General features: G+C 71.9%; 48 protein-coding genes (1 of these 48 running past the window's edge). 23 read left to right on the top strand and 25 right to left on the bottom strand.

What is annotated here, in order from left to right; translation table 11 throughout:
- Positions 1-89: 89 nt before the first annotated feature.
- From ACZ4VK_RS32705 to ACZ4VK_RS32695, 3 genes are all read right to left on the bottom strand, one after another.
- Positions 90-1,190, bottom strand: coding sequence for a HEAT repeat domain-containing protein (locus ACZ4VK_RS32705; protein ID WP_468360179.1), 1,101 nt, complete (start codon positions 1,188-1,190; stop codon positions 90-92).
- Positions 1,184-1,864: a HEAT repeat domain-containing protein gene (locus tag ACZ4VK_RS32700; RefSeq protein WP_468360176.1), complete on the bottom strand. Its 681-nt coding sequence runs from the start codon at positions 1,862-1,864 to the stop codon at positions 1,184-1,186. The genes ACZ4VK_RS32705 and ACZ4VK_RS32700 overlap by 7 nt, the downstream gene beginning before the upstream one ends.
- A 186-nt stretch (positions 1,865-2,050) precedes the next feature.
- Entirely contained in the window at positions 2,051-3,478 is a 1,428-nt protein-coding gene (locus tag ACZ4VK_RS32695) for a cation:dicarboxylate symporter family transporter (RefSeq protein ID WP_468360173.1), read from the bottom strand.
- Between the two features lie 218 nt (positions 3,479-3,696).
- Here ACZ4VK_RS32695 and ACZ4VK_RS32690 point away from each other — a divergent pair, with 218 nt between their 5' ends.
- The 4 genes from ACZ4VK_RS32690 (at position 3,697) to ACZ4VK_RS32675 (ending at position 7,694) form a co-directional block, all read left to right on the top strand.
- On the top strand, positions 3,697-5,406 hold the full coding sequence (locus tag ACZ4VK_RS32690) for a sensor histidine kinase (protein WP_468360170.1): 1,710 nt from the start codon (positions 3,697-3,699) through the stop codon (positions 5,404-5,406).
- Positions 5,403-6,098, top strand: coding sequence for a response regulator (locus ACZ4VK_RS32685; protein ID WP_468360167.1), 696 nt, complete (start codon positions 5,403-5,405; stop codon positions 6,096-6,098). Before ACZ4VK_RS32690 ends, ACZ4VK_RS32685 begins: the two co-directional genes overlap by 4 nt.
- Positions 6,099-6,242: 144 nt before the next feature.
- Entirely contained in the window at positions 6,243-6,914 is a 672-nt protein-coding gene (locus ACZ4VK_RS32680) for a helix-turn-helix domain-containing protein (RefSeq protein ID WP_468360163.1), read from the top strand.
- A gap of 33 nt (positions 6,915-6,947) precedes the next feature.
- The gene (locus ACZ4VK_RS32675) at positions 6,948-7,694 is read left to right on the top strand and encodes a tyrosine-protein phosphatase (RefSeq protein ID WP_468360160.1); all 747 of its coding nucleotides are present in this window, start codon (positions 6,948-6,950) and stop codon (positions 7,692-7,694) included.
- Between the two features lie 46 nt (positions 7,695-7,740).
- On the opposite strand, the gene ACZ4VK_RS32670 is transcribed toward ACZ4VK_RS32675, so the two are convergent.
- Both ACZ4VK_RS32670 and ACZ4VK_RS32665 read right to left on the bottom strand, forming a co-directional pair.
- Positions 7,741-8,718: a helix-turn-helix domain-containing protein gene (locus ACZ4VK_RS32670; protein ID WP_468360157.1), complete on the bottom strand. Its 978-nt coding sequence runs from the start codon at positions 8,716-8,718 to the stop codon at positions 7,741-7,743.
- Positions 8,719-8,937: 219 nt separating this feature from the next.
- Positions 8,938-9,963, bottom strand: a complete 1,026-nt coding sequence (locus ACZ4VK_RS32665) for an ATP-dependent 6-phosphofructokinase (protein ID WP_468360154.1) — start codon at positions 9,961-9,963, stop codon at positions 8,938-8,940.
- Positions 9,964-10,380: 417 nt separating this feature from the next.
- Here ACZ4VK_RS32665 and pta point away from each other — a divergent pair, with 417 nt between their 5' ends.
- The 3 genes from pta (at position 10,381) to pyk (ending at position 15,231) form a co-directional block, all read left to right on the top strand.
- Positions 10,381-12,474, top strand: coding sequence for a phosphate acetyltransferase (gene pta / locus ACZ4VK_RS32660; RefSeq protein ID WP_468360151.1), 2,094 nt, complete (start codon positions 10,381-10,383; stop codon positions 12,472-12,474).
- The gene (locus tag ACZ4VK_RS32655; protein WP_468360148.1) at positions 12,471-13,718 is read left to right on the top strand and encodes an acetate kinase; all 1,248 of its coding nucleotides are present in this window, start codon (positions 12,471-12,473) and stop codon (positions 13,716-13,718) included. Before pta ends, ACZ4VK_RS32655 begins: the two co-directional genes overlap by 4 nt.
- A gap of 82 nt (positions 13,719-13,800) precedes the next feature.
- Positions 13,801-15,231: a pyruvate kinase gene (gene pyk, locus ACZ4VK_RS32650; protein WP_468360145.1), complete on the top strand. Its 1,431-nt coding sequence runs from the start codon at positions 13,801-13,803 to the stop codon at positions 15,229-15,231.
- 74 nt (positions 15,232-15,305) lie between these two features.
- On the opposite strand, the gene ACZ4VK_RS32645 is transcribed toward pyk, so the two are convergent.
- The 4 genes from ACZ4VK_RS32645 to ACZ4VK_RS32630 all read right to left on the bottom strand — a co-directional run bounded on the left by ACZ4VK_RS32645 (position 15,306) and on the right by ACZ4VK_RS32630 (position 19,472).
- Positions 15,306-16,592 (bottom strand): hypothetical protein, encoded by a 1,287-nt coding sequence (locus ACZ4VK_RS32645; RefSeq protein WP_468360142.1) that lies wholly within the window; start codon positions 16,590-16,592, stop codon positions 15,306-15,308.
- Positions 16,582-17,130, bottom strand: coding sequence for a DUF6114 domain-containing protein (locus ACZ4VK_RS32640; protein ID WP_468360139.1), 549 nt, complete (start codon positions 17,128-17,130; stop codon positions 16,582-16,584). The genes ACZ4VK_RS32645 and ACZ4VK_RS32640 overlap by 11 nt, the downstream gene beginning before the upstream one ends.
- 105 nt (positions 17,131-17,235) lie before the next feature.
- Positions 17,236-17,922 carry a DUF6230 family protein gene (locus tag ACZ4VK_RS32635; RefSeq protein WP_468360136.1) on the bottom strand — a complete coding sequence of 229 codons (687 nt, stop codon included), beginning with the start codon at positions 17,920-17,922 and terminating at the stop codon, positions 17,236-17,238.
- Between the two features lie 578 nt (positions 17,923-18,500).
- On the bottom strand, positions 18,501-19,472 hold the full coding sequence (locus ACZ4VK_RS32630) for a tetratricopeptide repeat protein (RefSeq protein ID WP_468360133.1): 972 nt from the start codon (positions 19,470-19,472) through the stop codon (positions 18,501-18,503).
- 298 nt (positions 19,473-19,770) lie between these two features.
- On the opposite strand from ACZ4VK_RS32630, the gene ACZ4VK_RS32625 reads away from it, so the two are divergent.
- Positions 19,771-20,394 (top strand): TetR/AcrR family transcriptional regulator, encoded by a 624-nt coding sequence (locus ACZ4VK_RS32625; protein WP_468360130.1) that lies wholly within the window; start codon positions 19,771-19,773, stop codon positions 20,392-20,394.
- A gap of 95 nt (positions 20,395-20,489) precedes the next feature.
- Here the strand turns inward: ACZ4VK_RS32625 and ACZ4VK_RS32620 are convergent, their stop codons facing one another.
- From ACZ4VK_RS32620 to ACZ4VK_RS32605, 4 genes are all read right to left on the bottom strand, one after another.
- A complete protein-coding gene (locus ACZ4VK_RS32620; protein WP_468360127.1) occupies positions 20,490-22,190 on the bottom strand; it encodes an acyl-CoA mutase large subunit family protein in 1,701 nt (566 codons plus the stop codon).
- Positions 22,191-22,262: 72 nt separating this feature from the next.
- The gene (locus tag ACZ4VK_RS32615; RefSeq protein ID WP_468360124.1) at positions 22,263-22,595 is read right to left on the bottom strand and encodes a DUF3817 domain-containing protein; all 333 of its coding nucleotides are present in this window, start codon (positions 22,593-22,595) and stop codon (positions 22,263-22,265) included.
- Positions 22,596-22,684: 89 nt separating this feature from the next.
- A complete protein-coding gene (locus tag ACZ4VK_RS32610; protein WP_468360121.1) occupies positions 22,685-23,194 on the bottom strand; it encodes a MarR family winged helix-turn-helix transcriptional regulator in 510 nt (169 codons plus the stop codon).
- 31 nt (positions 23,195-23,225) lie between these two features.
- Complete coding sequence (locus tag ACZ4VK_RS32605; RefSeq protein ID WP_468360118.1) at positions 23,226-24,548, bottom strand: MFS transporter; 1,323 nt, start codon at positions 24,546-24,548, stop codon at positions 23,226-23,228.
- A gap of 71 nt (positions 24,549-24,619) precedes the next feature.
- Here ACZ4VK_RS32605 and ACZ4VK_RS32600 point away from each other — a divergent pair, with 71 nt between their 5' ends.
- Complete coding sequence (locus ACZ4VK_RS32600) at positions 24,620-25,612, top strand: ArsR/SmtB family transcription factor (protein WP_468360115.1); 993 nt, start codon at positions 24,620-24,622, stop codon at positions 25,610-25,612.
- A gap of 66 nt (positions 25,613-25,678) precedes the next feature.
- Positions 25,679-26,701, top strand: coding sequence for a glycoside hydrolase family 6 protein (locus ACZ4VK_RS32595; protein ID WP_468360112.1), 1,023 nt, complete (start codon positions 25,679-25,681; stop codon positions 26,699-26,701).
- Positions 26,702-26,737: 36 nt separating this feature from the next.
- On the opposite strand, the gene glxA is transcribed toward ACZ4VK_RS32595, so the two are convergent.
- From glxA to ACZ4VK_RS32560, 7 genes are all read right to left on the bottom strand, one after another.
- Positions 26,738-28,699: a radical copper oxidase GlxA gene (gene glxA, locus ACZ4VK_RS32590; protein WP_468360109.1), complete on the bottom strand. Its 1,962-nt coding sequence runs from the start codon at positions 28,697-28,699 to the stop codon at positions 26,738-26,740.
- Positions 28,700-28,702: 3 nt separating this feature from the next.
- Positions 28,703-30,532 carry a glycosyltransferase family 2 protein gene (locus ACZ4VK_RS32585; protein ID WP_468360106.1) on the bottom strand — a complete coding sequence of 610 codons (1,830 nt, stop codon included), beginning with the start codon at positions 30,530-30,532 and terminating at the stop codon, positions 28,703-28,705.
- A 90-nt stretch (positions 30,533-30,622) separates the two neighbouring features.
- Entirely contained in the window at positions 30,623-31,306 is a 684-nt protein-coding gene (locus ACZ4VK_RS32580) for a TetR/AcrR family transcriptional regulator (RefSeq protein ID WP_468360219.1), read from the bottom strand.
- Positions 31,307-31,314: 8 nt separating this feature from the next.
- Positions 31,315-31,998 (bottom strand): DUF4166 domain-containing protein, encoded by a 684-nt coding sequence (locus ACZ4VK_RS32575; RefSeq protein WP_468360103.1) that lies wholly within the window; start codon positions 31,996-31,998, stop codon positions 31,315-31,317.
- Positions 31,995-32,717, bottom strand: coding sequence for a hypothetical protein (locus ACZ4VK_RS32570; RefSeq protein WP_468360100.1), 723 nt, complete (start codon positions 32,715-32,717; stop codon positions 31,995-31,997). Before ACZ4VK_RS32570 ends, ACZ4VK_RS32575 begins: the two co-directional genes overlap by 4 nt.
- A gap of 158 nt (positions 32,718-32,875) precedes the next feature.
- Positions 32,876-33,169 (bottom strand): MTH1187 family thiamine-binding protein, encoded by a 294-nt coding sequence (locus ACZ4VK_RS32565; protein ID WP_030553578.1) that lies wholly within the window; start codon positions 33,167-33,169, stop codon positions 32,876-32,878.
- On the bottom strand, positions 33,166-33,507 hold the full coding sequence (locus tag ACZ4VK_RS32560) for a DUF3817 domain-containing protein (protein ID WP_468360097.1): 342 nt from the start codon (positions 33,505-33,507) through the stop codon (positions 33,166-33,168). Before ACZ4VK_RS32560 ends, ACZ4VK_RS32565 begins: the two co-directional genes overlap by 4 nt.
- A gap of 128 nt (positions 33,508-33,635) precedes the next feature.
- Between ACZ4VK_RS32560 and ACZ4VK_RS32555 the strand changes: the two genes are divergently transcribed.
- The 4 genes from ACZ4VK_RS32555 (at position 33,636) to ACZ4VK_RS32540 (ending at position 36,260) form a co-directional block, all read left to right on the top strand.
- Positions 33,636-34,268, top strand: coding sequence for an AIM24 family protein (locus tag ACZ4VK_RS32555; RefSeq protein WP_468360216.1), 633 nt, complete (start codon positions 33,636-33,638; stop codon positions 34,266-34,268).
- On the top strand, positions 34,268-34,918 hold the full coding sequence (locus tag ACZ4VK_RS32550) for an AIM24 family protein (RefSeq protein ID WP_468360094.1): 651 nt from the start codon (positions 34,268-34,270) through the stop codon (positions 34,916-34,918). Before ACZ4VK_RS32555 ends, ACZ4VK_RS32550 begins: the two co-directional genes overlap by 1 nt.
- Positions 34,915-35,700 (top strand): AIM24 family protein, encoded by a 786-nt coding sequence (locus ACZ4VK_RS32545; RefSeq protein WP_468360091.1) that lies wholly within the window; start codon positions 34,915-34,917, stop codon positions 35,698-35,700. Before ACZ4VK_RS32550 ends, ACZ4VK_RS32545 begins: the two co-directional genes overlap by 4 nt.
- A gap of 83 nt (positions 35,701-35,783) precedes the next feature.
- Entirely contained in the window at positions 35,784-36,260 is a 477-nt protein-coding gene (locus ACZ4VK_RS32540; RefSeq protein WP_468360088.1) for a MarR family winged helix-turn-helix transcriptional regulator, read from the top strand.
- 61 nt (positions 36,261-36,321) lie between these two features.
- Here ACZ4VK_RS32540 and meaB read toward each other — a convergent pair whose 3' ends face one another.
- Positions 36,322-37,278, bottom strand: coding sequence for a methylmalonyl Co-A mutase-associated GTPase MeaB (gene meaB, locus ACZ4VK_RS32535; protein ID WP_468360085.1), 957 nt, complete (start codon positions 37,276-37,278; stop codon positions 36,322-36,324).
- Between the two features lie 29 nt (positions 37,279-37,307).
- Entirely contained in the window at positions 37,308-38,516 is a 1,209-nt protein-coding gene (locus ACZ4VK_RS32530; protein WP_468360082.1) for an acetyl-CoA C-acetyltransferase, read from the bottom strand.
- A 137-nt stretch (positions 38,517-38,653) separates the two neighbouring features.
- On the opposite strand from ACZ4VK_RS32530, the gene mce reads away from it, so the two are divergent.
- The 7 genes from mce to ACZ4VK_RS32495 all read left to right on the top strand — a co-directional run bounded on the left by mce (position 38,654) and on the right by ACZ4VK_RS32495 (position 48,865).
- Positions 38,654-39,106 carry a methylmalonyl-CoA epimerase gene (gene mce / locus ACZ4VK_RS32525; protein ID WP_468360079.1) on the top strand — a complete coding sequence of 151 codons (453 nt, stop codon included), beginning with the start codon at positions 38,654-38,656 and terminating at the stop codon, positions 39,104-39,106.
- Between the two features lie 185 nt (positions 39,107-39,291).
- Complete coding sequence (gene scy, locus ACZ4VK_RS32520) at positions 39,292-43,749, top strand: polarized growth protein Scy (protein ID WP_468360213.1); 4,458 nt, start codon at positions 39,292-39,294, stop codon at positions 43,747-43,749.
- A 114-nt stretch (positions 43,750-43,863) separates the two neighbouring features.
- Entirely contained in the window at positions 43,864-44,799 is a 936-nt protein-coding gene (locus ACZ4VK_RS32515; RefSeq protein ID WP_468360076.1) for a cellulose-binding protein, read from the top strand.
- A 103-nt stretch (positions 44,800-44,902) separates the two neighbouring features.
- A complete protein-coding gene (locus ACZ4VK_RS32510; RefSeq protein WP_468360073.1) occupies positions 44,903-45,871 on the top strand; it encodes an ABC transporter ATP-binding protein in 969 nt (322 codons plus the stop codon).
- Between the two features lie 3 nt (positions 45,872-45,874).
- Entirely contained in the window at positions 45,875-46,654 is a 780-nt protein-coding gene (locus ACZ4VK_RS32505) for an ABC transporter permease (RefSeq protein ID WP_468360070.1), read from the top strand.
- 190 nt (positions 46,655-46,844) lie between these two features.
- Positions 46,845-48,032 carry an ABC transporter ATP-binding protein gene (locus ACZ4VK_RS32500; protein ID WP_468360066.1) on the top strand — a complete coding sequence of 396 codons (1,188 nt, stop codon included), beginning with the start codon at positions 46,845-46,847 and terminating at the stop codon, positions 48,030-48,032.
- Positions 48,029-48,865 (top strand): ABC transporter permease, encoded by an 837-nt coding sequence (locus tag ACZ4VK_RS32495; protein ID WP_468360063.1) that lies wholly within the window; start codon positions 48,029-48,031, stop codon positions 48,863-48,865. The genes ACZ4VK_RS32500 and ACZ4VK_RS32495 overlap by 4 nt, the downstream gene beginning before the upstream one ends.
- Before the next feature lie 37 nt (positions 48,866-48,902).
- On the opposite strand, the gene ACZ4VK_RS32490 is transcribed toward ACZ4VK_RS32495, so the two are convergent.
- Complete coding sequence (locus ACZ4VK_RS32490) at positions 48,903-49,229, bottom strand: ATP/GTP-binding protein (RefSeq protein ID WP_468360060.1); 327 nt, start codon at positions 49,227-49,229, stop codon at positions 48,903-48,905.
- 198 nt (positions 49,230-49,427) lie between these two features.
- Here ACZ4VK_RS32490 and ACZ4VK_RS32485 point away from each other — a divergent pair, with 198 nt between their 5' ends.
- Complete coding sequence (locus tag ACZ4VK_RS32485) at positions 49,428-50,462, top strand: LLM class flavin-dependent oxidoreductase (protein ID WP_468360057.1); 1,035 nt, start codon at positions 49,428-49,430, stop codon at positions 50,460-50,462.
- Between the two features lie 108 nt (positions 50,463-50,570).
- On the opposite strand, the gene ACZ4VK_RS32480 is transcribed toward ACZ4VK_RS32485, so the two are convergent.
- Positions 50,571-50,963, bottom strand: coding sequence for an SCO5389 family protein (locus tag ACZ4VK_RS32480; protein WP_055641302.1), 393 nt, complete (start codon positions 50,961-50,963; stop codon positions 50,571-50,573).
- A gap of 249 nt (positions 50,964-51,212) precedes the next feature.
- Between ACZ4VK_RS32480 and nucS the strand changes: the two genes are divergently transcribed.
- Positions 51,213-51,884 carry an endonuclease NucS gene (gene nucS / locus ACZ4VK_RS32475; RefSeq protein WP_468360054.1) on the top strand — a complete coding sequence of 224 codons (672 nt, stop codon included), beginning with the start codon at positions 51,213-51,215 and terminating at the stop codon, positions 51,882-51,884.
- An 81-nt stretch (positions 51,885-51,965) separates the two neighbouring features.
- Here nucS and ACZ4VK_RS32470 read toward each other — a convergent pair whose 3' ends face one another.
- A protein-coding gene (locus tag ACZ4VK_RS32470; protein WP_468360052.1) for a tetratricopeptide repeat protein crosses the window boundary here: on the bottom strand, positions 51,966-53,597 show its 3' portion. It continues 1,005 nt past the right edge of the window; the window shows 1,632 of its 2,637 coding nt (coding positions 1,006-2,637); the start codon falls outside the window, past its right edge; the stop codon is at positions 51,966-51,968.

The raw sequence follows: 53,597 nt of genomic DNA, 5'->3' as shown, positions 1-53,597 counted from the left end.
GCGGAGCGATCAACGCCCACGACTCATCCGTCAGTTCATGTCTACGCACCACGAACGGAGTAACGAGCCACCGACTTTCCGGACACGGCCTAGGGGGTGTCCCGCAACGTAAGGACGTAGGTCGCGGTGAGCGCGACGGCCCGGTCCTCGTCCTGTGTCAGATCCGCGAGGGCGCGCGTGGCCGCGGCCCCCGGGATGTCCGCGAGCGCCTGTGTCAGCCGTCGACGTGCGGGCTGGCCCGTGGTGCCGTCGGCGAGCCCGGTGGTGCCGTCGGCGAGGCGGTCGGCATGCGCCCGGGTACGGCCGGCGAGGCCCGTCGTGTCGTCGGCGTGGCCCGTCTCGCCGGCGGTAAGGCGGGCGACCAGGTCCGTCGTGATCTCGGCCGCCAGCGCCGGGTCGCTCGCCAGCGTGCTCAGCGCGTCCGCCGCGTCCGTGTCGTTTCTCCCCTCGACGATCATGCCGATCAGCGTCGGCACCGCGTCGGCCACCCCACGGCCCCCGAGCGTCAGGGCCGCGTACCCGCGGACCACCGGGTCGGGGTGCGCGAGGGCGTCCCGCAGCAGAGTGGCCGCCTCGCCGTCCGGGAGTTCGGCGAGGGACAGGACGGCCCGCTTCCGTACCTCGGCCGACGGTGAGCCGAGGCCCTCCGCGAGCAGTGCCGAGCCGTCCTCGCCCGAGCGCGCCAGAGCCCAGCGCAGGGCTCCGGCGACGTTCGGGTCCGACTCGCTCAGCACGGCCTCGACCAGCGCCTCCACCGGCACGGGGACGTCCTCGGCCGAGGACAGGGCGGCTCGCTGCCGCGCCCCCGCGCTCTGCGACCCGAGGCCCTGGAGCAGCGCGACGACCTGGAGGACGTCCTCCCAGCCGGCGGGTTCCGCGGCGCCGATCCGGCGGAGCCGGGTGAGCAGCTCCGTCTCCGCCGCGATGCGGTCCCGCGTACGGCGGACGAGGTCGTCGACGAGTTCCCCGGGGGCGAAGCCGGGGTCGTCGAGCGCGCGCCCGATGTCACGCAGCGGCAGCCCCAGGGCCCGCAGGCTCTCGATGTGGAAGATCCGCCGGATGTTCTCGCCGGAGTACTCGCGATAGCCGGAGCCGGTGCGTCCCGTCGGCCGCACCAGGCCGAGGGACTCGTAATGTCTGAGCATGCGGGCGCTGACCCCCGACCGTCGCGCGACCTCGCCGATCAGCACCGCCTACCGCCCCTCCTGCCCGCTCCGCCGAGGGCCACGACGCGCTTCGCCTCCTCGATCGCGAACGCGAATCCGGCATCCGGGTCGCGCCACAGGCGTTCCGTGGCGAGCGCGTGCGCCCGCACGCGAGGGTCGGGATCCGTCGTCGCGGCGCCCAGGACGGGCGCCATCGCCTCCCCGAGCGCGATCAGCGCCCGGCTGAGGCTCAGCTGCGTCTCGCGTCCGCCGCGCCCGAGCTGTGTCGCCAACCCTACGGCCAGCCCGTGCTCCTCACCTTCGGGGACGAGTACGACCGCTGCCCGCCAGGCGCTCCGGGCCACCTCGTCGTCGGCGTCGGCGAGCAGCTCGGGCGTGATCACCGGCCAGGCCCGCCGGTCCCCGATCTTGGACAGCGTGTGCAGCGCCTGGCTCCGCGCCCGCGCCCGCTCCGAGCGGACCTCGTCGACGAGCAGCGGGACCGTCAGGGATGCCGCGTGGCGGGTGAGTGCCCAGGTCAGCGCTTCCCGTACGGGGAAGTCGGGTTCGATCGCGCAGCGCTCGACGAGCGTGCCGACGACATCCGGGCCGGGCGTCGTGCCGACCGCCAGGGCCGCCCGCAGCCGGACCGACGAGCTGGGGTCCTCCAGCGCCCGGAGTGCCGGTGTCGTGTGGGTGCCCTCTTTCGGCAGGGTCATGGGTCCACCTCCTCGGCCGCAGTGAAGTCCTTGTCACCGTGTCAAGGTCAAGCGCCTCCCGTCGGGCGGTGCCGGGCCCGCCCTGGGCAGCATCGAAGGGCGGCCCCCGAGGGGACCGCCCTTCTCCCCGGTGCCCGGATCCGGCTCAAGGCCCGGGACCCGGGGGCCGTACGGACGTCCGATCCGTCAGACGCCCGCGCGGGCCTTCTCCTCGCCCTCCCCGGCCCGCTGGTCCGGGACCTGGTCGGGGCCGTCGGCCGGGGCCGGAGCGTGGTCGTCGACGAGGGTCTTCTCGTCGAACGGGACCCGGCCCGCGAGGACCTCGGAGACCCGCGCCTTGTCGATCTCCTTCGTCCAGGTGCCGACGAGGACGGTGGCGACGGCGTTGCCCGCGAAGTTGGTGAGGGCGCGCGCCTCGCTCATGAAGCGGTCGATGCCGACGATCAGGCCCACGCCGTCGACCAGCTCGGGCCGGTGCGACTGGAGGCCGCCCGCGAGGGTGGCGAGGCCGGCGCCGGTGACGCCCGCCGCCCCCTTCGAGGCGATGATCATGAACACGAGGAGCGAGATCTGCTCGCCGACCGAGAGCGGGTCCCCCATCGCCTCGGCGACGAAGAGCGAGGCCATCGTGAGGTAGATGGCGGTGCCGTCGAGGTTGAAGGAGTAGCCGGTCGGCACGGTGATGCCGACGACGGGCTTGCTGACACCCAGGTGCTCCATCTTCGCGATGAGCCGCGGCAGCGCGGACTCGGAGGAGGAGGTGGAGAGGATCAGCAGGAACTCGCGGCCCAGGTACTTCAGGAGGGACCAGATGTTGATCCCGGCGACCAGCCTGAGGAGCGCCCCGAGCACGACGAACACGAAGATCGCGCAGGTCAGATAGAAGCCGATCATGATGACGGCGAGGGACTTCAGGGCGTCGACGCCGGTCGCGCCGACGACGGCCGCGATCGCGCCGAACGCGCCGACCGGGGCGGCCCACATGATCATGCCGAGGATGCGGAAGACGAGCCTCTGGATGTGCCCGATCCCGCGCAGAACCGGTTCTCCGGCGGAGCCCATCGCCTGGAGCGCGAAGCCGGCGAGCAGGGCGACGAGGAGGGTCTGGAGGACCTCGCCCTCGGTGAAGGCGGAGACGAGGGTCTTCGGGATGATCCCGAGCAGGAAGTCCGGCGTGGACTCGCTCGCGCCCTCGGCCTGCTTGGCGCCGGCCTCGGCCAGCTCCTTGGTGAGGTGGAGTCCGGAGCCGGGCTCCAGGAGGTTGCCGACGAGCAGGCCGATCGCGAGTGCGACGGTCGACATGACCATGAAGTAGCCGAGGGCGAGGCCACCGACGGCGCCGACCTTCGCGGCCTTCCGGACCGATCCGACGCCGAGCACGATGGTGCAGAAGATGATCGGCGAGATCATCATCTTGATCAGATTGACGAAGCCGGTGCCCAGCGGCTTGAGCTCGACGGCGACACCGGGCGCCAGGAACCCGACCGCGATGCCGAGCACCACGGCTCCGATGACGGCCAGATACAGATAGTGGGTACGGTCCCGTCGTGCGGCCACGGGGTCCTCCTCGCGCTGATGGGTGTCCACGTCCCGGTGGACTCCGCGACTATCCATCAGCCTGTGACCGGGGTCACGGTTACGTACGTTTCGTTCACGCGGAGACCGTTTCGGACCGCCGGGAGACAGGGTTCGGACCGCCGGGAGACAGGGTTCGGGCCGCCCGGGAGACAGGGCTCGGGCAGCTCCGGGGCGGGGCTCGGGCCGCTCCGGGGAAGAGAACGATTCGGGAACGCAACGCGTCCGCGCAAACTCCGCCGTGCACACTTACCCGCATGCGCCTCCCCCTCCCCCGCCCCCGCAGCCTGGCCGGCCAGCTCTTCGCGATGCAGGTCGTGCTCGTGGCCGTCGTCGTGGCGGGGTGCGCGGTCTTCGCGTACGTCACGGACCGGGCGCAGGCCGAGGAGACCGCGCGGCGCCAGGCCACCGCGACCGCCGCGGCCGTCGCCGACTCCCCGTCCGTGGTCGCCGCGGCCCGTTCCGCCGACCCGACGGCCGTGCTCCAGCCGTACGCCGAGTCCCTGCGCCGCCACGCGGGCGTCGCCTTCGTGGTGATCATGGCCCCCGACGGCACCCGCTGGACCCACCCCGAGCCCGCGCAGATCGGCCGGACGTATCTCGGCCACATCGAGGAGGCGGCGGCGGGCCGGACGTACTCCGAGACCCATCTGGGAGTGCTCGGCCCCTCCGTGCGGACGGTGGCACCCGTCTTCGACGGCGGCCGGGTCGTCGCCCTGGTCAGCGCGGGCATCACGATCGACAAGATCAGCGAGCAGGTACGGGAGCAGGTGACCGCGCTGCTCGGCATGGCGGGCGCGGCGCTCGCGCTCGGCGGCGCGGGGACGTACGTGGTCAACGCGCGCCTCCGCCGCCACACGCACGGCATGAACGCGACGGAGCTGAGCCGGATGCACGACTACCACGAAGCCGCGCTGCACGCGGTCCGCGAAGGGCTCGTGATGCTCGACGGACGGCGGCGGATCGCCCTCATCAACGACGGGGCGAAGGAGCTGCTCGGCCTGGACGAGGGGGCCGTCGGCCGGCCGGCGGCCGAGCTCGGGCTGCCCGCGCCGCTGGCGGGGGCGCTGCTGTCCTCGGAGCCGCGCGTGGACGAGACGCACCTGACGGCCGACCGGGTCCTCGTGGTCAACACCCGCCCGGTGGTCGGCGGGGAGCGGCGCGGGACGGTCGTCACGCTCCGGGACCGTACGGAACTCCAGTCGCTCTCCGGCGAGCTGGACTCCGAGCGCGGGTTCACGGAGGCGCTCCGCTCGCAGGCCCACGAGGCGGCGAACCGGCTGCACACGGTGGTCTCGCTCATCGAACTGGGCCGGGTGGCCGAGGCGGTGGAGTTCGCGACGGCGGAGCTGGAGCTCGCCCAGGCGCTCACCGACCGGGTCGTGGACGCCGTCGGTGAGCCCGTGCTCGCGGCGCTGCTGCTCGGCAAGGCGGCGCAGGCGAACGAGCGGGGTGTGGAGCTGGTCCTCACCGAGGACAGCCGCATCGACGACGGGCTCGTACCGGCGGCCCTGCCGGCCAGGGACCTGGTGACGATCCTCGGCAACCTCATCGACAACGCGGTGGAGGCGGCGGGCGGGACGCCGCACGCGCGCGTGACGGTCACGGTGGCGGCCCGCACGGGTGACGGCGAACTGCTCCTCCGGGTCGGCGACAGCGGCCCCGGCGTCCGCCCCGCCGACCGGGACGCGGTCCTGGGCCGCGGCTGGACCACCCGGGGCCCGGGCCGCGGCCTCGGCCTGGCGCTGGTGGGCCAGGCGGTCACCCGCGCGTCGGGCACGCTGGAACTCACGGACGCGGAGGAGGGCGGGGCGGAGTTCACGGTACGACTGCCGCTGCCGCGGGGGGCCGGGCCGGCGGGGGTAGCCGGACAGCGGGGGGCTTCTGGGCCGGCCTCCGAGCCTCCCTCGCCTCATCAGCCCGCCCCGGCGATCGGCGACGCCGCCGCGACGGAGGTGGCCCCGTGAGCGCGCCGCCCCTCCGCGTGCTCGTCGTCGAGGACGATCCCGTCGCCGCCGACGCGCACGCGCTGTACGCCGGGCGGGTCGAGGGCTTCACCGTCGTCGGGGTCGCGCACTCCCGGGCCGCCGCGGTGCGGGTGCTCGACCGTACGCCGGTCGATCTGATCCTGCTCGACCTCTACCTGCCCGACGGCCACGGCCTCCAGCTGCTGCGCGCGCTGCGTGCCGCCGGTCACTCCGCCGACGTCATCGCCGTGACCTCCGCCCGTGACCTGGCGGTCGTCCGCGAGGGCGTGTCGCTCGGCGTCGTCCAGTACGTCCTGAAGCCCTTCGCCTTCGCGACCCTCCGGGACCGGCTCGCCCGGTACGCGGAGTTCCGGGCCTCCGCCGGCGAGGCCTCAGGACAGGACGAGGTGGACCGCGCGCTCGCCACCCTCCGCGCCCCGCACCCCGCCACGCTCCCCAAGGGCCTCAGCGCGCCCACCCTGGAGTCCGTCACGCGCACTCTCCGGGCCGCTCCCGCCGGGCTCACGGCGGCCGAGGCGGGCACGGCGGTCGGGATCTCGCGGATCACGGCCCGCCGCTACCTGGAGCACCTGGTGACCGAGGGCCGTGCCGTGCGCGCCCCGCAGTACGGCCAGATCGGGCGGCCCGAACTCCAGTACCGCTGGCTCGACGGCCCGACCCGGGGGTATTGAGCGTTCCAAGGCGAACGCGGTCCGTCACTGATCGTTTCCATGGCCACGACGGTCCGTTACTGACGGGTTCCCACGTTCCTACGACCGTACACCTTGGGTGAACACACCGTAGCCAACCGTCACCTCCGCACCTACGGTGGCCGGGTGCACCAACCCTCACCGCCCTTCAACGCCCTGGCCGCCCGCCGACTGCGGGAGGCCCTCGGCATGGACCCCGGCCATGTCGCGTACGGCCTCCGCGCCCAGTACGGCCTATTCGTCACCCCCGACACCGTCGTCGCCTGGGAACGCGGCCGGGCCGCCCCCGGCGAGCAGGAGCTCACCGCCCTCGCCGGCGTCCTCTGGTGTGCCCCCGCCGAACTGATCGCCGCCGCCTCCACCCTCCGCGAGCACCGGCTGGCGCGCGGCCTGGCCGCCGAGGAGCTGGCCCGGCGGGTGGGGGTGGCCGCGTCCGCGTACCAGCGGATGGAGGACGAGGGCCGCTGGCAGGGCAACGAACGCCAGACGGCGGCCCTCGCGGAGGCCCTCGGTCTCGGGGCGCGCGCCCTGATCACGGCGACCGGCGGCGACGAACGTCTCGCCGAGCTGCTGCGCGCCGCCGCCACCACCCGCTGGCAGGCGTACGTGAAACCGGCGGTGAAGATGGTGCCGCTGCCCAAGCGGACCCTGGAGTCCGCCCTGCAACGCCTGTACACGGATTACCACGCCCGGATGGCGGCGACCAGCAGCTGGGGCGCCTCCGGGGCGACCGGCGACGAGGGGCGCGCCTATCTGGAGGAGATCACCGCCCACTTCTGGGCGGCCGTCGGTTCCTAGATCACCGCGGGTCCGGGGCCGTAGATTGGCGCCGTGAGACGACACATACCCTTCGAACGACTCCACAACTTCCGTGACCTGGGCGGCTATCCGACCGCCGACGGCGGGACCGTGCGGTGGGAGACCCTCTACCGCTCCGACTCCCTCGCCAAGCTGGCGGACGCCGGCCCCGCCGACCTGGACCGCTTCCGCGCGCTGCGCGTGGGCACGGTGATCGACCTGCGCTACCCGTGGGAGATCGCCGCGAAGGGCCGTCTGCCGGAGACGGAGGACGTGTCCTGGCACAACCTCTCCATCGAGCACCGCCCGTACGACCAGGCGGAGATCGACCCGGACCTCGATCCCTGGCGCTACCTCGCCGACCGGTTCGCCGAGGTCGCGGAGGACGGAGCGGTGGAGCTCCGCACGGCCCTGGAGGTGATCGCCGCCGCCGACGGGCCGCTCGTCTTCCACTGCGCCTCGGGGAAGGACCGTACGGGTCTGCTCGCCGCCGTCCTCCTCGCCCTCCTCGGGGTCCCGGACGAGGAGATCCTCGCGGACTTCGCGCTCACCGAGCTGGCCACGGAGCGGCTGATCGCCGACTGGCGGGAGGCGCACCCGGGCCGCGAGCTGCGCTGGCCGGGGTACGGCCGGGCCCCCGCGGACATCATCCGGCTCTTCCTCGCGGACCTGCGGGAACGGTACGGCTCGGTGGACGCGTACGTCACCGGCCACGTCGGGCTCGACCCGACGGTGGTGACGGCGCTCAGGTCCCGGCTGGTGGAGGCCGCCGCCACCTAGGACCGGGCCGCCAGGGCCGGCACCAGGACCGGTGCCAGGACCGGCGCTAGGACCGGCGTTCGAAGGAGAAGAGCTGGCCCGCGGCGTCCGGCGCGCAGGGCGCCTGGGCGAGACGCGCCCAGGCGGCCGTGCGGTCGCCGACGACGGTGACGCAGCTGCCGGGCGTCGCCGAGCCCACCGGAACGATCCGGTAGCCCCGGACGGGAGTGCCGTACGGCTCCAGGGCGAAGCCCTCGACCCGGCTCGGGTCCCCGCACTCGGAGTCCTCGTACGGGGCGTCGGGTATCCGGCCGCCGGAGGGTATGCCGGAGCAGCCGGGGCCGTAGTCGGGGTGGTCCGAGACGATCCGCCACCGGCCGGCGGCCACCGCCGCCAGGGAGTAGAGCGGGACGCCCGCCTCGGCGCACGGCAGCTGATGGACCTGGCCGGTCCGGGTCCCCCGCCGCTCCCCGAGGCAGAACTCGGTGCCGACCACCCGGACGCGTATGTCTCCGGCGGCCGGGGTACGGGGCTGCTGCCCGGCAGGTCCGGTACGGCCGCCGTCCCTGAGGACGGCGACGACGCTGACCCCGGCGAGGACGAGCCCGGCGACCGCGACCGTGGCGACGAGGGTCCGCTGGATCCGGGACCGCCGGGTCGTTGATGTCCCGTCCGGAGGTGCGGCGGCACCGGGCCAGGGGGGCGGGGAGGCGGGCGCGTGGGCGGGTCGGGCATCCGCGTCCTCCGGCGCGTACGCCCCCGGGGCCGCGAGCTCCCTCCGTACCGTCCGCCACTCCTCCAGCGCGGCCGGCGCGACCCCGCAGGCGCGGACGAAGGAGGTCAGCAGTTCCTCGCGGGGGAGAGTGGGGCGGGCCAGCATGTTCGCCACGGTGGACCGGGGCAGGACGTCCCCGCGTTCCTCCGCCCGCGCCGAGAGCTCGCGGTAGGTCAGGCCCGACCAGTCCTTGAGGGCCTGGAGCCGCGCGAGGAACTCGGCGGGGGTCCTCGCCCCCCGCGGGTCGGGCATGTGCTCCCCCGGTGCCATGCGCGCCGCTCCCTTCCGCCGGACACGGTTGGGACATGTCCGGGACAAGCCCCAAGCCTTGTTGATCGCGCGCTCCGGCTCAAGAGTGGAGACCCGGCGTTCACGGGGGTGATGCCGGGGACAGCGCAGTGGCCCCGGCCGTCCACGGGGGGACGGCCGGGGCCACTCGGGTATGTCGTCCGGGTCCCTGCCCGGCGCGCCCCGGCCCCGGGGCGATCGTCAGAAGACCGACTCCGCCTCGCGCATCCGGTCCTCGGGGACCCGCTTGAGCTGGGTCACGGCCTCCGCGAGCGGCACCATCTCGACGTCCGTGCCGCGCAACGCCGTCATCCTGCCGAAGTCGCCGCGGTGCGCGGCCTCCACCGCGTGCCAGCCGAAGCGGGTGGCGAGCACCCGGTCGTACGCGGTCGGCGTGCCACCGCGCTGGACGTGGCCGAGGATGACCGGGCGTGCCTCCTTGCCGAGGCGCCGCTCCAGCTCGACGGCGAGCTGGTTGCCGATGCCCTGGAAGCGCTCGTGACCGAACTGGTCGATCTCGCCCTTCTTGTACTCCATCGAGCCCTCGGCCGGGTGGGCACCCTCCGCGACGCAGATGACGGCGAACTTCTTGCCGCGGGCGAAGCGCTCCTCGACCATCTTGACGAGGTCGTCGACCTCGAAGGGCCGCTCGGGCAGGCAGATGCCGTGGGCGCCGCCGGCCATGCCGGACTCCAGGGCGATCCAGCCGGCGTGGCGGCCCATCACCTCGACGACCATCACCCGCTGGTGGGACTCGGCGGTGGTCTTGAGGCGGTCCATGGCCTCGGTGGCGACGCCGACGGCGGTGTCGAAGCCGAAGGTGCGGTCCGTGGAGGAGATGTCGTTGTCGATCGTCTTCGGGACGCCGACGACGGGCATGCCCGCGTCGGAGAGCATCCGGGCGGCGGTCAGGGTGCCTTCGCCGCCGATGGGGATGAGGACGTCGATGCCGTACTCACGGGCCAGGTCCGGGGCGGACGCGGCGGCCTCGGCCAGCCGGTTCCGCTCCAGGCGGGCCGAGCCGAGGATGGTGCCGCCGCGGGCCAGGATGCCGCTGACGGCGTTCAGGTCGAGGGGGCGGTAGTGGCCGTCGAGGAGGCCCTTGAACCCGTCCTCGAAGCCGATGACTTCGTCGCCGTGACCGGCGAGCGCCCGGTGCACGACCGACCGGATCACTGCGTTCAGGCCGGGGCAGTCGCCGCCTGCGGTGAGAACTCCGATGCGCATCGTGCTGTGTCTCCTGCTCGGTCGCGGTCCGTGTGAGCCACCGCAATTCTCACACGGACGACCTGACGGGTGCGCTCGCCGCCGCTCCGCGCGCGCCGTGGACGGGCCGCGCGGAGGCTTCGGGTACGGGGCTTCACGACCCTCCCGCCCCGGGCCTCGGGGCCCTCCCGCCCCAGGCCTCGGGGGCCTCCCACCCCGGCTTCGAGGCCTCTCCTCCGCCGGGCGGCTTAACCATCGGCGGGGGTATTGTCAAGGGGGTAATGCCGCCCTATCGGGGCTTTCTGAGGGCAGTGGAGTGACAGACGGCCGATCGACGGGCAGTGGATCGGCAGACGGCGAATCCGCAGGCGTAGATCGACAGACAGCGGACCGACGGCAGCACCCCGAGTTCCGCAGGACTGGACAGGAGACCACGGCGTGACGCGCAGCGTGTACGTGACCGGGATCGACCGCGGTGACGGCCGCCAGGTCGTCGAGCTGGGAGTCATGGAGCTCCTGACCCGCCAGGTGGACCGGGTGGGGGTGTTCCGGCCCCTGGTGCACGACGGTCCCGACCGGCTCTTCGACCTGCTGCGCGCCCGCTACCGGCTCTCGCAGGACCCGTCGACGGTCTACGGCATGGACTACCACGAGGCCTCCGCGCTCCAGGCCGAGCGCGGCACCGACGAACTGGTCTCGCGTCTCGTCGACCGCTTCCACGCCGTCGCCCGCGACTACGAGGTCGTCCTCGTCCTCGGCACCGACTTCGCCGCCACCCAGCTCCCCGACGAACTCGCGCTCAACGCCCGGCTCGCCAACGAGTTCGGCGCCTCCGTCATCCCCGTCGTCGGCGGCAAGGGCCAGCCGGCGGAATCCGTACGGGCCGAGACCCGCAACGCCTTCCGGGCGTACGACGGTCTCGGCTGCGACGTCCTCGCGGTGGTCGTCAACCGGGTGGCGGGCGAGGACCGCGAGGCCCTCGCCGAGCGACTCACCGCCCGGCTGCCCGTCCCCTGTTACGTCCTGCCGGACGAACCGGCGCTCGCCGCCCCCACCGTCTCCCAGATCACCCACGCGCTCGGCGCCTCCGTCGTCCTCGGCGACGAGGCGGGCCTCGCGCGCGACGCCCTCGACTTCGTCTTCGGCGGCGCCATGCTGCCGAACTTCCTCCACGCGCTGACCCCCGGCTGTCTGGTCGTCACCCCCGGCGATCGGGCCGACCTGGTCGTCGGCGCGCTCGCCGCGCACTCGGCGGGCACCCCGCCGATCGCCGGCGTGCTGCTCACCCTCGACGAGCGGCCCGGGCAGGAGGTCCTGACGCTCGCGGCCCGTCTCGCGCCGGGCACCCCGGTCATCTCCGTACCGGGGAACAGCTTCCCGACCGCCGCCGAACTCTTCGCCCTGGAGGGCAAGCTGAACGCGGCGACCCCGCGGAAGGCGGAGACGGCCCTCGGCCTGTTCGAGCGGCACGTGGACACGGCCGACCTCCTCAAGCGGATCTCGGTCGCCCGCAGCGGCCGGGTCACCCCAATGATGTTCGAGCACGAGCTCATCGAGCAGGCGCGCGCCGACCGCCGCCGGGTGGTGCTCCCCGAGGGCACCGAGGAGCGGGTGCTGCGCGCGGCCGACGTACTGCTGCGCCGTGACGTCTGCGACCTGACGCTGCTCGGGGACGTGGAGACCATCCGCAAGAAGGCCGCCGACCTGAGCGTGGACCTGGGCGACACCCAGCTGATCGACCCCCAGACCTCGGAGCTGCGGGACTCCTTCGCGGAGAAGTACGCGGCGCTCCGCGCCCACAAGGGCGTCAGCGTGGAGCTCGCGTACGACGTCGTCTCCGACGTCAACTACTTCGGCACGCTGATGGTCCAGGAGGGCCTGGCCGACGGCATGGTCTCCGGTTCCGTGCACTCCACGGCCGCGACGATCCGCCCGGCCTTCGAGATCATCAAGACGAAGCCGGAGGCCTCGATCGTCTCCTCGGTCTTCTTCATGTGCCTCGCCGACAAGGTCCTCGTGTACGGCGACTGCGCGGTCAACCCGGACCCGAACGCCGAGCAGCTCGCGGACATCGCCGCCCAGTCCGCGGCCACCGCCGCCCGCTTCGGCGTCGAGCCGCGGATCGCGATGCTGTCGTACTCCACCGGCACCTCGGGCTCCGGCGCGGACGTCGACAAGGTGCGGGAGGCGACCAAGCTGGTCCGCGAGGCGCATCCGGAGCTGCGGATCGAGGGCCCGATCCAGTACGACGCGGCCGTGGAGCCCTCCGTGGCGGCGACGAAGCTGCCGGACTCGGAGGTGGCGGGGCAGGCGAGCGTCCTGATCTTCCCGGACCTCAACACCGGCAACAACACCTACAAGGCCGTGCAGCGTTCGGCCGGCGCCGTGGCCGTCGGCCCGGTGCTGCAGGGCCTGCGCAAGCCCGTGAACGACCTCTCGCGCGGCGCGCTCGTCAGCGACATCGTCAACACGGTCGCCATCACGGCGATCCAGTCCCAGGTTCCCGTACAGGCTCAGGAGCTCCCCGCATGACCGCCCCCACCCCCACTCCCGTCCCCACCCGTGTCCTGGTCCTGAACTCCGGCTCCTCGTCGCTGAAGTACCAGCTCCTGGACATGCGGGACGACAGCCGTCTCGCCCAGGGGCTCGTGGAGCGCATCGGCGAGGGGACCTCGCGGCTCGTGCACACCCCGCTCCAGGGCGGCGGGGGTGCGAAGCGGGAGACGCACGGCCCGATCGCCGACCACGCGGCCGCGCTCAAGGCGGTCGCCGCGGAGCTGGCGGCGGACGGTCTCGGCCTCGACTCCCCCGAGCTTGCCGCCATCGGCCACCGGGTGGTGCACGGCGGGCTGCGGTTCACCGAGCCGACGGTGATCGACGACGAGGTGCTCGCGGAGATCGAGCGGCTCGTGCCGGTGGCGCCGCTGCACAACCCGGCGAACCTCACGGGCATCCGGACGGCGACGGCGCTCCGCCCCGACCTGCCACAGGTCGCGGTCTTCGACACCGCCTTCCACACCACGATGCCGGAGTCCGCGGCGCGGTACGCGATCGACGTGGAGACCGCTGACGCGCACCGGATCCGGCGGTACGGCTTCCACGGCACCTCGCACGCGTACGTCTCGCGCGAGACGGCGAGGCTGCTCGGCAGGGAGCCGGAGGAGGTGAACGTGATCGTCCTGCACCTGGGCAACGGCGCCTCCGCCTCGGCGGTGCGGGGCGGCCGCTGCGTGGACACCTCGATGGGCCTGACCCCGCTGGAGGGCCTGGTCATGGGCACCCGCTCGGGTGACATCGACCCGGCGGTCACCTTCCATCTGAAGCGGGTGGCGGGCATGGACGAGGACGAGGTCGACGTCCTGCTGAACAAGAAGTCCGGTCTGGTCGGGCTCTGCGGCGACAACGACATGCGGGAGATCCGCCGCCGGATCGACGAGGGCGACGAGCGGGCGGCGCTCGCCTTCGACATCTACGTCCACCGGCTGAAGAAGTACATCGGCGCGTACTACGCGGTGCTCGGCCGGGTGGACGCGGTGGCGTTCACGGCGGGGGTCGGTGAGAACGCGGCCCCGGTGCGGGAGGCTGCCATCGCGGGCCTGGAGGAGCTGGGTCTCGCGGTGGACGCGGGCCTCAACTCCGTACGTTCCGACGAGGCACGGCTGATCTCGCCGGAGTACGCGCGGGTGGCCGTGGCCGTGGTACCGACGGACGAGGAGCTGGAGATCGCGCGCCAGAGTTTCGCGCTCGTTCAGAGCCCGGCGAGCTCGAACGAGTGAACGCCTGAGCGGCCCCGCGCCCATTTGTACTTTCCGCCAGACGGAATATTCCGCAGTGAAACAAACCGATAGGATCCGCCTCATGCGCCGTTCCAAAATCGTCTGCACGCTGGGCCCCGCCGTCGACTCGTATGAGCAGCTGAAGGCTCTCATCGAGGCCGGCATGAACGTGGCCCGATTCAACTTCAGCCACGGGTCCCAGGCAGAGCACCAGGAGCGGTACGACCGCGTCCGGCAGGTCTCCGCGGACACCGGCCGCGCCGTCGGCGTCCTCGCCGACCTCCAGGGCCCCAAGATCCGTCTCGAGACCTTCGCCGAGGGTCCCGTCGAGCTGGTGCGCGGTGACGAGTTCACCATCACCACCGAGGACGTCCCCGGCGACAAGTCGATCTGCGGCACCACCTACAAGGGTCTGCCCGGTGACGTCTCCAAGGGCGACCAGGTCCTCATCAACGACGGCAACGTCGAACTGCGGGTCGTCGAGGTCGAGGGCCCCCGGGTCAAGACCATCGTCGTCGAGGGTGGTGTGATCTCCGACCACAAGGGCATCAACCTGCCCGGCGCGGCGGTCAACGTCCCCGCCCTGTCCGAGAAGGACGTCGACGACCTCCGCTTCGCCCTGCGGATGGGCTGCGACATGGTCGCCCTCTCCTTCGTCCGCGACGCCGACGACGTCAAGGACGTCCACAAGGTGATGGACGAGGAGGGCCGCCGGGTCCCGGTCATCGCCAAGGTCGAGAAGCCGCAGGCCGTCGAGAACATGGAGGCCGTCGTCGCGGCCTTCGACGCGGTCATGGTGGCCCGTGGCGACCTGGCCGTCGAGTACCCCCTCGAGCGGGTCCCGATGGTGCAGAAGCGCCTGGTGGAGATGTGCCGCCGCAACGCCAAGCCGGTCATCGTCGCGACCCAGATGATGGAGTCGATGATCACCAACTCGCGGCCGACCCGCGCCGAGGCGAGCGACGTCGCCAACGCGATCCTGGACGGCGCGGACGCGGTCATGCTGTCGGCCGAGTCCTCGGTCGGCGCGTACCCGATCGAGACCGTCAAGACGATGTCGAAGATCGTCGCCGCGGCCGAGGAGGAGCTGCTCTCCAAGGGCCTCCAGCCCCTGGTCCCGGGCAAGAAGCCGCGCACCCAGGGCGGCTCCGTCGCCCGCGCGGCCTGCGAGATCGCCGACTTCCTCGGCGGCAAGGCGCTGGTCGCCTTCACCCAGTCCGGCGACACGGCCCGCCGCCTCTCCCGCTACCGGACGCAGCAGCCGATCCTCGCCTTCACGACGGACGAGAACACCCGCAACCAGCTCACCCTGAGCTGGGGCGTGGAGTCCTTCCTCGTCCCGTTCGTGGAGACCACGGACGCGATGGTCGACATCGTGGACGCCGAACTCCTGAAGCTCCAGCGCTACAACGAGGGCGACACCATGATCATCACCGCCGGCTCGCCCCCCGGCGTCCCCGGCACGACGAACATGGTCCGCGTCCACCACCTGGGCGGCGGTGAGCGCGCCTGACGTCCGTGGCACACGCGTGACGAAGCCCCCGTCCGGTGGACGGGGGCTTCGTCATGAGCTCATGAGCCCTACGGTCAGTTCGGCTCGATCGTGTTCCTGAGTTCCGGGACCCTGAGGGTGCCGCCGAACTGGCCGGCCTGCTTGAGCTTCACCTTGGTGAACTCGGCGTAGGGGACGTCCAGCGGGGGCGGCGTCTCGGGGCTGAAGGTGACGGGGAAGATGCCGAAGAGATTGCCCTTCAGCTCCTCCGTGTACATGGTCACCGTGCCGCCGCGGATGGTCGACTCCTCCGTGTCGCTGGAGCGGACGTGGGCCGTGCGCCCCTCGGAGTGGACCGTCAACTGGTGCAGGTCGTGGATGTCGATCTTGGACGCGGTGAACTTCAGGACCTTCTTGATCTTGCCGCCGTAGGTCTTCACCTCCACGATGCCGTGGTACTTCAGGCCGTACAGCTTGAGCAGCGAGCTCTCCAGGCGCCACGGCTCGTCCGGGAGCAGGGGGATGCCCTGCTCCAGTTCGGCCGCCGCGAGCGCCTCGGGGTCGGGCTCCGGGCACGGGAAGCGGGGCTTCGCGCCCTCGGGTATGTCCTCGTCCTTCTTGGCGTCGAGGCCCTTGGCGCTCTCCGGCAGCTCCTTGACCGTGACGCCCGCCTTCTCGGCGGCCTTCTCGATCGCGGCCTTCGTCTTCTCGGCGGCCGCGTCGACGGTCGCCTTCGGAGCGGTGGCCGTCGGCTTCGGCACCGTGGTCGGCGCGTCGGGGACCGTCGCCGGCTTGGCCGGGGCCTCGGTCGTCGGGGCCGTCGTGGTGGGCGTGACCGTCGGCTCCGGGTCGGGGCCGTCGAACAGGTCCTTCAGTGCGTCACCGACACCCAGCGGGTCCAGCGGGTTCACCGACTTCGTCGGCGTGGGCGTGGGCGTGGCCGTCGGCGTCGCGGTCGGCGCGGCGGTGGCCTTCGCCCTCTCCTGGGTCTGCCGGGTCTGCCCTGTCTCCGTCGCGGTCGGCGTCGGCGCCGGCGTGGCGGTGGCGCTCGGGGTCGCGGTGGCGGTCGCGCTCGGGGTCGCCGACGCGGTCGCGGACGGGGTCGGCTTCGCGGTCTCGGCCGGCTTCGTCGTCTCCGTGGCCTCCGGCGTCGGCTCGTCGGAGCGGGTGACGCACGGGCCGGGCGCGAAGGGGATGTCCTTCTCGTCGGCGAGGGCGACCTTGGGTGCGAGGCCCATGCCCACGAACACCGCGGTCGGCATGGCGGCCAGCGCCATGGCCTTGCCCGCCGGGCCCTGAATCCTGTTCAGCAGCGACTTGCGCGGGGCCGCGTGCCGCGGACCACCTTTCGCGAGCGCCGACTGAGTCTCGTCACCCCGCACTGTTCCTCCCGCCGTTGGCGTCGATCGTCGATTCGGTCGCGTGGTGCTCCGCCTCGCGCTGCTCCGGGACGCCGGCGGCCCACAGGGGCTCGGTCGCGTCGGACGCCTCCCGCTCACGGTCGTACTCGGCGTCGGCGGCTTCCTCGACCGGTGGCGCGGGCGCCCAGGCGATGGACATGCCGCCGCCGACGAGAGCGAGCAGGAAGCCGACGAGCAGACCGCCGAAGTTCGACACCGGGATGGAGACAAGACCCAGGACGATCGACGCGACACCCGCGAAGACCCGCACGATGGGCTGGTACCACATCGTCAGGCCGAGCGTGATGAGCAGCACGCCGATGATCAGCGCGCCGGACCCGGCGGTCGTCTTCATCGCGAGGGTGATGTTGCCGAGCCGCATGTCCCCGTACGGGAGGTAGGCGATCGGCAGACCACCGAGGAGGGTGAACAGTCCGGCCCAGAAGGGCCGGGTCTGCCGCCAGACCTTGAACCGGTTGTCCTGGGGGACTCCGGGGGAGGCAGGGGTCTCGGCGCTCATGGAAACAGCTCCCTGGAAGCGGTGTTGCTGAGAAGAGGTAGAGAAGCGGGGACGCGCCCCGGAGTGGGTACGGACCGCCGAGGCGGCCCGTACCCGGGGGCCGGATCAGCCCTTGAAGCATTCCTTCGCCGTGCCCCGGTGCAGGGACAGGTTGAGGTCGGGGAGCTTGAAGGTGGCGGCCGTGGTGGCCCACGCCTTCTGCCTGACGTTGGTCAGCGTGACGCTCTTGGCTCGCTGGGCGAAGCCGTGCTTGTTCGCCTCGGTGTTGGGCTGGATGCCCTGCTTGTTCGGGTCGCTCTTGCCGTCAGGCCCGGCGTTGAGAGAGCCCGCCGCGACGCCGATGTCGATCTGATCGAACGTGGCGTCGGCCTCGAGGTAGGAGACGTCGAGGTACAGCTCATCCCCGATGACCTTGTCCTCGTCCTTGCCGGACTGGACGGCCTTGGTGCCGGCCTCCAGGCGAAGGGTGATGTCACCGAGACCAGGAACCGGCGTCACGACCGACTGGCACATGTTGGTGATCTTGGCGTTGTCGAAGCCGGAGACCGCCACCGGGGCCCCGAACGGCTGGCCCTCCAGCGTGTGGCCCTTGGCGACACTGCCGTACTGGACGAACTCGGTGCCTTCGAGCTTGTCGGTGGAGACCTTGAACTCCTGGCCGGAGATGGCGAAGGACGCGGCGAGCGCGCCCTGGGCCAGGCCGACACCGATCGCGGCCGTCGCGGCCACGCTCGGGACCATGACGACGGCGAACCGCTTCCATCTGGTCCCGCCACGTACCTGGGACTTCATGAGAATTCCTCCTTCTCGGACGTACATCTCCGGAAGGGCCCGGGGCCCGTCCTGGGATGGGAGAAGAGCTACGTCCTCGGGAAGGAGAGCGCCGAGGCATCAGGCGGCGCGATGCGCGTCCGAATCACCGGCGATCACCCCCGAGCGACAACCTGGGGCCACGCCTTTGAGCGCGGCCTGATGGGACAGGCCCCGTTCGGTGAGAGCGGGAACCCCCCTGTCCACGACCGGTGCCGTGGCACCGGTCCGCCCGGTGGGGACCTTCGCCGCGGACCCGGTTGGTTGCCGGGGTGGTGCGGTTCGGACCGAGCGTCGCCGATCGTGGTCCATTCCGCGTCCCCGCACAAGGGGGTTCATTACCGGCTAGTAACGGCTGGATAACCACGCCATGGCGGGACGGGATCGAACGGGCACGCAGGGTGCGTTCGATCGTCCGGGAATATCAGCGGATCACCGCATGAATCCGGACAGAAGACCGGGCCCGATTTACTGCAAGTAACAGCGGCCGTGATTACCAAGTTTTGGCAAAGCACGGCCGCGATTTGTCACTGTGTTGCCAAATCCTCAGGCGATCCGGCTCAGAACAGCACCCGGGCCAAGGCCTGCCGGGCCGCCGTGACCCTCGGGTCCTCCGCGCCGATCACCTCGAACAGCTCCAGGAGCCGCAGCCGCGCCGCGTCCCTGTCCTCGCCCGCCGTGCGGCGCACGGTCTCCACGAGGCGCCCGAAGGCGTCCTGTACGTGACCGCCCACCAGGTCGAGGTCGGCGGCGGCGATCTGCGCGGTGACGTCGGCCGGGTTCGCCGCGGCGTTCTTGCGGACGGCGGCCGGGTCCAGGTCCTGCACCCGGGCGAGCAGTTCGGCCTGGGCGAGCCCGAGCTTGGCCTCGGGGTGGGCCGGGTCGTCGGCGAGCACGTTCTTGTACGCCTGGACCGCGCCGGCCAGGTCGCCCGCGTCGAGCGCGGACAGGGCCGCTTCGAGGAGGGCGTCGTACGGGCCGGCTGCCGGGCGCTCGGCAGGCGCCTCGCCCGTCGAGGCGTCCGCGTCGACGGCGATGCCGGTGAGACCGAAGCGCTCCTCGCCGATCTGGATCAGCTGGTCGAGGGTCTCGCGGATCTGGGCCTCGGGCACGGCGCCCTGGAAGAGCGGCAGCGCCTGGCCGGCGACCACCGCGAAAACGGCCGGAATTCCCTGGATGCCGAACTGCTGCATCAGCATCTGGTTGGCGTCGACGTCGATCTTGGCGAGCAGGAAGCGGCCGTTGTACTCGACGGCGAGCCGCTCCAGGAGGGGGCCGAGCTGCTTGCAGGGCTCGCACCACTCGGCCCAGAAGTCGAGGACGACCGGGACCTCGGCCGAGCGCTGGAGCACATCGCGCTCGAAGCCGGCCTCGTCGACGTCGATCACCAGCGCGGACGGGGGCACCGCGGCGGAGCCACCCTGCCGGGCCGCTTCGGCGCGCGCCTGCTCCGCCTTCGCCTTGGCCTCTCCGGCCGCCTTCACCGCGGCGAGATCGACGACGCCGCTCATGGACATGTTTCGGGGCTGCATGCGTACATCCTCCCCCTTCCGCGCGCGTAACCGGTAAGTCATGGCTGAACCGTGCCGTCCGCACGTCTCCCGCCGGTGTGCGAGACGTGCGACGACACGGTTCTTCGTCTTCGGTTCGCGCCGGGTCCCCACCCGGCGCGGTGGTTGTCGCTCAGGCCGCTCAATGCCTTTCGCTACAGGTCGTAGCGTAACTCTCCCGGGGGAGCCGGGGGGAGGCCGGGGACCCGATCCGTGCGGTGAACTGCCTCACACGACGGGCCTCTGGCGCCGTACCTACCGGCGGGTATGGTCGATTCTCATGTGTAGCCGCACCAACCCCCGCAGCCGTACCGGGCGCCCCCGCTCCACCCAGGCCGACACGGCCATCCTGGAGGCGACCCGCGCGGCCCTGGTCGAGCTGGGCTGGTCCAAGCTCACGATGGGGGACGTCGCCGGACGCGCCGGGGTTGCGAAGACGACCCTCTACCGCCGCTGGGCCAACAAGAACGAGCTCGTGGTGGACGCCGTCGCCGTCCTCTTCGATGAACTCGAACTGCCCGACCTCGGTTCCCTCCAGGCCGACATCGAGCATGTGGTCCTGCAGTTCGCCGCCCTTCTCGAACGCCCCGAGACCAAGACGGCCCTGATGGCGGTGGTGGCCGAGTCGACCCGGGACGAGCCGCTGCGGGAGCGCATCCGGGCGTCGATCGTCGACCGGCAGAAGCGTCTGGTCCTGGAGGGCCGGATGCGGGCGCAGCGGCGCGGCGAGCTGCCGGCGGACCGCGATCCGGTGGCGGTGGACGCCACCGACGACCTGATCTTCGACGTCATCGCGGGCGCGGTGGTGCACCGCGCGCTGGTGAGCGCGGAACCGGTCGACGGGGAGTGGGTGTCGCGCCTCTCCGCGCTGCTCGTGGGAGGCCTCGGTTCCCTGGCGACCTGAGAGCGTCCGAGGTCGCGCGTACGCGTCAGGGGCGGTACGGGAGTTCCCGTACCGCCCCTGAATCCGTCAGGTCGAGCGTCAGAAGCCCGGGGCTGTCAGAAGCCCGGGGGCTCCGTGTACACGCCCCACTCGTCGCGCAGCGCGTCGCAGATCTCGCCGAGCGTGGCCTCGGCCCGTACGGCCTCCAGCATCGGGGCGATCATGTTCGAACCGTCCCGGGCGGCCTTCAGCATGGCGTCGATCGAGGCGCGGACCTTGGCGTCGTCGCGGCGGGCCTTGCGCTCGCCGAGGTTCTGGACCTGGTCCCGCTCGACCTCGTGGCTGACGCGGAGGATCTCCAGGTCGCCGGTGACCGAGCCGTGGTGGCAGTTGACGCCGACGACGCGCTTGTCGCCCTTCTCCACGGACCGCTGGTACTGGAAGGCGGACTCGGCGATCTCGCCGGTGAACCAGCCGTCCTCGATGCCGCGCAGGATGCCGGAGGTGATCGGGCCGATCGGGTGCTGCCCGTCCGGGTGGGCGCGGCGGCCGCGCTCCTTGATCTGGTCGAAGATCTTCTCGGCGTCGGCCTCGATGCGGTCGGTGAGCTGCTCGACGTACCAGGAGCCGCCCAGCGGGTCGGCGACGTTGGCGACGCCGGTCTCCTCCATCAGCACCTGCTGGGTGCGCAGGGCGATCTCGGCGGCCTGCTCGCTGGGGAGCGCGAGGGTCTCGTCGAGGGCGTTGGTGTGGAGGGAGTTGGTGCCGCCGAGGACGGCGGAGAGGGCCTCGACCGCGGTGCGTACGACGTTGTTGTAGGGCTGCTGGGCGGTGAGGGAGACACCGGCGGTCTGGGTGTGGAAGCGGAGCCACTGGGCCTTGTCGGTCTTCGCGCCGTAGACCTCCTTCATCCAGCGGGCCCAGATGCGGCGGGCGGCGCGGAACTTGGCGATCTCCTCGAAGAAGTCGAGGTGGGCGTCGAAGAAGAAGGAGAGGCCGGGGGCGAAGACGTCGACGTCGAGGCCGCGGGAGAGGCCGAGCTCGACGTAGCCGAAGCCGTCGGCGAGGGTGTACGCGAGCTCCTGCGCGGCCGTCGCCCCGGCCTCGCGGATGTGGTAGCCGGAGACGGAGAGCGGCTTGTACGCGGGGATGCCCTGCGCGCAGTGCTCCATGAGGTCGCCGATGAGGCGCAGATGGGGCTCGGGCTCGAAGAGCCACTCCTTCTGCGCGATGTACTCCTTGAAGATGTCGGTCTGCAGCGTGCCGTTGAGCACGGCCGGGTCGACGCCCTGGCGTTCGGCGGCGACCAGGTACATGCAGAAGACGGGCACGGCGGGGCCGGAGATCGTCATCGAGGTGGTGACGTCGCCGAGCGGGATGTCCTGGAAGAGGACCTCCATGTCGGCGGCGGAGTCGATGGCGACGCCGCAGTGGCCGACCTCGCCGAGCGAGCGGGGGTCGTCGGAGTCGCGGCCCATGAGCGTGGGCATGTCGAAGGCGACGGAGAGGCCGCCGCCGCCGGCGGCCAGGATCATCTTGTACCGCTCGTTGGTCTGCTCGGCGTTGCCGAAGCCGGCGAACTGGCGGATGGTCCAGGTCCGGCCCCGGTAGCCGGTCGCGTGGAGTCCCCGGGTGTACGGGTACTCCCCGGGCCAGCCGATGCGCTCGAACCCCTCGTAGGTGTCGCCGGGGCGGGGCCCGTAGACGGGCTCGACGGCGTCGCCGGAGAGCGTGGTGAAGTCGGCGTCCCGCTTGCGGGCCTTGTCGTAACGGGCCTGCCAGCGTTGGCGGCCTTCCTCGATGGCGTCAGCGTCCATGCTTCGAATTTACTAGGACGTCCTAGTAAATGTCGATGGCAAACCTCCGCACATGTGTGCGGAGGTAGGGGGTCAGGCCTTGACCGGCTCCGGCCGCGCGCCGCTGACCAGCGGAAGCGTCTCGGCGACGATCTTGCGCTCGACGAAGAAGGCGGCGAAGGGAATCGTGCCGGACAGCAGTACCCAGAGCAGCTTGCCGAACGGCCACTTCGCCTTGGACCCCAGGTCGAAGGCGAAGATCAGATAGATGATGTAGAGCACACCGTGGGCCTGGGAGACCGCGAAGGTCACGTCCTCGCCCATGTCGAACCCGTACTTGAAGACCATGCAGGTGCACAGCACGAGCAGCATGACGGCGGTGATGTACGCCATGACGCGGTAACGGGTCAGCACGCTGGATTTCATGCCGTCGAGCGTAACCGCACGTTCCGGGCGATCTTCGCGCGGGTCGGGACTCGTCGGACGCGCGGAGCGCGACGCGTCGAACGGGCGGGTCAGGACTCGTCGAAGTCGTGCGCCGCGACCCGCAGCGGGCGGAGCATCGCGAAGATCTCCGCGCACTCCTCGGCGTCGTACGCCCCGAGCCCGAAGTCCATCTCCATCAGGTCGCGGGTCGCCGCCTCGACCACCTCGCGGCCCTTCTCCGTGATGGTCGCCAGGGTGCCGCGGCCGTCGTTGGGGTTGGGGCGCTTGGCGACCAGGCCCGACTTCACCAGGCGGTCCACCGTGTTCGTCACCGAGGTCGGGTGGACCATGAGGCGTTCGCCGATCTTCGACATCGGCAGCTCGCCCGCCTTCGAGAAGGTGAGCAGCACCAGGGCCTCGTACCGCGCGAAGGTCAGTCCGTACGGCTTGACGACGGCGTCGACCTCCGCGAGGAGGATCTGATGGGCGCGCATGATCGAGGTGATCGCGGCCATCGAGGGGACCGGGCCCCAGCGCTTCTGCCAGAGCTCGTCGGCTCGGGCGATGGGGTCGAAGGGGAGACTGAGCGGCTTCGGCACGCGTCGACCTTACCGACTGGTCATATGCCGGTCAGCCCCGTCTCGCCTTTCGGTCGCCCCCTTCGGTCACCGCCCCGCCCGCCTCCGTCGCCCGCAGCTCGGCGGCGGCGGCGAGGAGACAGAGCGTGCCGAGGACGCCGGTCGCCGCGACGACCGTGTGGACGGGCGCGAACTCGGCCGCGAGACCGGCCCCGGCCATGCCGACGCCCTGGACGGTCATCATGCCCGCCGTCATCAGGGTCATGGCCCTCCCCCGCTGCTCCTCGGGGACGGCGGCGACGAACCGGGCGTCGAGACCGAGGGTGTACGCGCCGGTGGCGCCCGCCAGGAACAGGGCGACGACCGCGAGCGGCACTCCGGGCGCGGGGGCGTACAGCAGATAGGGCAGCACACCGGTCACGGCGAGCGGCAGCACGATCCGGGAGCGGGTCGCGGCGCTCAGGAACGCCCCGGCGAAGAGCTCGCCCGCGATGGTGCCGACGGGCAGCGCGCACATGAGCAGGCCGAGGGCCGCGGTGGAGACACCGATCTCGTCGGCGTACGGCGCGGCGAGCGCCTCCGGTACGACGGCGAAGAGCGGCGGCACCCAGAACATCAGCATCAGGGCGCGCACCCGCCGGTCGCGCAGGACCGCCCAGGTGCCGGTCAGGCCGGTGCGGGACCCGGCCGCCCGGGCGGGGCGGCGGGCGGTGCCGAGGCGGAGCAGCAGCGCGGAGGCGAGGAAGGTGGCCGCGGTGATGCCGAGGGCGCCGCGCGGCGGGACGACGGTGAGGAGCAGGCCGCCGGCGGCGAAGCCGGTGAGGAGGGCGCTCTGGGAGACGATCCGCAGGAGGGAGCGGCCGAGGACGAAGAGGTCGCCCTCTCCGAGGACGTCGGCGAGGGTCGCCATCCGGGTGCCGTTGAAGACGGGCGAGACGACGGCGATGGCGCAGCGCAGCACGAGCAGGACGGCGACAGGGGTGGCGGGCACGACCATGAGCGCGACGCAGGCGGCGCAGACGAGGTCGCAGACGACGAGGATGCGGCGGGGCGGGAGCCGGTCGGTGAGACCGGCCAGGAGGGTGCCGCCGAGGAGGTAGGGGAGGAAGCCGAGGGCGAAGGTGAGGGAGGAGAGCAGCGGGGAGCGGGTGAGGTCGTAGACGAGCACGGTGAGCGCGAGTTCGCTGACGACGACCCCGAGCAGGGAGAAGAGATGGGCGACGAACACGACCCGGAACTCCCGCACCCGGAACACGGCCCGGTACCCGGGCGGGTCCGGAGCGGTCGCGCCCTCGGGGGCCATGGGCTCCGTTGGAGTCCGGGGCCGGTTCGAGGTCGTGGGGCGGTTCGTGTCGAGGGAGTCGTGCTGCGGCATGGGGTGCAGCCTGCCGTCGGGGGTGCGGGCCTCCTAGACTTTCGCGTCCAGGCGAATCTTCCGGAGGGGTCGTGCCGTACCACCTGCACTTCGGCGAGGGCGATCCGCTGCGGATCCGGTTCGCGATCTCACCGCTCTGGGAGACCCACTCCGCCGTCCGCGTCCTCGCGCGGCCACGGCAGCAGGGGTACCACCTGCCGTGGCTGCGCCGGATCGCGGGCGCCGCGCGCGGGCTCGATCTCGGGCCGCTGCATCTGCTGATGCCCCACCACGGACACAGTCCGGACTTCCTCTACCCGCCGCCGCTCGGGCCCGCCGCCACCTTCGAGGACGAGATCGCCGCCGTACGGGAGACCGATCCGGCCCTCGCCCTGAGGGACTTCGAACGGGCGCTCGCCGATACGCCGGGGGCGGCCGGCACGGCGGAGGGGCGGCGGATGCTCGCCGATCCCGTCGGCGCGGTGGGGCGGCTCGCCGATCTGCTCCAGGTGGCCTGGGAGGCGCTTGTCGCGCCCGAGTGGCCGCGGCTGCGGGCGCTCCTGGAGGCGGACGTCGCGTACCACTCGCGCCGCCTCGCGGACGGCGGCCTCGAACGGCTGCTCGCCGAGCTGCACCCGGCCTTCGACTGGGCCACGGAGACGGCCACCCTCACGGTGGACTACCACGGGGAGCACGTGCGTCCGCTGGACGGCCAGGGGCTCGTCCTGATGCCGTCGGTGTTCATCTGGCCCGAGGTGGTGAGCGGTTTCGACCCTCCGTGGCAGCCGACGGTGGCGTATCCGGCGCGCGGGATCGGCGGGCTGTGGGCGGAGCCCCGGGACCGTACGCCGGAGGTCCTCGGGCGGCTCCTCGGCCCCGTGCGGGCGGACGTGCTGTGCGCGCTCGCCGAGCCGATGGGGACGACCGCCCTGGCCCATCTCCTCGGCCGCTCCCCCTCCACCGTCTCCGCGCATCTGGCGGTGCTGCGGGACGCGGGGCTCCTGACGTCCCGGCGGTACGGCCACCAGGTGCTGTACGAACGGACGCCGCTGGGGATCGCGGTGTCGCAGCCCGGAAGCGGCTGACCGCCGTGCCACGATGGCCCGGATTGTCATAGAACACACCGTTCCGTACCCGACCCTGGGGGCCGGATGTCCCGCCGCACCGTCACCGCCGTCGCCCTGACCCTCGTCTCCGCGCTGCTCCTGACCGGGTGCGGCGAGGACGAGCCCCGGACCACGGGGCCCGTCGGGCCGCCGTCCACGCGCGGTGGGTCGTCCGCGGCGCCCGCGAGCGGGTCCCCGTTCTGGGTCGACCCGGAGAGCGACGCGGCCCGGCAGGTCAAGCAGTACGAGGCGCAGGGCAGGACCGAGGACGCCCGGGTCCTGAAGCGGATCGCCGACCGGCCGGTCGCGGACTGGCCGGCCGGGGACGATCCCGTACCGGAGATCACGCGGGCGGTCCGGAGCGCGACGGCGGAGAACCGTACGGCCGTGTTCGTCGCGTACAACATCCCGCACCGCGACTGCGGGATGTACTCGGCCGGCGGCTCGCGCGACGCGCAGGCGTACCGGAACTGGATCGACTCCTTCGCCACCGCGATCGGGGAGGCCTCGGCGATCGTCGTCCTGGAGCCGGACGCGGTGCCGCACATCGTGGACGGCTGCACCCCGTCCCAGTACCACGACGAGCGGTACGCGCTGCTCGCCGGGGCGATCGAGCGGCTCAAGCGGCAGCCACGCACCCGCGTGTACCTGGACGCGGGCAACCCGGACTGGATCGACGACCCGGGCAAGCTGGTGGATCCGCTGCGCCGGGCGGGGGTGGCGAGGGCGGACGGCTTCTCGCTGAACGTCTCCAACTTCCAGACGAACGACACCGTGCGGGACTTCGGCGCCACGCTCTCCGGGCTGCTCGGCGGCACCCACTTCACGGTGGACACCAGCCGCAACGGCGACGGCCCCCTCCCGGGCGACCGGGCGGAGGCCTGGTGCAATCCGCCGGGCCGGGCCCTCGGCGTACCGCCGACGGACCGGACCGGGGACGAGCTGGTCGACGCGTATCTGTGGATCAAGCGGCCCGGCGAGTCGGACGGCCAGTGCCGGGGCGGCCCGGCGGCCGGGACCTGGTGGCCGGAGTACGCCCTGGGCCTGGCGCGCAGGGCGAAGTCCTAGGACTGGCGCGCAGGGCGAAGTCCTGAACGACCTCTCTCAGTTCACCTGGATCCACTTCGCCTCCGACGGAATGCCGTTCACGTCGGTGACGAAGAGCATGTACCAGCCGGGCGGGACGAGCGTCCGGTCCTGCGGTACGTCGATGGTGACGGTCATCCCGTCCCGGCTCTTCGTCAGGCCGAGCTCGACCGAGCGCTGTTCGACGTCCGTGGTGTGGGTGACGGCGCTCGGCCGCATCAGCCGGGCCTTGGCGATCCGGCCGGCGTCCTTGGTCTTGAAGGTGGCGCGGCCGTTCTGGTCGAGTTCCCGCGAGCCCTCGCCGAGGACGGGCCGGTCGTCGCCCGCCTTGTGGAGGTAGGGCGGGGTGAAGACCTCGATGCGCTGCTCGAAGGTGCCGAGCCTGGTGTTGTCCTTGTCGGCGAAGAGCGGGTCGGAGCCGAAGGTGGCGACCCGGCCGTCGGGCAGCAGCAGCGCCTCGGAGTGGTAGTTGCGGCCGACGGTGGGTTCGGCGGCCTCGGTGAAGGTGTTCGCCCTCGGGTCGTAGAACTGCGCCTTGAGGATGTCGCTGCCGCTGCGGCCCCGGTAGTCCTCGGAGCCGCCGGTGGTGAAGACCGTGTCGTCGGGGAGCAGGACGCTGCTGAGGTAGCGGGTGCCCTGCGGGAGCGCCGGCCCGTCGGTGAAGACGGGGCTGTCCTTGGAGAGGTCGATGATGGAGGTGCGGGCGGTGGACTTGGACGACTCGCCGACGCCTCCGCCGCCGAGGACCATGACCTTCTGGTTCTGGACGGGGGGCAGCATCAGGGAGGCGGAGGTCTCCAGCTGGTCGGGGTCGGTGAGCCCGCCGAGCTTGGTGAAGGAGTTCTTCTTCAGGTCCCACAGGCCCGGTTCGCGGCCCTTCTCGGCGGGGCCGTAGCCGGCGTTGGAGCCGGTGTAGAGGAGCTTGCCGCCCTTGGTGAGAAAAAGGGACGGGTAGGTGGGGAAGTAGCGGAAGGGGCCCTTGGACCACTTCTTGGTCTCGGGGTCGTAGATCTCGTTGTCGCCGGGGACGACGTCGCCGACGTCGTTCAGCCCGGAGACGGCGAGGACCTTGCCGTCGTCGAGGGTGACGAGCGTGGGGTACCAGCGGGCGTCCTTCATGGGGGCGACCGGGATGTACTTCTCGGCCTTCGGGTCGAACTCGTAGGCACTCTTGATGCCCTGGAAGTCCTGCTTCTCGGTGGTGAGCTTCTGCGCGAGCCCGTAGACGTCGTCGGCCATGTCGCCCTTGAGGCCGACGACCTCGTACTGGGCGGCCTCGGTGGTGAGGGCCCCCGGGCCCTCCTTCCGCGCCTCGACGAAGACCCGGGCCTCGGCGGCGGTGACCTTCGTCTTCCACGGCTTCATCTGGCCGCTCTTGAAGTACGAGATCTCGAACTCGCGCTTGGCCTTGGGGACGGTGACGTCGAACCTGGAGACGTACTCGACGCCGGACGGGGAGCGGAAGACGGTGCCCTTCTTCAGAGTGACCGCCTTGTCGGGGCTCTCGTTCTTGACCCGCATGCCGCCGCCGGCCTTCTTGACCTCGCCGTTGAGGATCTCGTACCGGGCGGTGCCGCCGGCGACGAGCAGCCGACCGTCGGGGAGCTGGGTGTGGCCGGCGCAGAAGAAGTCCTCGGGCGTGGGGATCTTCTTGAAGGTGTTCTTCACCGGGTCCCAGAGGACGGTCTCGAAGGTCCCGGCGTCGAAGTTCTTCTGGCTGTTGCCCGAGCCGGCGATCAGCAGCACCTTGCCGGTGTGGAGGAGGGCCGCGTGGATGGCGTTGACGCTGTACGGGGCGGGGACGTTCACCGGCGCCCAGGAGCCGAAGGCCCGCTTGTAGCCGGGCTGGGCGATCTTGTACGCGTGGTACTTCTCCTCGGCGAAGGAGACGGCGGCGGGCGCGTTGAGCGCCGCGAGGACGAGGACCGCGCCGCTGCCGAACAGTGTCTTCTTGAACTTCTTCGACGGCCGGTAGGCCATGGGTCAGTTCCCTCCTGTCGTCGTGGGAGCCGGTGCCGCGGGGGTGGACGGGATGGCGGCCGCGGCGCGGACCTCGACCCCTTCCCGGGCGTCGGCGAGGCCGCGGGCACGGGCGCGGAGGCGCGTACGGGCACGGGCGTGCTCGCGGACGCGCAGGGCGCGCCGGTCGCGGAGGTCGGTGAAGGCCCAGACGGAGAGCGGGGCGAGGGCGATGACCAGGGCGAGGGCGGCCCAGGTGCGCATGGCGGCGTGGGTGTGGCCGAAGTGCACGGACGCGGCGAGCGAGGCGATGAGGACCGCCGCCCAGGCGAGGTGGATGCGGAAGGTGAGGACGCGGTCGGGGCTGGTCTCGCCGCCCTTCGGGGTGACGACGAAACGGCCGCGGGTCCGCAGGACCGCCGAGCCGAGGGACTTGAGGTAGATGGGGGCGGAGAGCGCGGACATCGCCATGCCGGCGAGGCCGCCGGAGCCCTCGGGTTCGTGGGGCGAGACGTTGTGCCGCCGGTTCCAGAGGTAGAGGCCGATCTGGAGGGCGACGGCGTCGCTGTAGATCATCAGCCACACCGAGGTGGAGACCTGGGTGCCGGAGGCGCCGAACCAGAGGTACAGGACGCCGCTGAGGACGCCGAGCAGCCAGTTGATCGCCGTCATCGGGTAGTAGACGAGCATCAGCGTGTAGTTGAGGAAGCGGCCCGGCGGGGTGCGGAAGGGCGCCTTCCAGTACTGCTTGACGAGCGTCTCGTACGTGCCGCGGGACCAGCGGAGCTGCTGGGTGAAGAAGTCGGTCCAGGAGGCCGGGCCCTCGCCGACCGCGAGGACGTCGGGGGTGTAGACGGAGCGCCAGTAGTGGCCCGTGCGCGGGTTCTTCGTGCGGTGCAGTTCGAAGCCGGTGGCCATGTCCTCGGTGACGGAGTCGTACAGGCCGCCTATCTGCTTGAGGGCGGAGATCCGGACGACGTTGTTCGTGCCGACGAACATGGGTGCGTGGTAGCGGTTGCCGGCCCGCTGGATGAGGGCGTGGAAGAGGAACTGCTGCGACTCGGCGGCCTTGGTGACGATGTTGGTGTAGTTGCCGTACACCTGCGGTCCGACGACGAAGGCGATGTCGGGGTCGCGGAAGTAGCCGAGCATCCGCTCCAGGAAGTTGGGGAGCGGGACGTGGTCGGTGTCGACGGAGGCGAAGTAGTCGTAGGCGTCGCCGTGCATGGCGAGCCAGGCGTTGTAGTTGCCGTGCTTGGTCCTCGCCTTGTGCGCGCCCTTCCCGCGGTTCCACTCGGGGACGCCGGCGCGGGTGAAGTGGCGGACGCCGAGTTCGGCGCAGAGCGCCTTGGCCTCGGCCGAGTCGCCCTCGTCGAGGAGCCAGACGTCGAGCGTGCCGTCGTGGCGCAGCCGGGTGGCGCCTTCGAGGGTGCCGCGGACCATGGAGAGCGGTTCCTTGCCCGGGACGTACGTGGTGAGGAAGGCGACGCGGGTGCCCTTCTCGGCGTACACGGGTATCGGGTCGCGCGCGACCATGGTGGCGTGGGCGATCGACGTGACGTTCACCAGCATGAAGAAGCAGATGAATCCGATCGACACGAGCATCACGGTGTCGAGGTGGACGAGCCAGGGGTCGCCGCCCTCACGGACGGTCCAGTGGCTGGGCCAGACGAGGTAGGCGAGGAGCAGCGCGGAGAGGACCGGCGCGAGGCTCATGAGGAGGACGGCTCGTATGCGGTGCGGCTCCTTCGCGAGCAGACTCCGGTACCGCACCGTGTAGGCCGCCGGATCCGGGTCCGTGAGCGGACCGGCGAGTCGGCTGTAGGTGTCGTAGTCGTAGCCTCCCGGCCGCACGGTGCCTCCAGCTGTCGTCGAACGGGTCGATACCCCAACAAAAGGGGACATCGTTCGGCGTGTCGACTGGAGTAGTCCGAGTGAGCGGTTTTACCGGGCGCGGCCGCTCTGCCGCCGCAGCGTGTACGTGACGGCCTTTCGGGCCACCGGGTTCAGCTCCTCGACGGCCGCCATCAGGGCACCGAGCTGCTCAAGGGCCGCGAAGGCCGCCTCCGCACCCGCGGGGTCGACGCCCTCGTACAGTTCGAGACCGACGAAGGAGGCGGCGACCGCGCGGGCGAGCCCGGCGGGGTCGGTGAACTCGGCGAGCGGGGTCCCCGCGAGGACCCGGACGAGCACCTGCTCGATCTCGGCGATCCACAGGTCGAGCCCGGCGGCGGTGGCCGGGACCAGCCGGGGGTGCGCCCGCGCCCCGGCGAGCAGCTGCCCGAGGAAGTCGACGTGCCCCGCCTCGCGCTCCTCGGCGTGCAGCGCGCGCCCGAAGGCGAGCAGCTCGGTGAGGCTGCCGACGGAGCGGAGCCGCTCGCGGTGCCGGGCGACCCGCTGCTCGGCGCCGTGGCGGCAGGCGGCGGCGAGCAGCTCGTCGACGGACCCGAAGTGGTAGAAGACCAGAGCCTGGTTGACCCCGGCGGCGGTCGCGATGGCACGCGCGGAGGCCTTGCCGATGCCCTGCTCGACGAGCGTGCGCAGGGCCCCTTCGAGCAGCTTCTCCCGGGTCTCCCGGGTGCGGGCGTCCTGCGCCGCGCCCTTGCGGCTCTTCACGTCGCCGCCCACGTCCCCGCTCACACCCGTACCTCCTCGCGCACCGGGCGCAGCCCGGCGCGCACCCCCTGGGATCGTAGGTCCATGTACTCGGCGGCAAACGATCCTTCGTACCCGAAGATGGGTCCGAAGTACCTGTTGTCCACCCGGACATTGATGCGGAAGCGGCCGGTGCGCTCGTCGAAGGACTCGCGGACCTCGGCCCGGCCCCCGAGGAGTTCGGGGACGCGTACGTCCAACGGACCTTCGCGGAAGCGGTGTTCGCCGGAGGTGATGAGGAGCGAGCCGTCGGCCTCGGCGGACAGGTGGAGATCGCTGGCGAGGTGCTGGTGGGTGCCGAGGTAGTCGAGGACGCAGTCCCGCTCCGGACTGTGGACCATGGTCGCGTCGAAGCGCCGGGGTCCGCCGGGCAGCCCGAAGGTCCGGACGAAGGTGACGGTCTCGCGCCCGTACGAGTCGGCGTAGGGCACGTTCTCGATGACGAAGGGGACGTCCCGGCCGGTGCGGGGCAGCAGGATGTTCCGCAGCCCGCCGACGGCGAGGAACGGCTTCACGAACGCCCGGCCGTGCCAGACGCGGTCCATGACGCCCCGCCCGACGCACAGCTCGCCGCTCGCGAGCCCCACCGAGAAGCGCCGCTGGAGCTCCGGGTGCAGCCGCCCGAAGGCGTCGTCCCCCATGGCGGTGCGGAAGATCGAGGTCACGACTGCTCCAGGGTGGCGAGGAGCCGGGGCTCCCGGGTGCGGGCGGGCGGGACGCGCAGACAGCGCCGGGCCGCGGGGGTCCGCGACGACGGCGGTACGAGGACGGCGGTGCCGACCCCGACGACGGTGAGCGGCACGGCGGCGAGCGACAGCGCACCGAGCGGCAGGGAGGCGACGGCGCAGGGCACGGCCACGAGCAGCAACCGGGCGGCGGCTTCGAGGAGCCAGTGGACGAGGGCGCGCTCGGGCGTGATGCCCCACTCGCACCAGAGCCGCAGCCGGTCGAAGGACCAGGCGGTGGCCCAGCCCATGAGGGGCCGGAAGAGGAGCCGGTCGGCGGCGCGGCCGAGGCGCCCCCAGCGCGGCCGGTAGTCGTAGCCGGTGAGGAAGCGGATGCCGTCCGGGGTGGGGACGTACCGCCAGTAGCCGCTGCCCTCGGCGAGGAACGAGAGGGGATGCCCCGAGAAGAAGCGGAGGGCGGAGACCCGGTCGCCGCCGGCCCGGTGGCGCTCCCCCGCGGAGACACCGGTGCCGGCGACGGTCAGGAAGGGCAGGACGCGGGTCGCGTACCGGAAGCGCCGGGGCTCGTCCTCGGCGCCCGGCAGGTAGGCGATCTCGGTGAACCGCAGGTCCCACCGCTGGTGGCGGTCGGGCTCCTGGGTGCGTTCCCAGAGCGTCTCCAGGTCCGTGCGGACGGTTGTCTCGATATAGAGACCCATGGAGGTTCCCCCGACTCGTCCCTAGTTTTGAGCACTTGCTCAAAACCGCTCCGCCGCTGAAGGTAGCCGATTTTGAGCAGTCGCTCAACCACCTGACGACGAGAAGCCCCCGGCCCTTTGAACAGGACCGGGGGCTTCTCGTGCGAAGGGGGATGGCGTCAGGCGCCGAGGTGGCGCTCCACCGTCTCGACCTTCGAGGTCAGACCGTCCGTCACACCCGGGCGGATGTCGGCCTTGAGGACCAGGGAAACGCGGGGCGCCCGCGCCTCGACGGCGGCGACGGCGCGCTTCACGACGTCCATGACCTCGTCCCACTCGCCCTCGATGGACGTGAACATCGCGTCGGTGCGGTTCGGGAGCCCGGACTCGCGGACGACCCGGACGGCGTCGGCGACGTACTCGCCGACCTCCTCCCCCACACCCAGCGGGGTCACCGAGAACGCGACGATCACGCCTTCACGCCCTCGGCGCGGGCGCGGGAGGCGATGACCGCGTCCTCGGCCTCGCGCTTCAGCTTCCGCTCGGCGTAGAAACCGCCGAGGGGCAGCACCGAGAGGACGAAGTACAGGGCGGCGGTGCCGAAGCTCCACTTGGTGCGGTTCCAGGCGTCCAGCCAGAACAGGACGTAGAGGATGAACAGCACGCCGTGGATCGCGCCCATGACCGGCACCGCGTTGAAGTCCGTCGTCCGCTTCAGCACCGAGCAGACCAGCAGGAGCAGGAACGAGACGGCCTCCGGCGCGGAGACGAGCCGGAGTCGGTGGAGGGAGGAAGCGGTCTTGATGTCCACGGAGGGGGTCACCTTCGTTCGATCTTTGTGACGAGGATCTTGTGAACGGATGCACAAGGGCCTGTCCATTGTGCACGCCGACTTTGCTGTCTCTTTATCCGGGTCCCCAGTACCTTCGACGGGTGGCAATGTTCCGACTCCAAGGCAGCAAAGTGCTCGCCGTCTCCATGACAGGCGACGCCGTCAAGGCGAAGAACGGCTCGATGGTCGCCTACGACGGCCAGATGGCGTTCAAGAAGATGAGTGGCGGCGGTGAGGGTCTGCGCGGCATGGTGACCCGTCGGCTCACCGGTGAGCAGATGGAGGTGATGGAGGTGCGCGGCCAGGGGACCTGCTGGTTCGCCGACCGGGCCTCCGAGATCAACCTCGTCAGCCTGCACGGCGACAAGCTCTGGGTCGAGGCGAGCAATCTGCTCTGCACCGACGCGGGCCTGCGCACCGGCACCACGTTCACCGGCATGCGCGGCGGGGCCACCGGCAACGGCCTCTTCACGACGACCGTCGAGGGCACGGGCCAGGCGGCGATCATGTCCGACGGCCCGGCGGTCGTGCTGCGGGTGACCCCGCAGTACCCGCTCCAGGTCGACCCCGGCGCGTACATCGCGCACCAGGGCAACCTCCAGCAGCACTTCCAGTCGGGTGTGACCTTCCGCACCTTCATGGGCGAGGGCGGCGGCGAGGCCTTCCAGATCCGCTTCGAGGGCGACGGCCTTGTGTACGTCCAGCCGAGCGAGCGGAACACCATCGGGGGCGACGTCTGATGCCTTTCCGCGAAGTGAACTCCAAGATGGTCGAGGCGACCGTCATCCCCGGGCAGCGGATGTTCAGCCAGCGCGGCGCGATGCTCGCGTACCGCGGCGACGTCACTTTCACGCCGAACACGGCGGGCGGTCAGGGCGGCCTGATGTCGATGATCGGCCGCCGGGTGGCCGGCGAGGCAACGCCGCTGATGACCGTCGAGGGCAACGGCACGGTGATGTTCGGGCACGGCGGCCACCACATCCAGGTGATCGGCCTGACGGGCGAGACCCTGTACGTGGAGGCCGACCGGCTGCTCGCCTTCGACGGCACCCTGGAGCAGGGCACGATGTTCATGGGCTCGCAGGGCGGGGTCATGGGCATGGTCCGCGGCCAGGTCACCGGCCAGGGCCTCTTCACCACGACCCTGAAGGGGCACGGCGCGGTGGCCGTCATGGCGCACGGCGGGGTCATCGAACTGCCGATCGCCCCGGGCCGCCCGGTCCATGTGGACCCGCAGGCGTACGTGGCCCACCACGGCGACGTGCGGAACAAGCTCTCCACCGCGCTCGGCTGGCGCGACATGGTGGGGCGCGGCTCGGGCGAGGCGTTCCAGCTGGAGCTGAGCGGCAGCGGCGCGGTGTACGTCCAGGCCTCGGAGGAGAAGCTGTGAGCACCCCGGTGATCCACGACCCGACGACCCTTCCGTCGGACGACAACGTGAATCCGTACACCTTCTGCGTGGAGCTCAAGGGCTCCCAGTGGTTCCTGCAGAAGGGCAAGATGATCGCCTACTACGGGCGGATCGAGTTCAACGGCATCGGGCTCGGGCGGCTCGATCGGCTGGTCCGGACGTCCTTCCACTCTCCGCTGCACGCGAGCGACTGGGTGGTGGCCGAGGGCAGCGGGAAGATGCTGCTGGCGGACCGGGCCTTCGACGTGAACTCGTTCGACCTGGACGAGGGCAACCTGACGATCCGTTCGGGCAACCTGCTCGCCTACCAGCCGACGCTGGCTCTGAAGCAGTCGATCGTGCCGGGCTTCGTGACGCTGATCGGCACGGGCAAGTTCGTGGCCGCGTCGAACGGTCCCGTGGTCTTCATGGAGCCGCCGATGCGGGTGGACCCGCAGGCCCTGGTGGGCTGGGCGGACTGCCCGTCGCCGTGCCACCACTACGACCACGGCTACATGACGGGCGTGATGGGCGGCGTACGGGCCCTGACGGGCATCGGCGGCACCTCGGGCGAGGAGCACCAGTTCGAGTTCGTGGGCGCGGGCACGGTGCTGCTCCAGTCGACGGAGCTGCTGATGGCGGACCGCGCGATCGGCGGCCCCCCGGCCCAGGCGGGCGTCCCGGGCGGCCACGGAGGACACAGTTCCGGCCACGCGGCCCAGGGTTCGGCACCGCGGCTTCCCGGCCAGCTGGGGGACCTCCAGCGTCGTTTCGGTCTGTGAGCGGTAGTCTGCGGAGCGTGACGTCCTCGAACGCGCGCTCCCAGACTTCGTCAATCTTTCAACTTCTTAGGTAGAATCCATACATGGAGACCGAGACCGCCACCCCGTGGCTCACCGACGGCGAGCAGTGCGCCTGGCGCACCTTCCTGGACGTTCAGAGGATGCTGACGTACCAGCTGGAGAGGGACCTCCAGCCCTTCGGTCTGACGATGAACGACTACGAGATCCTCGTGAACCTCTCGGAGTCGGCGGAGCGGCGGCTGCGCATGAGTGACCTGGCCGCGGCCACCCTCCAGTCGAAGAGCCGGCTCTCCCACCAGATCACCCGGATGGAGAACGCCGGGCTCGTCCGGCGCGAGAACTGCGAGTCCGACCGGCGCGGGCTGTACGCCGTCCTCACCGACGACGGCATGGAGACCATGCGCAAGGTCGCCCCGCACCACGTCGAGTCGGTGCGCAAGCACTTCATCGACCAGATCGGCGGAGAGGCCCTCGGCGACCTCCACGAGTCCCTCAAGCCGGTCGCGGAGCAGCTCCGCGGGCGGCGCGGGAAGCCGTGACCTGACAGAGAACGGAAAGGGCCTCCCCGGTGCACACCGGGGAGGCCCTTTCCCGTACCGGTCAGTTTCCGGTCAGGCTCGCGACCAGTTCGTCCGAGGCCGCGTACGGGTCGAGGCCGCCGGCCACGATCCGTTCCGCCAGCGCGTCCAGGCGCCGGTCGCCGTGCAGGTCGCCGATCCGCTCGCGCAGGGCCGTGACCGCGATGGTCTCGACCTCGCGGGCGGCACGGGTCCTGCGGCGCTCCGCGAGGACGCCGTGCTCCTCCATCCAGGCGCGGTGCTTCTCCAGGGCCTCCACGACCTCGTCGATGCCCTCGCCGCGCGCCGCGACCGTCTTGACGATCGGCGGCCGCCAGTCGCCGGGACCGCGCGCCTCGCCCAGGCCCAGCATGTGGTTGAGCTCGCGTGCGGTGGCGTCGGCGCCGTCCCGGTCGGCCTTGTTCACCACGTACACGTCACCGATCTCCAGGATGCCCGCCTTGGCGGCCTGGATCCCGTCGCCCATGCCCGGCGCGAGGAGGACGACCGAGGTGTCCGCCTGGGAGGCGATCTCGACCTCCGACTGCCCGACGCCGACGGTCTCCACGAGGATCACCTCGCAGCCGGCCGCGTCGAGGACGCGGATGGCCTGCGGGGCGGACCAGGCGAGCCCGCCGAGATGGCCGCGGGTCGCCATGGAGCGGATGTAGACGCCCGGGTCGGAGGCGTGCTCCGACATCCGGACCCGGTCACCGAGGAGCGCTCCCCCGCTGAACGGCGAGGACGGGTCGACGGCCAGGACGCCGACCCGCTTGCCCGCCCGCCGGTAGGCGGAGACGAGGGCGGACGTCGACGTGGACTTGCCGACGCCCGGAGAGCCCGTCAGGCCGACCACGTACGCCCCGCCGGTGAGCGGCGCGAGGGCCGCCATCACCTCGCGCAGCTGGGGGGACGCCCCCTCCACGAGCGAGATCAGCCGGGCCACGGCCCGCGGCCTGCCCTCCCGTGCCTGGGTGACCAGAGCGGGGACGTCCACCATCTGCGCTGCTCCTTGCCTGAGCCGGGTGCTTACTTGCCGTTGCCGGGGACGCGCACGATCAGCGCGTCGCCCTGACCGCCGCCGCCGCAGAGGGCCGCGGCGCCGGTGCCGCCGCCGCGCCGCTTGAGCTCCAGGGCCAGGTGGAGCACGACGCGGGCGCCGGACATGCCGATCGGGTGGCCGAGGGCGATGGCGCCACCGTTGACGTTCACCTTCTCGGGGGTAACGCCGAGGTCCTTCATTGACTGCACCGCGACAGCGGCGAAGGCCTCGTTGATCTCGATGAGGTCGAGGTCCTCGACGCTCAGGCCGTCCTTCTTGAGGGCGTGCAGGATGGCGTTGGACGGCTGCGACTGGAGCGAGTTGTCCGGGCCCGCCACGTTGCCGTGGGCGCCGATCTCGGCGATCCACTCCAGGCCCAGCTCCTCGGCCTTGGCCTTGCTCATCACGACGACGGCGGCGGCGCCGTCGGAGATCTGCGAGGAGGTGCCGGCGGTAATGGTGCCGTCCTTGGCGAACGCCGGGCGGAGCTTGCCGAGGGACTCGGCGGTGGTCTCCGCGCGGATGCCCTCGTCCTGGGAGAAGACGACCGGCTCGCCCTTGCGCTGCGGGATCTCGACCGGGGTGATCTCGGCCTCGAAGATGCCGTTCTTCTGGGCGGCGGCGGCGCGCTGGTGCGAGAGGGCGGCGATCTCGTCCTGCTCGGGGCGCTTGATGCCCAGGCGGGTGTTGTGCTTCTCCGTGGACTCGCCCATGGCGATGGCCTCGAAGGAGTCGGTGAGGCCGTCGTGCGCCATGGAGTCGAGCATCTCGATGGCGCCGTACTTGAAGCCCTCGCGGGACTTCGGGAGCAGGTGCGGGGCGTTGGTCATCGACTCCTGGCCGCCGGCGACGACGATGTCGAACTCACCCGCGCGGATCAGCTGGTCGGCGAGCGCGATGGCGTCGAGGCCCGAGAGACACACCTTGTTGATGGTGAGCGCGGGGACGTTCATGGGGATGCCCGCCTTGACGGCGGCCTGGCGGGCGGGGATCTGGCCGGCGCCCGCCTGGAGCACCTGGCCCATGATCACGTACTGCACCTGGTCGCCGCCGATGCCGGCCCGGTCGAGGGCGGCCTTGATGGCGAAGCCGCCGAGCTCCGCGCCCGAGAAGGACTTGAGCGAGCCGAGCAGGCGACCCATGGGCGTGCGGGCGCCCGCGACGATCACTGAGGTGGTACCGGTCTGTCCAGACATGAGGCACGGCCCCTAGGGATGAGGAGTGAACGAGGGTTTACCGCCAATGTACTGAGGGGCGCCGCGCGCGGTCACCGGGCAGCCGGTGTGACGGCGCGCACGTTGCGTAACCACCTTCCCGGCGCTGCACTGGAGGCATGCTGACGCGAATCGACCACATCGGGATCGCCTGTTTCGACCTGGACAAGACTGTCGAGTTCTACCGTGCGACGTACGGTTTCGAGGTCTTCCACTCCGAGGTCAACGAGGAGCAGGGCGTCCGCGAGGCCATGCTGAAGATCAATGACACCTCGGACGGCGGGGCCTCCTACCTCCAGCTCCTGGAGCCGACGCGGGAGGACTCGGCGGTGGGCAAGTGGCTCGCCAAGAACGGTGAGGGCGTGCACCACATCGCCTTCGGTACGGCGGACGTGGACCGGGACGCCGAGGACATCCGAGGCAAGGGTGTGCGGGTCCTCTACGACGAGCCGCGGATCGGCTCGATGGGCTCCCGGATCACCTTCCTCCACCCCAAGGACTGCCATGGGGTGCTGACGGAACTGGTCACCTCGGCGGAGCCGTCCGCTGACCACTCCTCAGCGGAGCACTGACCCCCGGATTCCTGGCCCGGTAGAGTGGGCGACTCCGGGCCGGGGCCGGTCGGGGCCGCTCCGTGCGGCACCGAAGTCGGGATGTCGGGGTCGTCCGATCTGTCACGATTCCCCGGGGGTCCGTCCTCGGCCGTGAGGGCGGTGCCCGTTGGAGTGTTGCGACCAGGGGACGGATGGACCGCGCAGTGCGGGGCTACGAACGCCAGGAGAGCCACCGAGCTGAAGACGACCATCTCGCCAGGTTCGAAGCCGAGATGGACCGGCTGAAGACCGAGCGCGAGAAGGCCGTCCAGCACGCCGAGGACCTCGGTTACCAGGTCGAGGTCTTGCGTGCCAAGCTCCACGAGGCGCGCCGCACCATCGCGTCCCGGCCCGCGTACGACAGCGCCGACATCGGCTACCAGGCCGAGCAGCTGCTGCGGAACGCGCAGGCCCAGGCGGAGCAGCTGCGCCAGGACGCCGAGCGCGAGCTGCGCGAGGCCCGCGCCCAGACCCAGCGCATCCTCCAGGAGCACGCCGAGCACCAGGCCCGGCTCCAGGCCGAGCTGCACAACGAGGCCGTCCAGCGCCGCCAGCAGCTGGACCAGGAGCTCAACGAGCGCCGGCAGACCGTCGAGGCGCACGTCAACGAGAACGTCGCCTGGGCCGAGCAGCTCCGCGCCCGTACGGAGTCCCAGGCCCGCCGCCTGATGGAGGAGTCCCGCGCGGAGGCCGAGCAGTCGCTCGCCGCCGCCCGCGCCGAGGCCACCCGGCTCGCCGAGGAGACCAGCCGCCGGGTCGGCGCCGAGGCCGAAGCGGCCCGGGCCGAGGCCGAAGCGATTCTGCTGCGTGCCCGCAAGGACGCCGAGCGGCTCCTCGGCGCCGCCTCCAGCCAGGCGCAGGAGGCCACGAACCACGCCGAGCAGCTCCGCTCGACCACCACCGCCGAGACCGACCAGGCCCGCCGGCAGGCCACCGAGCTCTCCCGCGCCGCCGAGCAGCGCATGCAGGAGGCCGAGGAGAAGCTCCGCCTCGCCCGCGCCGAGGCCGAGAAGGCCCTCGCCGAGGCCAAGGACACCGCCGCCCGGCAGCTCGCCACCGCCGAGTCGGTCAACGAGCAGCGCACCCGTACGGCGAAGGCGGAGATCGCCCGGCTCGTCGGCGAGGCCACCAAGGACGCCGAGGCCCTCAAGGCGGAGGCCGAGGAGAAGCTGCGCGAGGCGACCGCCCTCGCGGAGAAGCTCGTCGAGGAGGCCTCGGAGAAGGCCCGTACGGCCGCCGCGGAGGATTCCGCCGCCGCGCTCGCCAAGGCCGCGCGGAGCGCCGAGGAGATCCTCACCAAGGCGTCCGAGGACGCCCGGGAGACCACCCGCAAGGCCTCCGAGGAGGCCGAGCGGGTCCGCCGCGAGGCCGAGACCGAGGCCGACCGGCTGCGCTCGCAGGCCGAGGAGCAGGCCGACGAGCTCCTCGGTTCGGCGAAGGACGACACCAAGGAGTACCGCGCCAAGACGGTCGAGCTCCAGGAGGAGGCGCGACGGCTGCGCGGCGAGGCCGAGCAGCTGCGCGCCGAGGCCATCGACGAGGGCGAGCGGATCCGCGGCGAGGCCCGCCGCGAGGCCCTCCAGCAGATCGAGGAGGCGGCGAAGACCGCCGAGGAGCTCCTCACCAAGGCCCGTACGGACGCGGACGGGCTGCGCACCAAGGCCGGTGCGGAGAGCGAGCGGGTCAAGTCGGAGGCCATGGAGCGCGCCCAGACGCTCCGGACCCAGGCCGAGGAGACCCTGGAGCGCACCCGCGCGGAGGCCGAGCGGCTGCGCGCCGAGGCCGAGGAGCAGGCCGAGTCGGTCAAGGAGGCGGCCGAGAAGGCCGCCGCCGGGCTGCGGGCGGACGCCGAGCGGGCCGCGGAGGCGCGCCGCGCCGAGGCCGCCGAGGAGCTGACCCGGCTGCACACCGACGCCGAGGCGAAGGTGGCGGCCGCCGGGGAGGAGCTCACCGACGCCCGGGCCGAGAGCGAGCGGATCCGGCGCGAGGCCGCCGAGGAGACGGAGCGGCTGCGGGCCGAGGCCGCGGAGCGCATCCGTACGCTCCAGGAGCAGGCCGAGCAGGAGGCCGAGCGGCTGCGCGCCGAGGCCTCGTCGGACGCGTCGACCACGCGTACGGAGGCGGAGAGCGCGGCGGTACGGCTCCGCACGGAGGCCGCGGAGGAGGCCGAGCGGCTGCGGTCGGAGGCCCAGGAGACCGCCGACCGGGTACGGGCGGAGGCCGCCGCCGCCGCGGAGCGGGTCGCGGCCGAGGCCGCCGAGGCCCTAGCCGCCGCGCAGGAGGAGGCCGTCCGGCGCCGCCGCGAGGCCGAGTCGACCCTCGAGTCGGCCCGTTCCGAGGCCGGCCGGGAGCGTGAGCACGCCCGCGAGCAGTCCGAGGAGCTGCTCGCCGCCGCCCGTAAGCGCGTCGAGGACGCGCAGGTCGAGGCGCAGCGTCTCGTCGAGGAGGCGGACGCGCGGGCGACCGAGATGGTCACCGCGGCCGAGCAAACGGCCCAGGAGCTCCGGGACTCGGTGGCGGGTCTGCGCGAGCAGGCCGATGAGGAGATCGCCGGGCTGCGCAGTGCCGCCGAGCACGCGGCCGAGCGGACGCGTTCCGAGGCGCAGGAGGAGGCGGACCGGGTCCGCGCCGACGCGCACGAGGAGCGGGAGCGGGCGACCGAGGACGCCGGCCGTGTCCGGGCGCGCGCCCAGGAGGAGACGGAGGCGGCGAAGGCGCTGGCCGAGCGGACCGTCACGGACGCGATCGCCGAGGCGGAGAAGCTGCGGTCGGACACCGCCGAGTACGCGCAGCGGGTACGGACGGAGGCGACGGACTCACTCGCCTCGGCCGAGCAGGACGCCGCCCGCACCCGGGCGGACGCCCGGGAGGACGCGAACCGGATCCGTTCGGAGGCCGCCGAGCGTGCCGAGTCGGTGGTCGGCGAGGCGCGTGCGGAGGCGGAGCGGATCGCCGCCGAGGCGGATCAGGTCCTCGACGAGGCCCGCAAGGCCGCCGACAAGCGACGCAGCGACGCCGCCGAACAGGCCGACGCGCTGCTCGCCGAGGCGACCAGCCAGGCCGAGCGGCTCACCGCCGAGGCGGTCGAGCTCATGGAGACCGCCGAACAGGACGCCCTGCGACTCCGTACCGAGGCCGAACAGGTCAAGGCGGACGGGGAGGCGCACGCGGAGGCGCTGCGCACCGCGGCGATCGCGGACGGCGAGCAGGTCCTCGACGAGGCCCGCAAGGCCGCCGACAAGCGACGCAGCGACGCCGCCGAACAGGCCGACGCGCTCCTCGCGGAGGCCACCAGCCAGGCCGAGCGGCTCACCGCCGAGGCGGTCGAGCTCATGGAGACCACCGAACAGGACGCCCTGCGACTCCGCGCCGAGGCCGAACAGGTCAAGATCGACGGGGAGGCGCACGCCCAGGCGCTGCGGGCTGCGGCCCTCGCGGACGGCGAGCAGGTTCTCGACGAGGCCCGCAAGGCCGCCGACAAGCGACGCAGCGACGCCGCCGAACAGGCCGACGCGCTCCTCGCCGAGGCGACAAGCCAGGCCGAGCGGCTCACCCGTGAGGCCAACGCCGAGGCGGAGCGCGTCACGCGTGAGGCGAACGCCGAGGCCGAGCGGGTCACCCGGGAGGCCGGTGAACTCGCGGACGCCCTCACGGCGGACGCGCGCGCCGAGGCCGAGGCGACGGTGGGTTCCGCGCGGCAGGACGCCGAGCGGATCCGTACCGAGTCGGAGCGTCTGCGGGCCGACGCGGAGGCGGCGGCCGAGCAGATGCGGTCGGAGGCCCGCGAGGAGGCGGACCGCACGCTCGACGAGGCGCGGGAGGCCGCGGCCCGGAAGCGTTCGGACGCGGCCGAGCAGGCGGACCAGCTCATCGCCAAGGCCCAGGAGGAGGCGCTGCGCGCCACCACCGAGGCCGAGACGCAGGCGGACACGATGGTCGGCGCGGCCCGCAAGGAGGCCGAGCGGATCGTCGCCGAGGCGACCGTCGAGGGCAACTCGCTGGTCGAGAAGGCCCGTACGGACGCGGACGAGCTCCTGGTCGGGGCGCGCGGCGACGCGACCGCCATAAGGGACCGGGCCGAGGAGCTGCGGAGCCGGGTAGAGGGCGAGATCGAGGAGCTGCACGAGCGGGCGCGCCGCGAGAGCGCCGAGCAGATGAAGACGGCGGGCGAGCGCGTCGACAACCTGGTGAAGGCCGCGACGGAGCAGCGCGCCGAGGCCGAGGAGAAGGCGAAGGAGCTGGTCTCCGAGGCGAGTTCGGAGGCGAGCAAGGTCCGCATCGCCGCCGTCCGCAAGGCGGAGGCGCTCCTCAAGGAGGCCGAGCAGAAGAAGGCCTCGCTCGTCGCGGAGGCCGAGGGGATCAAGGCGGAGGCCGAGCGGATCAGGTCGGAGGCCGAGGCCGAGGCCGAGGCGACGATCGAGGAGGGCAAGCGCGAGCTCGAGGTGCTCGTGCGCCGCCGCAAGGACATCAATGCCGAGATCTCCCGTGTCCAGGACGTCCTGGAGGCGTTGGAGTCTTTCGAGACCCCGTCGGTTGGGACGAAGTCCGCCGGGGCCGTGGGTGCGAAGGCGGGTGCGTCAGCGGGGTCCACTCGTTCGGGTGGCAAGCCCCAGGACGGCTAGCCACTCAAAAGGCTGGACATTCTCCAGATCAAACGGGCATACGCTCGATGACACGCCGCTTCGGCCCCTAGGATTCCCTCTAACACCTCACCGGTCTCATTCGACAGGAAACCCATGAGCGACACATCCTCCCCCTTCGGCTTCGAGCTCGTGCGGCGCGGTTACGACCGCGGTCAGGTGGACGACCGCATTACCAAGCTCGTGTCCGACCGCGACAACGCGCTGTCCCGCATCACCGCCCTGGAGAAGCGCATCGAGGAGCTCCACCTCGAGACGCAGAACGCCCAGGCGCAGGTCACCGACGCCGAGCCGTCGTACGCGGGGCTCGGCGCCCGGGTCGAGAAGATCCTCCGGCTCGCCGAGGAGGAGGCGAAGGACCTGCGTGAGGAGGCCCGTCGCGCCGCCGAGCAGCACCGTGAGCTGGCCGAGTCGGCCGCCCAGCAGGTGCGCAACGACGCGGAGTCGTTCGCGGCCGAGCGCAAGTCGAAGGCCGAGGACGAGGGCGTTCGGATCGTCGAGAAGGCGCAGGGTGAGGCCAACTCGCTGCGTGCCGAGGCGCAGAAGGACGCGCAGTCGAAGCGCGAGGAGGCGGACGCCCTCTTCGAGGAGACCCGCGCCAAGGCCGCCCAGGCCGCCGCGGACTTCGAGACGAACCTGGCGAAGCGCCGCGAGCAGTCGGAGCGTGACCTGGCCTCGCGTCAGGCGAAGGCCGAGAAGCGCCTCGCGGAGATCGAGCACCGCGCCGAGCAGCTCCGCCTGGAGGCCGAGAAGCTGCGGACGGACGCGGAGCGCCGGGCCCGTCAGACGGTGGAGACGGCGCAGCGCCAGGCCGAGGACATCGTGGCCGACGCGAACGCCAAGGCCGACCGGATCCGCAGCGAATCGGAGCGCGAGCTCGCGGCGCTGACGAACCGCCGGGACTCGATCAACGCCCAGCTGACCAACGTCCGCGAGATGCTGGCGACGCTGACCGGTGCCGCGGTGGCGGCGGCCGGCTCGCCGATCGACGACGAGCGCGCGGCCGGTGTCCCGGCCCAGCAGTCCCGCTGACACGGGTCGCCGAGAGGCAGTACCGGTAACAACTGCGTAGCGTTGCGCGAACCCCCCGTCATTCCGGTGGCGGGGGGTTTTGCGCGACCGTAGGTTGGTACGCATGATCGAGCTTGAGGGCCTGACCAAGCGTTACGGGGCGAAGACCGCGGTCGACCACCTCTCCTTCCAGGTGCGGCCCGGCGTGGTCACCGGCTTCCTCGGGCCGAACGGGGCGGGCAAGTCGACGACGATGCGGATGATGCTGGACCTGGACAACCCGACGAGCGGGACGGTCCGGATCGACGGCAAGCACTACCGCGACCTGCCGGAGCCGCTGAAGTACATCGGGGCGCTGCTCGACGCCAAGGCGATGAACGGCGGCCGCTCGGCGTACAACAACCTGCTGTGTCTCGCGCAGTCGAACCGCATCCCGGAGCGCCGGGTCGGCGAGGTGCTCGACCTGGTGGGTCTGACGGCCGTGGCGAAGAAGAAGTCGAAGGGTTTCTCCCTCGGCATGGGGCAGCGTCTTGGCATCGCGTCGGCGCTCCTCGGCGATCCCGAGATCCTGATGTTCGACGAGCCCGTCAACGGCCTGGATCCCGAAGGAATTCACTGGATCCGCAATCTCATGAAGGCGCTGGCGGCCGAGGGCCGGACGATCTTCGTTTCCAGCCATCTGATGAGTGAAATGGCGCTGACGGCTGATCATCTGATCGTGATCGGGCAGGGAAAGCTGCTGGCCGACACGTCGATGGCGGATTTCATCCAGCAGAATTCCCGGAGTTATGTGCGGCTGCGTTCGCCGCAGCAGGAGCGGCTCAGGGACGTGCTGCACGCCAACGGGTTCGTCCCGGTCGAGGCGGGCGGCGGCATCCTCGAGGTGGACGGGGCGACGACCGAGAAGCTGGGCGAACTGGCGGCGGAGAACGGGATCGTCCTGCACGAGCTGAGCTCCCAGCGCGCCTCGCTCGAAGAGGCCTTCATGCAGATGACGGCCGGTGCGGTGGAGTACCACGCGCACGGCACCGATGTACACGGCGGCGCTCCTGCGCCCGGCCCCCAGTGGGGCACGACCACCAAGGGAGCCTGAACGATGGCAGCGGCATCCGCGGTCCTGCAGTCCGAGTGGACCAAGATCCGGACGGTGTCGTCGACCGTCTGGACGCTGGCGAGCGCCCTCCTCGTCACGGTGGCGATGGGCGCGGGGCTGAGCGCCCTGGTGGGCTCCGCCTTCGACGATCTGAACGAGGCCGAGCGGCTCACCTTCGACCCGACCCTGGTCAGCTTCTCCGGGATGGTCCTGGGGCAGCTGGCAATGGTGGTCTTCGGTGTCCTGGTGGTGGGGACCGAGTACTCCACGGGCATGATCCGCACCTCGCTGGCGGCCGTGCCGCAGCGTGCGACCTTCCTCTTCTCGAAGATCGCGGTGGCGGGCGCGCTCGCCCTCGTGGTGGGGCTCGCGACGAGCTTCCTCACCTTCTTCCTGGGGCAGGCGCTGCTCGGCGAGCACAGTGCCTCGATCGGTGACGACAACGTGCTGCGCGCGGTGTTCGGCGCCGGCCTCTACATGGGTCTGATCGCGCTGTTCTCCATGGGTGTGACCGCGATGCTGCGCTCGTTGGTGTTGTCGCTCGGCATCCTGGTGCCGTTCCTCCTCTTCATCTCGAACATTCTCGCGGCGGTGCCGAAGGCCAAGGAGGTGGCCCAGTACTTCCCGGACCAGGCCGGAGCGAAGATCATGCAGGTCGTGCCGGACGCCCTGAACTCGGAGGAGGCTCCGTACGGCCCGTGGGGCGGGCTCGGGATCATGGTGATCTGGGTGGTGGCCGCGCTGCTCGGCGGCTATCTGGTGCTGAAGAAGCGGGACGCCTGAGCCGGCCCTCCTCCCCCGACGTCCCCTGGGGGAGAACCCTGAGGTTTCCCTGGGAGACCGCCCTCGGGCTGTCTCCCCTTTCGCCGGAACCGTCAACGGCTGGATAAGCTCCTAGCTCATACGGGGGGCTCCGGCCGACGGCCGCCACGCCCCGACATGGATGCGACCGACCTGTCGATGGGGCTGGAGAATGATCGAGGCAGTCGGCCTGACGAAGCGCTACGGCGCCAAAACGGCCGTGTACAACCTTTCCTTCCAGGTGAGGCCCGGTGTCGTCACCGGGTTCCTGGGGCCCAACGGGTCCGGCAAGTCGACCACGATGCGCATGATCCTGGGGCTCGACCAGCCCACCGCGGGGCACGTCACGATCGGCGGCCACCCCTTCCGGCAGCTGCCGAACGCGCCCCGGCAGGTCGGCGCGCTCCTCGACGCCAAGGCCGTGCACGGCGGGCGGAGCGCGCGTAGCCATCTCCTTTCGCTCGCGCAGCTCGCCGGCATCCCGGCGCAGCGCGTCGACGAGGTCCTGGGCGTGGTCGGCCTCCAGGACGTGGCCAAGCGGCGTTCCAACGGCTTCTCGCTGGGCATGGGGCAGCGGCTCGGCATCGCGGCGGCGCTCCTCGGCGACCCGCAGGTGCTGCTCTTCGACGAGCCCGTCAACGGTCTGGACCCGGAGGGCATCCTCTGGGTCCGCAACCTGATGAAGAAGCTGGCCGCCGAGGGGCGGACGGTCTTCGTCTCCAGCCACCTCATGAGCGAGATGGCGCTCACCGCCGACCATCTGATCGTGATCGGCCGGGGGCAGCTGCTCGCCGACATGAGCGTCACGGACTTCATCTCGGCGAACTCCGCCGACTTCGCGCGGGTACGGACCCCCCAGACCGAGCCGGGGCAGCGGGAGAAACTGACGGCGGCGCTCATGGAGGCCGGCGGCCAGGTGATGTCCGAGCCGGACGGCGCGCTGCGGGTGACGGGCCTGCCCCTGCCGAGGATCAGCGATCTGGCGCACGACGCGGACGTACGGCTCTGGGAGCTGTCGCCGCACCAGGCCTCCCTCGAGGAGGCGTACATGCGGCTGACGCAGGGCGCCGTGGACTACCGCTCCACCGACGACCGGCTCGCGCACCTGCAGCCGCCGCTGCAGCCGGGCCAGTCCGGGTACGGGATGCCGCCGCAGCCGGTGGTCCAGGACGTGCCGCAGCAGGGCTGGTACGCGCCGCCGCCGCCCGGACAGAACCCGTACGCCGGGGCTCCCGGCCAGGCCCCCGCTCCGGGTCCGTACGCCGCGGGCCAGGCCCCCGCTCCGGGTCCGTACGCCCCTCCGGCCGCCGCGCGGCCGGGCACCCCTCAGCCGAGCGACACCACCAAGGACGCCCGATGACCGCCCCCGCCCCGCACCACGCACCGGCGCCGCACTCCTACGTCTCCCCCATCCCGGTCCGCAGGGCGCACCTCGGTGACGCCCTCGCCTCCGAGTGGACGAAGATCCGCTCGGTGCGGTCGACGCTGTGGACGCTCGGGGTCATGGTCCTGCTGATGCTGGCCATCGGCCTGGGGGTGGCGGCGATCGCCTCGGCCTCCGAGGCGCCGATGGGCGACGAGTCCGCGCTCGCCTTCGGCTTCTTCGGGATGCTGCCGGCCTCGATCTGTGTGATCACGCTCGGAGTCCTCACGATCGCCTCCGAGTACGGCACCGGCATGATCCGTACGACCCTGACGGCCTGCCCGAGCCGGGCCCGGGTGCTCATGGCGAAGGCGATCGTCTTCTTCCTGCTCGTCTTCACGGTCACCACCGTGGTCGCGGGCCTCGTGGCGGCGGCGCAGGTCGCCATCGTGGACACGGCGGCCGCGCCGACGGCGACCGAGTGGCTGCGGGCGACGGTCGGAGCGGGCGGCTATCTGGCGATGCTGGGGCTGCTGTCGCTGGCGCTCGGGACGGTGATCCGGCACTCCGCGGGCGCGATCACGGTGATGATCGGCCTGCTGCTGCTCCCGCTGGTGGCGGCCCTCTTCATGTTCTCCGAGGCGCTGAAGTCCGTGCAGGAATGGCTCTTCACGTACGCCATCCCGGCGCAGATGATCGCGCTGTACGCCACCGAGCCGCCGTTCGGCGGGGACGGCCCGGCGGGCTGGGAGCCGCTGCTGATCGTGACGGGGATCGCGGGGGTCGCACTCGCCGGCGCCTTCGCCCTGCTCAACAGCCGGGACGTGTAGCGCCGGACACGCCCTGGGGCCCGCCAGGGCCCCGGGCTCAGTACTTCGGCGCGTTACGGGACCGCTGCACCCTGCTGGTGCGGCGGTCCTTCGCGCTCCAGCAGGCCTTGTGCCAGTGGCGCCGGTCGTCCACCCCGCCGTACTCCGGCCAGGCGACCAGGTGCGGGGCGCCGCCGGGGATCTCCTGGTCGCAGCCGGGGCAGCGGTAGCGCTTGCCGGGCGCGCTCGCCCCGGCGACGAGGCGGACGTACCACTCCTCGCCCTGCCAGGTCTCGGTGCTTTGCACGCCGCCGTACCGGTCGCCGGGGTCGCCCTGCTGTGCGGGCTTCTCGCCGCCTCGGGAACGGTTGTGGCGCGGGGACACGGGCACACCTCACGGGGTCTGGGAACACGGACCGTTCCCTCAAGCCTACGGGCCGCGACACGGTGCCCCGGGCCCCGCCGGCGACGGCTTAGCCGAAAATCGCAAGAACTTCATGAACGGCCGTTGCCTTTGGCACGTGTCAGACGTTGTTGCCAGTGCGAGGGGAGATCCGCGTCGGTCGCAAGGAGGCAGAAGACGATGCGCGTGGGTACGTTCGTTCTGGCCGCCCAGTTCCCGGGCCAGGGGCAGGGTGAGGCCCTGCACCGGGCGGTGCGGACCGCCGAGGTCGCCGAGGAGGCGGGCCTCGACTCGGTCTGGCTGGCCGAGCACCATTTCGTGCCGTACGGGGTCTGCCCGTCGGCCGTGACACTGGCCGCGCTGCTCCTGGGCCGCACACGGCGGCTGCGGGTGGGCACGGCGGTGAGTGTGCTGTCGACGGTCCACCCGGTCGCCCTGGGCGAGCAGGCGGCGCTGCTGCACCTCACCTCGGGCGGCAGGTTCACCCTGGGCGTGGGCCGGGGCGGGCCCTGGGTCGATCTGGAGGTGTTCGGCGCGGGCCTCGGGGCGTACGAGCAGGGCTTCCCCGACTCCCTCGACCTGCTGCTTCGCTGGCTCACCGAGCCGCGCGTGGGCGCCGAGGGAGAACGATTCGCCTTCCGTGAGGTACCGGTGGTGCCCCGTCCCGACGAGCTCATCGGCGGGGCGGCGTCCCCCGAGGTGGTGGTCGCCTGCACCTCGCCGAAGAGCGTGCGGCTCGCCGCGGAGCGCGGACTGCCGATGCTGCTCGGCATGCACTGCGGCGACGCAGACAAGGCCGAGATGGTCGCGGCCTGGGCGCGGTACGCGCGGGAGGCCGGGCGGGACCCCGACGAGATCGCGCGCATCGGCTCCTGCCATGTCTCGGCGGGCGTCGCCCAGCTCGCGGACCGGGGGGCCGACGCGGCGGAGGCGCTCGTGAAGGCGATGCCGGGCTGGCTGAAGCAGGGCCTCGACGCCCATGTGACGGTCGATGGCCGACACAGGGCGATGCGGGACCCCGTGGCGTACACGGAGCTGTTGTGCGGGATGCACCCGGTGGGCACGCCCCGGCGCGCGGCGGACCGGCTCGCGGCGACGGCGGAGCGTACGGGCATCACGCGCTTCGCCCTGCTCGCCGAGGGCACGGGCGACCTCGCGGCGACCGAGGAGAACGTCCGGCGGCTGGGCTCGGAGGTCCTGCCGCTACTGGTGTGAGACCTGTCATGGCGGGGACTGTGCGGCCGCTCCGGCATCTTCGCGCGGCGATGCGCGTCGACACGCATCGATCGCGTCTCGCGCGATGCGGAGCGGCAGCACCATGTCTCAGCAGTCGCGCATTTCCGGCGACTGGTTCAGCAGCTGGCCCCGTACGGACGTGAAGCGGGCGAGCCGCTCGTCCACCGCCGGGTCCAGCGGGAACACCGCGACGCGGTGGCAGTTCTGGAAGGCGAGACGCACCCCGAAATGCCGCTGCAGCGCACCACGAATGGCATCGCTCGCGAGCGCGCGCAGCAGCTGACCACGTGCCTGCTCATTCGGCGGCGGCGTCTGGTTGTCGGCGAACTCTCCGCCGTCGACCTTCAGCTGGGCCACCAGAGAACTGATCATCTCCCATGCGTAGGGCAGGGAGGTCCGGACGCAGTCGACGAAGTCGGCTTCGTCGACCTCGCCTCGCTCGGCCTGTTCCAACAGTGCCGGTGAGACGTCGAGCGACATGGGTTCTCCTCTCGCGACCCCGCGGGCGGGGTCTTGCGGGCAGGGCGAAAGCCGGTCGGCCGAACACGCAGCGTGCGCGGACGACGACCTCCAGCTTCCACGGTAAGCGCGCGGTCCTGCCCGCACCAGGAGATTGGGAACACAACCGGCTGATAACCGACGGGTGTTCGGCTCAGGATCATTCATCGGTGGTCCGCGTCCGATGCCCGAATCGCGCGGAAGAGCGCCCGTCTTGTAGCGTTGCCGACCATGCGTCTCGTCATTGCCCGTTGCTCCGTGGACTACGCGGGCCGGCTCACGGCCCACCTGCCCTCCGCGCCCCGTCTCATCCTGATCAAGGCAGACGGCAGCGTCTCCATCCACGCGGACGACCGGGCGTACAAACCGCTCAACTGGATGTCGCCGCCGTGCACCCTCAAGGAGGGTGTGGACGGTGAGAGCGGCATCTGGACCGTGATCAACAAAGCGGGCGAGAAACTGATCATCACGATGGAGGAGATCCTCCACGACTCCTCGCACGAGCTGGGTGTGGACCCCGGTCTCATCAAGGACGGCGTCGAGGCGCACCTCCAGGAGCTCCTCGCCGACCGGATCGAGACGCTCGGCGAGGGATACACGCTGATCCGTCGCGAGTACCCGACCGCGATCGGCCCGGTGGACATCCTCTGCCGGGACTCGGACGGCGGGACGGTCGCGGTGGAGATCAAGCGGCGCGGCGAGATCGACGGCGTCGAGCAGCTGACCCGCTACCTGGAGCTGCTCAACCGCGACCCGCACCTGGCTCCGGTGAAGGGCGTCTTCGCGGCGCAGGAGATCAAGCCGCAGGCGCGGGTGCTCGCGACGGACCGCGGGATCGGCTGTGTGGTCCTGGACTACAACGCGATGCGCGGCATCGAGGACGACAAGCTGCGGCTGTTCTGATCGTCGGCGGTACGGGAGTACGGGGAAGGCCCCGGGTGCGGAGAACGCGCCCGGGGCCTTCCCCGTACTCCCGTACGTCCTTCAGGCGGGCGACCCGGTGCTGGTGGAGCCGCCGAGGGTGGCGGAGGCGGAGTTGCTGGGGTTCTCCCCCGTCGGCGGCGGGCTGGTCGTCGTCGGCGGGGCCGTCGTGGGCGGCTCGGTCGTCGGCGGCGGGCTGGTGGTGGTCGTCGTCGGCCGCGGGGTGGTGGTCGTCGGCGCCGGGCTCGTGGTCGTCGGACGCGGCCCGCTCGTCGTGGTGGGAGCCGTCGGCGGCTTCGAGGTCGTCGTGGGGGGCGTCGTCTCCGTCGGGCTGTCCGAGGGGGAGGGCGAGCCGGTGGCACCGGGGCTGGTGGAGGACGACGACGGGCCACTGCCCGTACCCGACGGGCTCGGGGATCCCGAGTGCGTCGGGTCGCCCGTCTCCCCCGGCTCCGCCCCCTCCTCCTCGGCCGGCGGCTCCTCGCCGTCCACGCCGTCGTCGATGGGGTCCTCGGTCACCGTGCTGTCGGAGGTGACGCGGTTGGTGGCCGGGTCCTCGCCGTTGCCCGAGGTCGCGCCGAGGGTCACGACGGTGCCGAGGACGGCGACGAGGAGCGCGCCCGCGCCGACGGCGGCGAGGTTGCGGCGGGCTCCGCCGATGATGCCGCCCTTCAGGCTCGGGCGGCCGGGGGCGGTGTCGGGGCGGGTGACGAGCGTCGGGCCCTCGTCGGCGAAGTCGGGGAACGCCGGGAACGCGGCGGCTGCCGGGGCTCTCCCCGTACCTCCGGCCGGCGACGGCGTCCGTACGGGGCCGCCCGGCAGCGGGGCCGTGACGGGCTCCGGCCGTGCGGGGCGGGCGGCCGGGCCGCGCAGGGCGGGGGTGCCGCGCGGCGGGGAGACGGGCTCGTCGGCGCCTCCAACGGCCGGGGTGCCGTGGTCCCCCGAGCGGTCGGCGACGAGGGCGAGCGCCCGGCGGCCGGCGACGGTGCCGCGCTTGTCGGCGAGCACTCCGCGCATGCCGATGGAGGCCTCGAGTTCGGCGCGGGCCCGCTCCAGGTTTCCGGTGCAGAGGGCGAGGATGCCGAGCTCGTGGTGGAAGTACGCCTCCTCGGCGACGTCGCCGGTGAGCCGGGCGGCCTCCTGTCCGGCGCGCAGGGCGCGCTCCCAGGCACCCCAGTGGAGTCCGGCGGCGAAGGCGGGCGCGGCGGCGCGGGCGAGCAGGACGGCGGTGGCGCGGTGCGCGGCGGTGACGTCTGCGTCGGCTCCTGTGCCGGTGCCGGAGCCGACGCAGACGGCCAGGGCGGCGAGGAGGGCGTCGGACTCGGCGGCGGCCCGCTCGGGGGTGACGGAGGGGTGGGCGGCCCACCAGGCGTAGTGCTGGGCGACGGTGTGGGCGCGGTCGGCAGCGGAGTCTTCGGGCCCGTACCCCTGGGCGAGGAGCTGGGTGAGGACGCCGGCGGCGAGCCGGTAGCGGGGGCCGACCGGGGAGAGCAGGCCGCAGGCTCTGAGTTCGCCGAGGGCGGCGTCGGCGTGGGTGTCGCCGACGAGGGCCGGCAGATGGGCCTGGTGCGGGACCTCGCCGCCGAGGGCGACGGCGAAGCGCAGCGCGGTCTGGGCGGAGCGGCTGAGCCGGGAGGCGAGCAGGGCGGCGGGGGCGGCGCCCTCGCCGAGGCTGGGCAGGGGTATCTCGCGGAG

The organism is Streptomyces sp. NPDC028711 (genome assembly GCF_055565415.1).
The sequence above is the reverse complement of the archived record's forward strand: the minus strand, read 5'-3'. Positions and strand labels throughout refer to the sequence as shown.

Bases quoted from the DNA above. Each gene is read 5' to 3' on its own strand.
- ACZ4VK_RS32530 (WP_468360082.1), bottom strand. From the start codon at position 38,516: ATGTCTGGACAGACCGGTACCACCTCAGTGATCGTCGCGGGCGCCCGC.
- ACZ4VK_RS32655 (WP_468360148.1), top strand. From the start codon at position 12,471: ATGACCGCCCCCACCCCCACTCCCGTCCCCACCCGTGTCCTGGTCCTG.
- ACZ4VK_RS32620 (WP_468360127.1), bottom strand. From the start codon at position 22,190: ATGGACGCTGACGCCATCGAGGAAGGCCGCCAACGCTGGCAGGCCCGT.
- ACZ4VK_RS32540 (WP_468360088.1), top strand. From the start codon at position 35,784: ATGGAGACCGAGACCGCCACCCCGTGGCTCACCGACGGCGAGCAGTGC.
- ACZ4VK_RS32570 (WP_468360100.1), bottom strand. From the start codon at position 32,717: ATGGGTCTCTATATCGAGACAACCGTCCGCACGGACCTGGAGACGCTC.
- mce (WP_468360079.1), top strand. From the start codon at position 38,654: ATGCTGACGCGAATCGACCACATCGGGATCGCCTGTTTCGACCTGGAC.
- ACZ4VK_RS32550 (WP_468360094.1), top strand. From the start codon at position 34,268: ATGCCTTTCCGCGAAGTGAACTCCAAGATGGTCGAGGCGACCGTCATC.
- glxA (WP_468360109.1), bottom strand. From the start codon at position 28,699: ATGGCCTACCGGCCGTCGAAGAAGTTCAAGAAGACACTGTTCGGCAGC.
- ACZ4VK_RS32695 (WP_468360173.1), bottom strand. From the start codon at position 3,478: ATGGATAGTCGCGGAGTCCACCGGGACGTGGACACCCATCAGCGCGAG.
- meaB (WP_468360085.1), bottom strand. From the start codon at position 37,278: ATGGTGGACGTCCCCGCTCTGGTCACCCAGGCACGGGAGGGCAGGCCG.
- ACZ4VK_RS32625 (WP_468360130.1), top strand. From the start codon at position 19,771: ATGTGTAGCCGCACCAACCCCCGCAGCCGTACCGGGCGCCCCCGCTCC.
- ACZ4VK_RS32630 (WP_468360133.1), bottom strand. From the start codon at position 19,472: ATGCAGCCCCGAAACATGTCCATGAGCGGCGTCGTCGATCTCGCCGCG.
- ACZ4VK_RS32670 (WP_468360157.1), bottom strand. From the start codon at position 8,718: ATGGCACCGGGGGAGCACATGCCCGACCCGCGGGGGGCGAGGACCCCC.
- ACZ4VK_RS32635 (WP_468360136.1), bottom strand. From the start codon at position 17,922: ATGAAGTCCCAGGTACGTGGCGGGACCAGATGGAAGCGGTTCGCCGTC.
- ACZ4VK_RS32510 (WP_468360073.1), top strand. From the start codon at position 44,903: ATGATCGAGCTTGAGGGCCTGACCAAGCGTTACGGGGCGAAGACCGCG.
- ACZ4VK_RS32690 (WP_468360170.1), top strand. From the start codon at position 3,697: ATGCGCCTCCCCCTCCCCCGCCCCCGCAGCCTGGCCGGCCAGCTCTTC.
- pyk (WP_468360145.1), top strand. From the start codon at position 13,801: ATGCGCCGTTCCAAAATCGTCTGCACGCTGGGCCCCGCCGTCGACTCG.
- ACZ4VK_RS32665 (WP_468360154.1), bottom strand. From the start codon at position 9,963: ATGCGCATCGGAGTTCTCACCGCAGGCGGCGACTGCCCCGGCCTGAAC.
- ACZ4VK_RS32595 (WP_468360112.1), top strand. From the start codon at position 25,679: ATGTCCCGCCGCACCGTCACCGCCGTCGCCCTGACCCTCGTCTCCGCG.
- ACZ4VK_RS32500 (WP_468360066.1), top strand. From the start codon at position 46,845: ATGATCGAGGCAGTCGGCCTGACGAAGCGCTACGGCGCCAAAACGGCC.
- ACZ4VK_RS32555 (WP_468360216.1), top strand. From the start codon at position 33,636: ATGTTCCGACTCCAAGGCAGCAAAGTGCTCGCCGTCTCCATGACAGGC.
- ACZ4VK_RS32515 (WP_468360076.1), top strand. From the start codon at position 43,864: ATGAGCGACACATCCTCCCCCTTCGGCTTCGAGCTCGTGCGGCGCGGT.
- ACZ4VK_RS32495 (WP_468360063.1), top strand. From the start codon at position 48,029: ATGACCGCCCCCGCCCCGCACCACGCACCGGCGCCGCACTCCTACGTC.
- ACZ4VK_RS32480 (WP_055641302.1), bottom strand. From the start codon at position 50,963: ATGTCGCTCGACGTCTCACCGGCACTGTTGGAACAGGCCGAGCGAGGC.
- ACZ4VK_RS32615 (WP_468360124.1), bottom strand. From the start codon at position 22,595: ATGAAATCCAGCGTGCTGACCCGTTACCGCGTCATGGCGTACATCACC.
- nucS (WP_468360054.1), top strand. From the start codon at position 51,213: ATGCGTCTCGTCATTGCCCGTTGCTCCGTGGACTACGCGGGCCGGCTC.
- ACZ4VK_RS32505 (WP_468360070.1), top strand. From the start codon at position 45,875: ATGGCAGCGGCATCCGCGGTCCTGCAGTCCGAGTGGACCAAGATCCGG.
- ACZ4VK_RS32485 (WP_468360057.1), top strand. From the start codon at position 49,428: ATGCGCGTGGGTACGTTCGTTCTGGCCGCCCAGTTCCCGGGCCAGGGG.
- ACZ4VK_RS32605 (WP_468360118.1), bottom strand. From the start codon at position 24,548: ATGCCGCAGCACGACTCCCTCGACACGAACCGCCCCACGACCTCGAAC.
- ACZ4VK_RS32700 (WP_468360176.1), bottom strand. From the start codon at position 1,864: ATGACCCTGCCGAAAGAGGGCACCCACACGACACCGGCACTCCGGGCG.
- ACZ4VK_RS32640 (WP_468360139.1), bottom strand. From the start codon at position 17,130: ATGAGCGCCGAGACCCCTGCCTCCCCCGGAGTCCCCCAGGACAACCGG.